General features: G+C 43.8%; 37 protein-coding genes, 1 other RNA gene and 1 pseudogene. 18 read left to right on the plus strand and 21 right to left on the minus strand.

What is annotated here, in order from left to right:
• Positions 1 to 20 precede the first annotated feature (20 nt).
• Positions 21 to 233 (minus strand): annotated as a pseudogene (locus RJ01_RS13510) (Arm DNA-binding domain-containing protein); the annotation flags it as partial.
• A gap of 182 nt (positions 234 to 415) precedes the next feature.
• Positions 416 to 775: a transfer-messenger RNA gene (gene ssrA / locus RJ01_RS15935) on the minus strand.
• Positions 776 to 905: 130 nt separating this feature from the next.
• On the opposite strand from ssrA, the gene glpK reads away from it, so the two are divergent.
• Positions 906 to 2,390 (plus strand): glycerol kinase GlpK, encoded by a 1,485-nt coding sequence (gene glpK / locus RJ01_RS13515; protein WP_034171473.1) that lies wholly within the window; start codon positions 906 to 908, stop codon positions 2,388 to 2,390.
• A gap of 50 nt (positions 2,391 to 2,440) precedes the next feature.
• Here glpK and RJ01_RS13520 read toward each other — a convergent pair whose 3' ends face one another.
• The 3 genes from RJ01_RS13520 to RJ01_RS13530 all read right to left on the minus strand — a co-directional run bounded on the left by RJ01_RS13520 (position 2,441) and on the right by RJ01_RS13530 (position 5,883).
• Positions 2,441 to 3,967 carry a DHA2 family efflux MFS transporter permease subunit gene (locus RJ01_RS13520; protein ID WP_034171474.1) on the minus strand — a complete coding sequence of 509 codons (1,527 nt, stop codon included), beginning with the start codon at positions 3,965 to 3,967 and terminating at the stop codon, positions 2,441 to 2,443.
• Between the two features lie 6 nt (positions 3,968 to 3,973).
• The gene (locus tag RJ01_RS13525) at positions 3,974 to 5,119 is read right to left on the minus strand and encodes an HlyD family efflux transporter periplasmic adaptor subunit (protein ID WP_034171475.1); all 1,146 of its coding nucleotides are present in this window, start codon (positions 5,117 to 5,119) and stop codon (positions 3,974 to 3,976) included.
• A gap of 266 nt (positions 5,120 to 5,385) precedes the next feature.
• Complete coding sequence (locus RJ01_RS13530) at positions 5,386 to 5,883, minus strand: thioesterase family protein (protein WP_034171476.1); 498 nt, start codon at positions 5,881 to 5,883, stop codon at positions 5,386 to 5,388.
• A gap of 105 nt (positions 5,884 to 5,988) precedes the next feature.
• On the opposite strand from RJ01_RS13530, the gene hemB reads away from it, so the two are divergent.
• Both hemB and thiO read left to right on the plus strand, forming a co-directional pair.
• Entirely contained in the window at positions 5,989 to 7,002 is a 1,014-nt protein-coding gene (hemB, locus tag RJ01_RS13535) for a porphobilinogen synthase (RefSeq protein ID WP_034171477.1), read from the plus strand.
• A gap of 20 nt (positions 7,003 to 7,022) precedes the next feature.
• Entirely contained in the window at positions 7,023 to 8,144 is a 1,122-nt protein-coding gene (gene thiO / locus RJ01_RS13540; RefSeq protein WP_034171478.1) for a glycine oxidase ThiO, read from the plus strand.
• Here thiO and RJ01_RS13545 read toward each other — a convergent pair.
• The gene (locus tag RJ01_RS13545; RefSeq protein ID WP_034171479.1) at positions 8,133 to 9,038 is read right to left on the minus strand and encodes a TIGR01777 family oxidoreductase; all 906 of its coding nucleotides are present in this window, start codon (positions 9,036 to 9,038) and stop codon (positions 8,133 to 8,135) included. The two genes, thiO and RJ01_RS13545, sit on opposite strands and share 12 nt — an antisense overlap.
• 120 nt (positions 9,039 to 9,158) lie before the next feature.
• Positions 9,159 to 9,605 (minus strand): ABZJ_00895 family protein, encoded by a 447-nt coding sequence (locus RJ01_RS13550; RefSeq protein WP_034171480.1) that lies wholly within the window; start codon positions 9,603 to 9,605, stop codon positions 9,159 to 9,161.
• 628 nt (positions 9,606 to 10,233) lie between these two features.
• On the opposite strand from RJ01_RS13550, the gene RJ01_RS13555 reads away from it, so the two are divergent.
• From RJ01_RS13555 to RJ01_RS13565, 3 genes are read left to right on the plus strand one after another with little or no spacing between them, the layout of a single operon-like run.
• Positions 10,234 to 11,487: an exonuclease SbcCD subunit D C-terminal domain-containing protein gene (locus tag RJ01_RS13555; protein ID WP_034171481.1), complete on the plus strand. Its 1,254-nt coding sequence runs from the start codon at positions 10,234 to 10,236 to the stop codon at positions 11,485 to 11,487.
• 8 nt (positions 11,488 to 11,495) lie between these two features.
• Positions 11,496 to 15,107, plus strand: a complete 3,612-nt coding sequence (locus tag RJ01_RS13560; protein ID WP_034171482.1) for an AAA family ATPase — start codon at positions 11,496 to 11,498, stop codon at positions 15,105 to 15,107.
• A gap of 3 nt (positions 15,108 to 15,110) precedes the next feature.
• Positions 15,111 to 16,217, plus strand: coding sequence for an acyltransferase (locus tag RJ01_RS13565; protein WP_034171483.1), 1,107 nt, complete (start codon positions 15,111 to 15,113; stop codon positions 16,215 to 16,217).
• Between the two features lie 31 nt (positions 16,218 to 16,248).
• Here the strand turns inward: RJ01_RS13565 and RJ01_RS13570 are convergent, their stop codons facing one another.
• Positions 16,249 to 16,938, minus strand: coding sequence for a YggS family pyridoxal phosphate-dependent enzyme (locus RJ01_RS13570; RefSeq protein WP_034171484.1), 690 nt, complete (start codon positions 16,936 to 16,938; stop codon positions 16,249 to 16,251).
• A gap of 122 nt (positions 16,939 to 17,060) precedes the next feature.
• On the opposite strand from RJ01_RS13570, the gene RJ01_RS13575 reads away from it, so the two are divergent.
• Together RJ01_RS13575 and RJ01_RS13580 are read left to right on the plus strand one after the other, a co-directional pair.
• Positions 17,061 to 18,098, plus strand: a complete 1,038-nt coding sequence (locus RJ01_RS13575) for a type IV pilus twitching motility protein PilT (protein WP_004783232.1) — start codon at positions 17,061 to 17,063, stop codon at positions 18,096 to 18,098.
• A 27-nt stretch (positions 18,099 to 18,125) separates the two neighbouring features.
• Complete coding sequence (locus RJ01_RS13580) at positions 18,126 to 19,247, plus strand: PilT/PilU family type 4a pilus ATPase (RefSeq protein ID WP_004783234.1); 1,122 nt, start codon at positions 18,126 to 18,128, stop codon at positions 19,245 to 19,247.
• Between the two features lie 65 nt (positions 19,248 to 19,312).
• Here the strand turns inward: RJ01_RS13580 and fur are convergent, their stop codons facing one another.
• Positions 19,313 to 19,750 carry a ferric iron uptake transcriptional regulator gene (gene fur / locus RJ01_RS13585; protein ID WP_005234317.1) on the minus strand — a complete coding sequence of 146 codons (438 nt, stop codon included), beginning with the start codon at positions 19,748 to 19,750 and terminating at the stop codon, positions 19,313 to 19,315.
• A 112-nt stretch (positions 19,751 to 19,862) separates the two neighbouring features.
• On the opposite strand from fur, the gene RJ01_RS13590 reads away from it, so the two are divergent.
• On the plus strand, positions 19,863 to 20,261 hold the full coding sequence (locus tag RJ01_RS13590) for an outer membrane protein assembly factor BamE (RefSeq protein ID WP_004783238.1): 399 nt from the start codon (positions 19,863 to 19,865) through the stop codon (positions 20,259 to 20,261).
• A 103-nt stretch (positions 20,262 to 20,364) separates the two neighbouring features.
• Here the strand turns inward: RJ01_RS13590 and RJ01_RS13595 are convergent, their stop codons facing one another.
• The 9 genes from RJ01_RS13595 to RJ01_RS13635 form a co-directional block, all read right to left on the minus strand.
• Positions 20,365 to 20,694 (minus strand): RnfH family protein, encoded by a 330-nt coding sequence (locus RJ01_RS13595; RefSeq protein WP_034171485.1) that lies wholly within the window; start codon positions 20,692 to 20,694, stop codon positions 20,365 to 20,367.
• The gene (locus RJ01_RS13600; protein ID WP_034171486.1) at positions 20,694 to 21,773 is read right to left on the minus strand and encodes a membrane protein; all 1,080 of its coding nucleotides are present in this window, start codon (positions 21,771 to 21,773) and stop codon (positions 20,694 to 20,696) included. The genes RJ01_RS13595 and RJ01_RS13600 overlap by 1 nt, the downstream gene beginning before the upstream one ends.
• A 178-nt stretch (positions 21,774 to 21,951) precedes the next feature.
• Entirely contained in the window at positions 21,952 to 22,407 is a 456-nt protein-coding gene (locus RJ01_RS13605) for a bacteriohemerythrin (RefSeq protein WP_034171487.1), read from the minus strand.
• Positions 22,408 to 22,700: 293 nt separating this feature from the next.
• On the minus strand, positions 22,701 to 23,549 hold the full coding sequence (locus tag RJ01_RS13610; RefSeq protein WP_034171488.1) for a class II glutamine amidotransferase: 849 nt from the start codon (positions 23,547 to 23,549) through the stop codon (positions 22,701 to 22,703).
• A 268-nt stretch (positions 23,550 to 23,817) separates the two neighbouring features.
• Positions 23,818 to 24,726 (minus strand): acetylglutamate kinase, encoded by a 909-nt coding sequence (gene argB / locus RJ01_RS13615; protein WP_004783250.1) that lies wholly within the window; start codon positions 24,724 to 24,726, stop codon positions 23,818 to 23,820.
• A gap of 10 nt (positions 24,727 to 24,736) precedes the next feature.
• Positions 24,737 to 26,155 carry a phosphomannomutase/phosphoglucomutase gene (locus RJ01_RS13620; protein ID WP_034171489.1) on the minus strand — a complete coding sequence of 473 codons (1,419 nt, stop codon included), beginning with the start codon at positions 26,153 to 26,155 and terminating at the stop codon, positions 24,737 to 24,739.
• Between the two features lie 419 nt (positions 26,156 to 26,574).
• Complete coding sequence (gene dut, locus RJ01_RS13625) at positions 26,575 to 27,027, minus strand: dUTP diphosphatase (protein ID WP_004783254.1); 453 nt, start codon at positions 27,025 to 27,027, stop codon at positions 26,575 to 26,577.
• A 65-nt stretch (positions 27,028 to 27,092) separates the two neighbouring features.
• On the minus strand, positions 27,093 to 29,132 hold the full coding sequence (rep, locus tag RJ01_RS13630; RefSeq protein WP_004783256.1) for a DNA helicase Rep: 2,040 nt from the start codon (positions 29,130 to 29,132) through the stop codon (positions 27,093 to 27,095).
• A 135-nt stretch (positions 29,133 to 29,267) separates the two neighbouring features.
• Positions 29,268 to 29,921, minus strand: a complete 654-nt coding sequence (locus tag RJ01_RS13635; RefSeq protein ID WP_034171490.1) for an OmpA family protein — start codon at positions 29,919 to 29,921, stop codon at positions 29,268 to 29,270.
• A gap of 253 nt (positions 29,922 to 30,174) precedes the next feature.
• Here RJ01_RS13635 and RJ01_RS13640 point away from each other — a divergent pair, with 253 nt between their 5' ends.
• The 6 genes from RJ01_RS13640 to RJ01_RS13665 all read left to right on the plus strand — a co-directional run bounded on the left by RJ01_RS13640 (position 30,175) and on the right by RJ01_RS13665 (position 34,743).
• Entirely contained in the window at positions 30,175 to 31,089 is a 915-nt protein-coding gene (locus RJ01_RS13640) for an acyltransferase (RefSeq protein ID WP_034171491.1), read from the plus strand.
• A 29-nt stretch (positions 31,090 to 31,118) separates the two neighbouring features.
• Complete coding sequence (locus tag RJ01_RS13645) at positions 31,119 to 32,183, plus strand: hypothetical protein (protein ID WP_034171492.1); 1,065 nt, start codon at positions 31,119 to 31,121, stop codon at positions 32,181 to 32,183.
• 159 nt (positions 32,184 to 32,342) lie between these two features.
• Positions 32,343 to 33,056 (plus strand): septum site-determining protein MinC, encoded by a 714-nt coding sequence (gene minC / locus RJ01_RS13650; RefSeq protein ID WP_034171493.1) that lies wholly within the window; start codon positions 32,343 to 32,345, stop codon positions 33,054 to 33,056.
• Between the two features lie 66 nt (positions 33,057 to 33,122).
• Entirely contained in the window at positions 33,123 to 33,935 is an 813-nt protein-coding gene (gene minD / locus RJ01_RS13655) for a septum site-determining protein MinD (protein ID WP_004646120.1), read from the plus strand.
• A gap of 2 nt (positions 33,936 to 33,937) precedes the next feature.
• Complete coding sequence (gene minE / locus RJ01_RS13660; protein ID WP_004783265.1) at positions 33,938 to 34,210, plus strand: cell division topological specificity factor MinE; 273 nt, start codon at positions 33,938 to 33,940, stop codon at positions 34,208 to 34,210.
• Positions 34,211 to 34,455: 245 nt separating this feature from the next.
• A complete protein-coding gene (locus RJ01_RS13665) occupies positions 34,456 to 34,743 on the plus strand; it encodes a PA4642 family protein (protein WP_004783267.1) in 288 nt (95 codons plus the stop codon).
• A gap of 61 nt (positions 34,744 to 34,804) precedes the next feature.
• On the opposite strand, the gene RJ01_RS13670 is transcribed toward RJ01_RS13665, so the two are convergent.
• Positions 34,805 to 37,849, minus strand: a complete 3,045-nt coding sequence (locus RJ01_RS13670) for a DNA translocase FtsK (protein WP_034171494.1) — start codon at positions 37,847 to 37,849, stop codon at positions 34,805 to 34,807.
• A gap of 237 nt (positions 37,850 to 38,086) precedes the next feature.
• On the opposite strand from RJ01_RS13670, the gene trxB reads away from it, so the two are divergent.
• The 3 genes from trxB (at position 38,087) to RJ01_RS13690 (ending at position 40,695) form a co-directional block, all read left to right on the plus strand.
• Positions 38,087 to 39,046: a thioredoxin-disulfide reductase gene (gene trxB, locus RJ01_RS13680; RefSeq protein ID WP_004783272.1), complete on the plus strand. Its 960-nt coding sequence runs from the start codon at positions 38,087 to 38,089 to the stop codon at positions 39,044 to 39,046.
• Between the two features lie 83 nt (positions 39,047 to 39,129).
• Complete coding sequence (gene aat / locus RJ01_RS13685; protein WP_034171496.1) at positions 39,130 to 39,861, plus strand: leucyl/phenylalanyl-tRNA--protein transferase; 732 nt, start codon at positions 39,130 to 39,132, stop codon at positions 39,859 to 39,861.
• An 18-nt stretch (positions 39,862 to 39,879) separates the two neighbouring features.
• On the plus strand, positions 39,880 to 40,695 hold the full coding sequence (locus RJ01_RS13690) for an arginyltransferase (RefSeq protein WP_034171497.1): 816 nt from the start codon (positions 39,880 to 39,882) through the stop codon (positions 40,693 to 40,695).
• 27 nt (positions 40,696 to 40,722) lie between these two features.
• Here the strand turns inward: RJ01_RS13690 and rimI are convergent, their stop codons facing one another.
• Both rimI and RJ01_RS13700 read right to left on the minus strand, forming a co-directional pair.
• The gene (gene rimI / locus RJ01_RS13695) at positions 40,723 to 41,181 is read right to left on the minus strand and encodes a ribosomal protein S18-alanine N-acetyltransferase (RefSeq protein WP_034171498.1); all 459 of its coding nucleotides are present in this window, start codon (positions 41,179 to 41,181) and stop codon (positions 40,723 to 40,725) included.
• Between the two features lie 113 nt (positions 41,182 to 41,294).
• A complete protein-coding gene (locus RJ01_RS13700) occupies positions 41,295 to 42,176 on the minus strand; it encodes a metal-dependent hydrolase (RefSeq protein ID WP_034171499.1) in 882 nt (293 codons plus the stop codon).
• Between the last annotated feature and the right edge of the window lie 263 nt (positions 42,177 to 42,439).

Raw genomic sequence — 42,439 nt, forward strand, 5'->3', positions numbered from 1 at the left:
TTGATCTGTCAGCATGGTACGAGGCATAGCGCTATCTCTCTTGCACGCTTTAAACTCAGCTCAGGATATAGACCTAATGCTTTGGACTTCCTTTGTCCATTTTCCGTATACCGGATAGACCAATATTTTTTCCCATTCGGATCTATTCGTAAAGACAGACCATTAATATCAGAAAGGCGGTACTGTTTTTCCTTCGGTAATGCTTTTTTACACAGCACATCAGTAAGCGACATATCTTTGTCCCACATAATTACACTTATTTAGTGGGTCAAATTGTCCCAATTTTGCCCCCTACAAAGCAAAAATTGGGTCAAACAGCTTAGGACAGGGTCGGACAAACAGGCATAAAAAAAGCCTTTAAACATTGAGTTTAAAGGCTTTTTTAGATTCCGATGGATTACTTCGGAAAGAATTTTGGTGGAGATGGCGGGAGTTGAACCCGCGTCCGCCAACACTACGCTCGAGAATACTACATGCTTAGATATCGTCTATTGTTTTAACACCAAGAGACCCGACGAACAGGGTTCAAGGTGCGATCCTCTAAATTTGGTATAAAGCCCCGAGGCTTGACTCTATACGGACTTGTGTGCGTTCGCTTCAGTCGGGATCTCTAACCACAAGTATTCAGAGATGCGGACAAGCAGCCCTTAGGCTGCTAGAGCGTAAGTTTCGTCGTTTGCGACTATTAAAATGCAAATTTGATTTACGAGAGAAAATGCGCTCTCGGCATGCATCTATGAGTTTCATCATCGGCGTCGAAGCCAAGAACATCCCCAAAGTACAAGCTCATCATAGCATAACTGGCAAAAAATACGATGCATTTTCTACACAAATACACTTTTGAATGCGCCTGATTACATAATTGCGCTAATATTTCATAATTCAAGTCAACATTTAAAAAAATTATGAGCTATTTATTGGCACTCGATCAGGGAACGACATCTAGCCGTGCAATCATCTTTAATGAACACGGACAGATTCAGGCAACAGCTCAACGCGAAACCCATATCCAAACCCCACACTCCGGTTGGGTCGAACAGGATGCACAGGAAATCTGGAGCTCGCAGATTGCAGTAGTTCAACAGGCATTAGCCACTGCCCGGATTCTGGCGAAAGACATTAAAGCGATTGGCCTGACCAACCAGCGTGAAACGACTGTGGTATGGGATCGTCATAATGGCAAACCTCTTGCGCCAGCGATTATCTGGCAGGATCGTCGTGCAACAGACTGGTGTAATTTGCTCATTCAGCAAGGCCAGATGGATCAAGTACAACGAAAAACCGGATTACGGATTGATCCCTATTTTAGTGCCGGGAAACTGGTCTGGTTATTAGAAAATATTGATGGCTTACGTACACTCGCAGAGCAAGGTCATGTGGCTTTTGGCACCATTGATAGCTGGCTGATCTGGAACTTGACTCAAGGTGCTGAGCATATTATTGAAGCCAGTAATGCTTCCCGCACCATGTTGATGAATCTGCAAACTCAACGCTGGGATGACGAACTACTCGACCTGTTTAATATCCCCGCTTCAGTTCTGCCACGAATCATCAGTTCTGATTGTCATATTGCAGATACGGCACCGGGTTTATTAGGGGCTACGATTCCCATTACCGGTATTTTGGGTGATCAGCAATCTGCCTTGTTTGGCCAGTCTTGCTTCGAACCCGGTATGGCAAAAAATACCTATGGCACCGGCTGTTTTATGCTGTTCAATACCGGTCATGATATTCAGCTCAGCCAGAACAAATTACTTTCTACCCTCGCCTGGCAGGCACAGGAACAGACCAGTTATGCCTTGGAAGGTAGCGTTTTTATGGCCGGTGCTGTGGTGCAATGGCTACGTGATGGGCTTGGTATCATTCAGAAGAGCAGTGATATAGAGAAGTTGGCCTGTAAAGTTAAAGATACCGACGGCGTGGTCTTAGTTCCTGCTTTTACCGGACTGGGTGCACCGCATTGGGATAGTGAAGCGCGTGCCCTGCTATGTGGCATGTCGCGTGGAACCAATAAAGCTCATATTGCCCGAGCTACACTGGAATCGATTGCCTTTCAGGTCTCTGATGTATTGACAGCCATGCAATCGGATATTGCCCATCCGTTAAAAGAACTACGTGTCGATGGCGGTGCCAGTTGTAATGATATGCTGATGCAGTTCCAGGCTGACCTGCTGAATGTGCCTGTCTTGCGTCCAAAAATGCTGGAATCCACCGCTTGGGGTGCAGCAGCGATGGCAGGTTTAAAGTCAGGGGTATTTTCTAATTTAAATGAAATTTCTCAATCCTGGCAGCTAGATCGCGCCTTTGAACCGAAAATGCAGTCCGATGAACGTGAAGCCCATTTGGCCAAATGGCAAAATGCCTTAAAACGGGCCAAATCAGATTTATAAGATCGAAAAAAACCGCTAAATAGTTAGCGGTTTTTTTATTTTGGAAAATATTAATGTGATGGCATTCCACCCACACCCGCTTTTGGTCGTGGTGCCAGCCAGACGATTAAGGAGGCAAAAACAAAGACCATCGCCAGTATTAAAAACAGGTGATTAGCTGACAGGGTCAATGCTTCTTTATCCACCAGACTTGAAATATAACCCAAGGCACTATCCGAACTCATGCCCTGAGCCATCAAGGTATTCTGGGTTTCCTCGACATTCAGCTTACCGACCAGCTCACTGCGTGCCACTTTACTATGATCATCCCAGATCGTGACTGCAATTGAAGCCCCGATCGCTCCAACCATAGTCCGCAAAAAGTTCATTAAGCCTGCTGCTGATGCCATTTCCTGAGGCTGTACTGAGGCCAACGCCATATTGGAGAGTGGAATGAAGAAGAATGGCACCGCAAAACCTTGCAGAATCTGTGGCCAGGCCAATGCCATAAAATCCGCATCCGTAGTCCAGAATGCCCGCATCAAAGTCACAACGGCAAGCAAGGTCAAACCGAAACTCGCCAGAATGCGCTGGTCATATTTGGTCGCCATCTTCGCCACAATCGGTGACATCAATAGGCTACCAAAACCCATAGTCGCGGTTAGATAACCTGCCCAGGTGGCCGTATAACCCAGATTAATCTGCACCCACTGTGGAATCAATACAATACTGGAAAAGAAGGCACCGAAGGCAAAGGCTAATGACAGCACAGCAAAGGTAAATCCGCGATATCGGAAGATCCTGATATCGACGATCGGATGCCGCTCGGTCAGTTCCCAAATGGTAAAGATGATTAAACCGACTATGGCAAGCACCGCCAAGGTTCCAATAAAGGAACTACTAAACCAGTCATGTTCATGACCCAAATCCAGCATCAATTGCAGCGCACCAATCCAAAGAATCAGTAAGAACAAACCACCTTTATCAATCTTCAAGGCATTGGTTTCAGTTTCTGCTGGTTTTAATAGCTTCAATGCAGCCAGACCGCAGAATAGACCTACCGGAATATTGATAAAGAAAATCCAGTGCCAGGACAGATTATCACTGATGGTACCACCGAGAATTGGACCAAGAATTGGACCGACAACGGTGGTCATCGCCCACATACCCATCGCCTGGGATTGTTTTTCAGGTGGGAAGATGCGTAGCAATAGAGTCTGACTCAGTGGCATAATCGGGCCACCAAACAGCCCCTGCCCGATCCGGCAAAATACCAGCATTTCCAGACTGGTAGAAATCCCGCACAGAATCGAAAAAATGGTAAAGCCGAGTAAACAGACACCGAACAGGCGTACGCTACCAAAGCGGCCAGCCAGCCAGCCTGTTAAAGGTACACAGATCGCTTCTGCAACTGCATAAGAAGTAATAACCCAGGTACCTTGAGAGCTGGAAACAGCCAGACTACCGGTAATATGCGGCACCGAGACGTTGGCAATGGTCATGTCCAACACAACCATGAAATTGGCCAATGCCAGCACAAAGGCCGCTAGCATCAGCTTGCCGCCGGTCAGATTCCCATATGGAACATATTTATTCATCGGGAATTACTTCTTAAAGTGGATTTCAGCTTCCATCGACAGACCCACACGTAGTGGATGCTCGGCCAGTTCTTTCGGATCCAGCTGAATACGGACTGGCAAACGCTGTACCACTTTGATCCAGTTACCCGTTGCGTTCTGAGCCGGAATCAGAGCAAAGGCTGAACCTGTACCGCCAGAGAAACCCACCACAGTGCCGTGATACTTCACCGATTTACCATACAGGTCAGAGGTCAGTTCAGCTTTCTGCCCCACGCGGACCTTCTCCAACTGGCTTTCCTTGAAGTTTGCATCAACATAGAGCTGATCTACTGGTACGACCATCATTAGCATTGTACCAGGCGCAACACGTTGACCCACCTGAATGGAACGGCGTGAAACCACTCCATCAAAAGGTGCTTTAATGACAGTACGTTCTAGATCCAGCTCGGCCTGTTTCAGTTTGGCTTCAGCGACTAATACATCAGGCGTTGAGTTTTCATTCGCACCTTGAATCAAGGCTTCATTCGCCGCTAAATTGCTTTGTGCGGCTTTCTGACTGGATCTTGCTTGTGCCAGACCCGCGTCAGCAGAAGCTACGCCTGCTTTGGCAGTATCCAATGCAGATTGTGCGGTACTGAGTTCTTCTTTAGACACTGCACCGCTCGCACTGAGTTTTTCACGACGCGTATATTCATCTTGTGCTTTATGCAAGGCTGCCTGAGCCTGAGCCAGCTGAGCTTCAGCACTGCGAATTGCATCATCACTGACCCCAATCTGTGAGCTTAAAGCCCCGCTATTGGCCGCAGTCTGTTTATACTGGCGCTTGGCTTTGGTTAGCTCTGCACGTGCCTGAGCCACTGCAATTTTGGCATCACGGTCATCAATTCTGGCCAGGATATCGCCCTGTTTGACCGCTTGGGTATCATGAACCAATACTTCAGCGACCTGACCACTCACCATAGATGTAATAGAAGCCGTTTCAGCACCCACATAGGCATTTTCAGTACTGACTGAATTGTTCAGAAAAAATTTCCAAACCAGAAACAGCACCAGTGCAATCACTATAAAGATAGCAACGATACTCAGGGCCTTTTTACGTTTATTTTTTAAAGCTTGATCTGAAGTTGCATCAGATGCGTTTTCTGGCAGGGTGTCTTGTACATCTGTCATTGATTTTTTCCTAAATCCAACAGACTTGGTCACGCAGCCACACTGACCAGCACTGACATGAATGTATAATAGATTCATATCCCGTTTATTGATCAATGGGTAAAATGAGAAAGCCGTATTAATTTAATTTTCATGCATTCTAATAATAAAAATTAGAAAATATGCAAAAAAATATTACTCCGAAGTTTAAAAAACTAAGCCCCTATTCCAGGAATAAGGGCTTAGTTCGGGCCCAGAGTGAGCTAGGATCGAGGAGATAAACTTAATTAATAGGCATATGATGCAATCGCTGTAGCAATCGGCTTGTCATCATCATTGACCATGGTCATGCGCATGGTGCAGCCCTTACGTCCCAAACGTAAGGTTTCTGCACGGGCAATAAAATATTTGCCACGACCGGGTGCCAGATAATCCACGCGCATATCTACCGTCGCCAGACGTGATACCTTTTTAATCGTATCGGCAATAGTTTCCGGTTCGGCTTTCTTATACAGCTCACCCATCGCCACAATTCCGCCAATACTGTCGAGTATGGTCGCTGCAAGACCGCCATGCAGAATCTGAAAAGCCACATTGCCAATCATGAAATCCTGCATTTCAACATATGCTTCGATCTGACCATCGACCACCCGCATGGTCATGCCATTATGCTTAAAAAAAGGAGAGGTATTAAAAGCGTGTACCAACTGGTTTAAGACCACTTCAATATCCACTTTTGTACCTAAATGTATATTACCTGTCCAATTTCTTTCTGTCTTAGTCATAAGTCTGCCCGAAGCTACAACAATAAAAAACCGCTAATTTATGCCCAAAAAATTCAGATAGGGTTACAATAGGGGCCTAGTTTAATACTGATTACTGAGATTTTTATGACCTATACGTTCAATCGTCCCGCGTTTCCTGCAACTCGCATGCGTCGTATTCGTAAAAATGAGCATTTACGTTCTATGGTACGTGAAACCCATCTCAGTGCTGATCACTTGATTTATCCAGTATTTGTGCTTCCGGGACAAAACCAGACCCAAGACATTCCAAGTATGCCAAATGTGCAGCGCCTGTCTGCTGACTTGTTGTTAAAAAAATCAGAACGTTTGCTCGAACTAGGTGTCAATAAGCTGGCGCTGTTCCCGGTTACACCCCAAGAAGATAAAAGCCTGACTGCAGAAGCCGCTTGGCATGAAGATGGTCTGGTACAGAAGACTGTTCGTCTGCTGAAAAAAGAATTACCGGAAATGGTACTGATTACCGACGGCGCGCTAGACCCTTATACCACGCATGGCCAGGACGGCATCATTGATGAAACCGGCTATGTCCTGAATGATGAAACGGTTGAAGCACTCATCAAGCAAACTTTAAGTCATGCCGAAGCCGGTGCTGATATTGTAGCGCCAAGTGACATGATGGATGGCCGCATCGGTGCAATTCGTCAGGCCTTTGAACAGAATGGCCATATCTATACCTCTATTATGGCTTATTCAGCCAAATATGCGTCTAGCTTCTACGGTCCATTCCGTGATGCTGTCGGTTCTGCCAGCAACCTAAAAGGCGGCAATAAATACAATTACCAAATGGATTTCGGTAACCGTGCCGAAGCATTGCATGAAATTGCACTGGATATCCAAGAAGGTGCAGATATGGTGATTGTTAAACCGGGAATGCCGTATCTGGATGTGGTTCGTGAAGTCAAAGATACCTTCGGTATACCCACCTTTATTTATCAGGTTAGTGGTGAATATGCCATGCTGGCTGCTGCAATTCAGAATGGCTGGTTATCTGATAGTGTAATTCTAGAGTCCCTGATGTGCTGCCGTCGTGCCGGCGCAGATGGTATCTGGACTTACTTCGCGGAAGAAGCGGCGCTCAAACTGAAAGACATGAAATAAAATAGAAGGACCTTGGCGCAATGCATATCGCCATTATCGGAGCAGGCATCACCGGCTTGATGTCAGCTCTGGAATTGCTTGAACAGGGATGTTCTATTACGATTTTTGATCAGCAAGCGGCTGGACAGGCAGCCTCTTGGGCCGGAGGCGGTATCCTCTCCCCAATGTATCCCTGGCGTTATCCCGATGCCGTTAATGCCCTCGCCCGCCATGCCAAACCCTTGTATCAAGCCTGGAACCAGAAACTGCAACCGATTACCGGGATTGATTTCCAGATCCATGAAACCGGTATGCTGATTTTTGATGAAACGGATTTTGAAATCGGACTGCGCTATGCCGAGCAATATCAGGATCCACAGCAACATGCCGAATATCTGAATCAGCCTCAAATCCAGCAAATCAATTCCAAAGTAGATCTGAAATTTAAACAGGCGATCTATTTTCCAGAACTTTCCAATATCCGCAATCCGCGACTGTTACAGTCCATTATTGCTTACCTTAAACAGCATCCGCGTGTCACTTGGCAAGAGCATTGCAATATTACTCAGCTAAATATCCAGCAAGATCATGTACACAGTGTTTCCACTAAAAATGGCCTGAGCTTTAAAGCAGATCAGTTCGTCATTGCCACCGGTGCATGGTCTGCACGCTGGTCTGAACAGCTCGGTCTGGACATTCCAGTTCATCCGGTTCAAGGCCAGATGTTGCTCTTTAAAACGCCAGAAAACTGGCTGCCAACCATGTGCATGAACAAGGTCATGTACCTGATTCCACGTCGTGATGGGCATGTGCTGTGTGGTTCCAGCATGCGTCAGGTCGGTTTTGATACCTCGTCTTCTGCTGAAATTCGTCAGGATATTTTAGCTGCTTGCTTGGAAATGGTGCCGGAACTGGCAGCTTTTCCGATTGTGAAACAGTGGGCGGGTCTACGACCAAGCTCGCCAGATGGCATTCCCTATATTGGCAAGATTCCGCACCTAGACAATCTCTGGACCAATTTTGGCCAGTTCCGTAATGGCTTATGTATGGGTGCTGCTTCTGGAAAACTGCTGTCTCAGTTAATCCTGGAGCAACCGACCATTGTAGATCCACAGCCTTATAGTCCAGTACAGCGCTTACAGCCGCACTCTTTAACGGTTTAAAATTTCAATCAAGGCTTCTTTCAGTGTCGGATAGCTAAATTCAAATCCAGCTTCCTGCAAAGCTTTGGACTGAACATATTGACCATTCAGAATCAGTTGTGACTGTTCACCCAGCATCATTTTCATACTACATGCTGGTAACGGTAATAAAGGTTTTCGTTTCAGCACCTGTGCTGCGATCCGGGCAAACTGCGCCTGACTGACTTTTTCAGGTGCCACCACATTAAATACCTGTTGCTGGGTCGACTGCTGTATCAGGAATTCGATCGCCCGCATGACATCCTGTATATGTACCCAGGTCACCGGCTGACGCCCGTGGCCAATCCGGCCAAACATATTCAGCTTAATTGGCAATAACATCTGCGGAAGAATCCCGCCACCTTGGCCAAACACTACAGCAAAGCGAACAATTTTGGTGTCCTGCCCCGTATAAGACAAGGCCAGTTTTTCCCATTTCTCACACAGTTCTGACATAAAAATGGATTGTGGCGGACTTTGTTCAGTACACACCGTATCCCAGCGTTCTTGCGGATCGATTCCGTAGTAGCCGATCGCTGAAGTCGAAATAATACGTTTGGGTTTGATCTGATTTTTTTCTAGATAGTCATATAACTGCTTGGTGGTATTTAACCGACTGTCCAGCAATTTCTTTTTGCGTGCGGCTGTCCAGCGACCCTGCCCGATACTTTCACCAGCCAGATTAATCACATAGTCAATCTGATGATTTTTCAATTCTTCCAGATCATTAATCCAGTGAAAATCAGGATGCTCTTCTCGCAATTTTTTCTGCCGGGTCAGGCCGATTACCGCATAATCACGAGCCAGTAAAAATTTCACCAGATGGCTGCCAATAAAACCGCTGGCGCCTGTCATGAGGACTACAGGTTTATACATGGGTATTCTGAGCCATTATTATTGTATTGCTCAAATTATACGTCACTTCTGATTTTCTATCAGCCTGATTTAGCATTTTGAATTTAATCTCAACAATTTTGATATGAAGAGCAGGAAATCCTAGCCAAACATTTTTGCTGCCATACGCTGTGCCTGTTTGCCATAAAACCAGTAGGTCAGCAGATAAAGCGGAACCGCGATGAGCAGGAACATGATCACGACAATACTCATAAATTGGGGCTGTTGCAGATATAGTAAAAAGTCCTGCCAGGCATTCGGATTGGAACGCGTCGCAATAGCAATCCCTAGAATTAAAAATACCAGATTATAGCCCCAGTAAATCAGACTGAATCCTAAGGTGAATTTTTTACGTTCTGCTTGGGTTGGCGCCCGTTGTTCCTTTTTTAAAAAATTAAATAGTACCCAGATCATCGCCACCAGATAAGGCACAATGGTTAATACTGCGCCCATGCCAGTCGGCATTAACGCCGCCACAACCCCGCAAATGCAGGTAAAAATAAAGCATAGGAAGAAAAACCAGAGAAAATAGCGAGTTAGAGACACCATTAGCAGGACTCAAGGACGATTAATCAACTAGTATAAAAAAAATTAAATTTTTTTTCATTTTATTGTCAACCTAAAGCGAGATGCCGACGTTATATAGGGTACAAGGTTCGGAAATTTGGACTGGCATCCACAAATTTTCGTTCTCTTTGCTAAAGCAATAAGTCCAGTGTTTTAGAAAATTTTGAATAGCAGCCAAAATTTTCACTATACACAAATCTTTGACCGACGATTTCATCATCACTCGAATCGTCGGTTTTTATTTTTTGGACGAACCATTTTTAACAATTCGCCTGCCAATCTTTATTAGCTTCTTATGCAGCATAAAATAATGATTGCCTGTAGTTTTTCAAGTCTGTTTTTAGCAATTTTTATAAAAAATATTGGTTCTGCTATTCAGATGTTATGAAATTGCCTGAAGTAAGATTTAAAATAAAAACGCTGTATTCAATACTTTATATATGAGCATCACATTTTATTGATTTCACAAGTATTATTCTTATATTCAAAACTACGCTGAAAATAGTTTTAATGACGGGCAGCAATGAAATAGATCAAAATATTTTTTTCAAGTAGATTTTTAGCTGGGCTTTTTTCTATAGTAGGAAGGCAAAAATAAAGGTGGGTATACATGGCAGTTCATTTTCTACATACTTCTGATTGGCATTTGGGACAGTTTTTCCATAACCATGACCGTGAATTTGAACATGCACAATTCCTGAATTGGCTCCTTGAACAAATCAAGGAAAAACAGCCACATGCTTTACTGATTGCCGGTGATATTTTTGATGTCATCAATCCCGCTTCCAGTGCCCAAAGACAGCTTTATCAATTCCTTGCCGATGCCCATGAACTGGCACCGCATATGCAAACCCTGATGATTGCCGGCAACCATGATTCAGGTTACCGGATTGAGCAGGTTCAGCCTTTATTGACTAAATTCAATGCCAAAGCGGTGGGTATTGTCGGCCGGACTGCGGACAATACTCTTGATCTGGATCGTTTGCTGGTTCCGATTTATGACCAGCAGCAAGAGATTATTGCCTGGTGCCTAACCCTGCCTTATTTACGTAGCGCCGAAATTACCGGTATTAATGAACATACCCATAATAGCCAGAATGCCATCAGCTATCTGCACCAACAGTTGATTGCCGAAGCCAAAGCACGTAAGCAGCCACATCAGGCACTGATTCTTATGTCACATGCACATATGCAAGGCGGTGAAACTTCCGATTCCGAACGTCCAATTATCGTCGGCAATGAAGAGGCTCTCTCAACGGCGCTATTTGATGAAGTCATTGACTATGTCGCTCTGGGACATCTGCATAAACCGCAGAAAGTCGGTCAGCCGCATATTCGCTATAGTGGCTCCCCGATTCCCTTATCCTTTAGTGAGATCAACTATTCGCATCAGGTCGTTGAAGTCAGAATCGATCCTGAACAAAATGCTGAACAGCGTTGTCAGTTTGAAGCACTAAAAGTTCCTCGTACTGTCGAGCTATTTAGAATTCGGGAAAATCTGGAAAATCTGCTCAGCAAAGTAAAAGCACTGCCGACTGGGGAAATTGAGCATCTGGCAGCACGACATTTTCTGGAAATTGAATACACTACTGATGCACCGCCACCGGTAGATTTACGTCAGCAGATTGAACAGGCACTGCCGCCAAATCGTTATCGTCTGTTACGCATCAGCCGGATTTATCAACGTCAGGCAGAAGATCAGGCTGATAGCTCTAAAATTGACTTGGCACCTCCAACCCCTGAATCACTGTTTTTCAATATCTGGGAAAAAATGGGCTATAGCCAGGATCATTCAGTGCAGCAAGATTTTCAGCAGTTACTGGTCGAAGCCCAACATGAACTTGCACAAAAACAACAAGCTTAGGATCAGCCATGAAAATTATCCGTCTGAGCCTAAATAACCTCGCCTCTCTCGCTGGTACGCATCATATTGATTTTGAATCGAATCCACTGGCGCATGCCGGACTGATTGCGATTACCGGAAAAACCGGTGCTGGTAAATCTACCCTGCTCGATGCCATGTGTCTGGCGCTGTATAACGAAATTCCACGTTTAAAAGGCGCCACAGGTAGCCTGAAAGATGCAGGTGGTCAGGATGTCTCAATCAAGGACTCCAAAAATATTCTGCGCCGTGGCTGCGTACAGGGTTTTGCCGAGCTTGAATTTATTGCCCTAGACCAGAAACGCTATACGGCACGCTGGGAAATTCGTCGTGCCCGGCAGAAAGTGGATGGTAATTTAAAGGTCGATCGTGCCATTACCTGTCTGGATGATCAACGGGTTCTAAACCAGAAGATTTCTGAATGCACGCCGCTGATTGAAAAACTGGTTGGCTTGAGTTTTGAGCAATTTACTCGTGCAGTTTTATTGGCACAGTCCGAAGTTGGCGCTTTTCTGAAAGCCAAAGATAATGAACGTGCCGATCTGTTGGAGTATCTGACCAATTCTCAGATTTTCAGTCTGGTCAGCCAGAAAGCATTTGAAAAACACAGTGAAGTGAAGCAGAAACGTGCTGACCTGGAAAAATTAATCGGTCATCTGGAACTATTATCTGAAGAAGATATTGCTGCCCTACAGCAGCAACACACGACTTTAAAACAGGTGGTTGAGCATCTAAATCAGAGTGAAAAGATACTGGAAAATGACCTGAAATGGCATCGCCAGCAGCATTATCTCTATACTGAAATTCAGGCCAAAAAAGAAATCTATACGGTTCAGCTGGATGCTGAACAGAAAATGACAGCGCAAAAACAGTTATTAGATCAACTGGACCAGTTTCAGCAGATTCGGGAACAGTTTGTCCAGCAACAGCAGTTTCAGAAACAGCGTAGCCATTTACTGACTGAGCAGCAAAACTTTGTTGCCGAATTCACGTCCGTTCAGCAGCAGCGTGATAGTGAGCAGCGCAAGTTGCAGGATATTCAGCAACAGCAACAACAGCAGCAACAAGAGTTCCAGAAGATCAAACCTTATCTGGATCAGGGACTCAAGCTGGATCATGAAATGCTGTCGATTGGCGAGCAGTATAAGCAGCTTTTAGCCGAACAGCAGACCTATAGAACCCAGCAGATTCAGCCTGTTCAGAATCAGCTGGTGCAGACTGAGCAACGTTTACAACAGGTTCAGACTCAGTACCATCAGATTCAAAAGCAACTGGAACAACAGAGCTTCTTAGCGGTTTTTGATGACGAGCCACAAGCAACCTTACAACGCTTGCAGGATTATCAGGAACTGCATCAGAAATTCATGCGGCAGCACTCAGCACTTTTCCAATCCAGCCGCACTGAACTGGAACAGCAGCAACAGGCTTTATCTGCCAGCTTGCAGGAATTCACTCAGCGCTATACTCATCTGGACCAGCTTGAACAGCAAGTCCAACAGTTCCAGATCCAACAACAGCAACTCAGTACCCAGCATTCGAAGCTTGAAGCTTTAATGCGAACCGTACAGCAAATGGCTCTCTTAGAAACTGAAAGCCTGCAATTGAATCGCGAGTTAGAAAGCTATCATGATCGTTTAAAACAACTAGAAACTAAGCTGGTTCAATTACAGCAACAACGTCAGGAAGCAGAACAGGCCTTTGAACAATTGCAACAAGTACTGGCTCAGCAACGTTTATTTCAGGCACAAAGTGTTCAGGAATTACGTGCACAGCTGAAACCAAATGAGCCTTGTATGGTCTGTGGCAGTCATGAGCATCCTTTTGTACAGCATCAGAAACTGCTAGAAAATGCTTTGCAACAACTACATGATCAGCAGCTTCAGGAAGCTCAGAAAAAACTACAGCAACTGACTCAGGCATATCAGCAAGTACAAATCCAGCAATCTCAACTGCAAACCTTAATTGAGCAACATCAGCAACGCAGCAGTCAGCTTAGTACGACACTACAACAGCAGAAGGTTCAGTTGAATCAGGATCTTCAGCAATTTGATTTGCTGTTGGATTTAAGCCAGAGTACAGATCATTTGCAGCAACAGCTTGGCCAGCATGTGCTTCAACTTCAACAAGAGCAACAGCAGCTAGCACAGACCCTTCAAAATCAGCAAAGTGACTGGAAAAAATGGCGTCAGCAACAGCAACAGTTAGATCAGCTACGTTTTAGCATGCAGCAGCATTTACAGCTAGAACAAATGATTCAGCCAGTTCTTCATCTACTGCCTGAGTCCTTGCAGAAATCCTGGATTACTGATGCCTCATCAAGCTGTCAGCAGTTATCTCAACAACTGCAACAACGTCAGAAACAGTCTCAGGAATTCAAAACCCTAGAGACTCACATGCAAAGCTTAAATCAGCAGATTGAAAAGGCACGTGATCTGCTCAGCCTGCATCAACAATATGATGCTCAGTTACAGCAAAAGATGAATACGGCGCTGAATATGGGCAAAGCACTACGTGAACAGCTCAACCATCTGACCCTCACCCATGCCGGACAGATTTATCCTAAAGCACAGGAATGGCGTGACCATCTGGAGCAACAACAACAGGCGTTGGATGAACAGCTACGGGCACAGAGTCTGATGACCCAGCAGCATGATCAGCATTTGCAACAAGCTGAACTGAAAAAACAGAGTTTCATCACCCAGATTCAGCAACTAGAACAGCAGATTAGGCAATGCCAGCAATCTATTCAAGACTGGCAAAATACACATCCTGAATTTGATGCCGAGCATATCCAGCATTGCCTGGATATTGACTTGCAACAGCATCAGCAAATTCGCCAGCAATTACAGGCACAACATCAGGCGGTTGAAAATGCCAAAACGGCTTGGGACATTCTGGAAGAACAATATCAGCATCATTTTAAGTCCAAGCCTGAACTTAGCTTTGAAGAAGTTGAACTGCGCTTAAGTAGTCTGGCACAGGAAAAAGCTGAACAGGAAAATGCCTGTAATGAGGTGGCCACCAAATTAAGAATTCATGCCAATAATCAGTCGACCTTACAACGCTACCAGCATCAGATTGAACAGGTCAAAGCTGAAGAATATCGTTGGGGCCGGATCTATGACCTGATTGGCCATAAGGAAGGCACCAAATTCCAGAAAATCGCGCAGGAACATCATCTGGATATTCTGGTCGAATATGCCAATCAGCAATTACAGCCCCTGGCTCCGCGTTATCAGCTGTACCGGATTCCAAACAGTTTGAGTCTGGCGATTATCGATCTGGATATGAACAGTGAAGTACGTCCTGTCCTGTCACTCTCTGGCGGTGAAACTTTCCTGGTCTCTCTGGCTCTGGCCTTAGCGATTGCCAATATGGCTTCCGGCTCTATGAAGCTGGAATCGCTATTTATTGATGAAGGTTTTGGTACTTTAGACCCGGCTTCCTTACATATGGTCATGAATGCTTTAGATCATTTACAAAGTCAGGGGCGTAAAGTGGTGCTGATTTCACATGTACAGGAGATGCATGAACGGATTCCGGTTCAGATTCAGGTTAAACCGGTCGGTGCCGGTGCCAGTACTATTCAGATTATAGGTTAAAGCATGAACTCCACCCCGAACAAGCTCTCGCCCTATTTCAGCTTACAGCTTGAGAGCTTGCGGGGTATCAGTGCCATTGTGGTGCTATTCAGTCATAGTTTTCAGGCTTTTATCGCACCTTTTGATCTGAGCCTATATTCGTGGGTACGTCTATTAGGCCAGGCTGCTGTGATGATCTTTTTTGTGCTCAGTGGCTTTTTAATCGGAACTTCGATTCAGAACAACATCCAAAAACATGAAAATTTTAATCTGCGGCAGTATATACGGCAGCGTTATCGCCGCATTTTACCGCCCTTTCTGTTTGCATCCGCTTTCAGTCTAATTCTATATGCACTAGCACCTACATTTTTTGCTTCACATAGCCATGAGTTCCAGAACAGTTTTGGCATGATGATCCGGACTGCCTATAACATTGATACTCGGGATTTTCTGGGTTCTTTATTCTTTCTCAATGGCTTTATTACACCGACGGTATCTGCCAATGCACCGCTCTGGAGCCTGAGCTTTGAAGTCTGGTTTTATATGCTGGCCGGATTTCTGCCTTTTTTAAAAGATTCTGCAATTGCTAAAATCGGCTTTTTTATCTTGCTTCTAGGGCTTTCCATACTGAACTTTCAGTTTCTGTTTTATTTTCTGCTCTGGCTAGTTGCCTTTGCCAGTTCATTCCGGCAGATCCAGCTGCGTTTTTTGAGTCGACTACAACTCGTTAAATTAGTACTCTTTGGCTTGGCGTTTATAATTGCCTGTGCGGATGCTTACCAGTTTCATGTCATTGAACAGGCTGACTTATATCGTGTAAATTATTTTGTGCCGTTTAACCTGTGTATGGGGCTCGCCTTTGTCTGCTGGATTGTGCAGCTGCAACATCAACAAAGTCAATATCAACCAGTTTGGCCTCAGTCTGCAAATTTCTCCTATACACTTTATGTCACTCATTTCCCTTTACTGCTTTTTATTCTAGGCTGCTTTCCTGCAACGCTTGATCATGGTCTTGAGGGTGCCGTTTTATCCTTATTTATAAGCATGTGCAGCTTAATTTTCTTTGCCTGGGTTATGGCCCAATGGCTGGAACCCCAAAGAAAAAAAGCGTTATCAACTACTCTGCAATAACGCTTTCCCAAAACTCAATTGTTAGTACACATCAGTCCGCTTTTTTAGGACGTGCGCCAAACAAGGCAGTTCCCACACGTACCATGGTAGAACCTGCTGCAATCGCCTCAGTCATGTCGGCAGACATTCCCATACTTAAAGTATTCCAGTCTTCAGGTTTTGCATGTTGGCTTTTGACCTCTTCAAACAAGGCTTTGGCATCCGCAAAGGCTTGGGTATTATCTGGCGCAGGAATCACCATCAAACCACGTAAGCGCAAATTCGGTAATTGACTGACCTGTGTCACCAGTTTTGCTACTTCCTCAGGCTGACAACCGTCCTTAGTATCCTGCCCATCAATATTGACTTGCAGGCAGATATTAAGCGCAGCTTGAGAATCACTACGCTGATTAGATAAACGTTCAGCAATAATCAGGCGATCTACCCCATGCACCCAGGCAAAATTTTCTGCCAGATGTTTGGTTTTGTTGCGCTGCACATGACCGATAAAATGCCACTCAATATCCAGGTCTTTGAGTGCCGTGATTTTTTCTAGGGCTTCCTGTAAATAGTTTTCACCAAAGGCACGCTGACCAGCCTGATACATTTCTGCCAGCACAGGACTAGGCTGGGTTTTGGAGACGGCCAGAAGTCGCACCGAATCCGGCTCACGCCCGGCCAGAGCGCAGGCGGACTGGATCTGAGCTAAAACCTGATTTCGTGACTGTTGCAGCATATTCATTGATGGGGTTCTCATTTCGTGCGGATTTTTTCCCTTGCTCATCAACTAAGTGTTGGTTAAGCTGTGGGAAAGCCTTATTATTCTAGCAAAATAAATAACATTTTAATGAACTCGGGGACCTTATGGATATTACAGAACTGTTAGCCTTTTCTGCTAAAAATGGTGCGTCGGATTTACACTTATCAGCAGGCTTGCCACCTATGATTCGTGTGGACGGGGAAGTACGCCGCATCAACCTGCCTGCACTGGAACATAAAGAAGTACACAAACTGGTGTACGACATCATGAACGACAAGCAACGCCGTGATTATGAAGAAAATCTGGAAACTGACTTCTCATTTGAAGTTCCAGGCGTGGCCCGTTTCCGTGTGAACGCATTTAACCAGAACCGCGGTGCAGGCGCAGTATTCCGTACTATTCCATCTAAAGTACTGACCATTGAAGATCTAGGTATGGGCCAGATCTTTAAAGATATCTGTGAATATCCACGTGGTATTGTACTGGTGACAGGACCAACCGGTTCGGGTAAATCAACGACGCTTGCAGCGATGCTGGACTATATCAATGACAACCGCTATGACCATATCCTGACCGTCGAAGATCCAATCGAATTTGTACACCAATCGAAAAAATGTCTGATCAACCAGCGTGAAGTGCATCGTGACACGCATGGATTTAATGAAGCATTACGTTCTGCATTACGTGAAGACCCGGATATTATTCTGGTCGGTGAGATGCGTGACCTTGAAACCATCCGTCTGGCATTAACTGCTGCAGAAACCGGTCACTTGGTCTTCGGTACCCTGCATACCACCTCAGCGGCAAAAACCATTGACCGTGTGATTGACGTGTTCCCTGCTGAAGAAAAAGACATGGTCCGTGCCATGTTGTCTGAATCGCTGCAAGCCGTTATTTCACAAACCCTGTTGAAGAAAAATGGGGGTGGTCGTGTGGCTGCACACGAAATCATGATCGGTATTCCGGCGATCCGTAACCTGATCCGTGAAAACAAAGTGGCACAGATGTACTCTGCGATTCAAACCGGTGCCAATTATGGTATGACCACGCTGGATCAAAGCCTGAAAACGCTGGTATCGAAAGGCATTATCAGTCCGCAAGTCGCCCGTACTGCAGCAAAACAGCCTGAATCATTCTTATAAAAATAATTAATTTTTTGGGGTTTTATCATGGACTTTAACGGCTTACTCAACTATATGGTAGAGAAAAAGGCCTCGGATCTGTTCATTACAGCCGATGTTGAACCCTCTATCAAGATTAACGGTCAGATTGTACCGATTGGCTCGGTGAAATTGCCGGGCGCGGCTGTGGGGCAGCTACTTAACTCAATCATGACCGAGAAGCAGCGCAAGGAATTTGCTGACACACGTGAGTGTAACTTCGCCATCAGCAACCCCGACAAATCGGCACGTTTCCGTGTTAGTGCTTTTCAGCAACGTGATCAGCCAGGCATGGTGCTGCGCCGTATTGAAACCGTCATTCCGACTATGGATGAGCTAAAGTTACCGCCTATTCTAAAAGAACTGGCGATGACCAAACGCGGAATCATTATTTTTGTAGGTGCAACCGGTACGGGTAAATCGACTTCCCTCGCCTCTTTGATTGGCTACCGTAATGAAAATTCCAAAGGTCATATCATTACCATTGAAGACCCGATCGAATTTGTGCACCAGCATAAGGGCTGTATTATCACCCAGCGCGAAGTCGGCATTGATACTGACTCCTTTGAAGTGGCATTGAAAAATACCTTACGTCAGGCGCCAGATGTGATTCTGATTGGTGAGATTCGTTCTCGCGAAACCATGGACTATGCGATTGCCTTTGCGGAAACCGGTCACCTGGTTTTTGCGACCCTGCACGCCAACAACGCCAACCAGGCCATCGACCGTATCATTCACTTCTTCGAAGCCGACCGTCACAGCCAGCTGTTTATGGATCTGTCCCTCAACATGAAAGCCATTGTGGCACAGCAACTGATTCCTACCATTGATGGTAATGGCCGCCGTGCAGCGATTGAAATCCTGATCAATTCGCCATTGATTGCGGATCTGATCCGTAAAGGTGATGTGCATGAGATCAAGGATCTGATGAAACGTTCACGTGAACTGGGCATGCAAACCTTCGACCAGGCATTATATGACCTGTATAAGGCCAAGCAGATTAGCTATAAAGATGCACTAAAACATGCTGACTCACCAAACGACCTGCGTCTGCAAATCAAACTGTCAGAAGAAGGTGGAGAGCATTTATTACGTGCGCATTCCAATATTACTTTTGATGGTCAAACCTGATCATTTTCCAAGCATAAAAAAAACAGGCTTTATAAAGCCTGTTTTTATTTCAGCCGAAAACTGAATTATTTCTTACGGTAAGCTTCCTGACATTCAGGCGCGTCACAATAACCGTAAAGATTAAGTGAATGACCAGTCAATGCAAAACCAAATTTCTTCGCAACTTCGTGCTGTTCATGTTCAATAACATCATTTGTAAATTCAACGACTTTGTTGCAATTTTGACAAACCAAGTGATCGTGATGATCTTCTTGCATAATTTCAAAAACTGAGTGATTATTTTCAAAATTATGACGCTCGATAATCCCTGCTGCCTCAAATTGTGTTAACACACGATACACAGTTGCAAGACCCACATCTTCCCCTTGTTCGAGTAAAGTCTTATAAATGTCTTCAGCGCTAAGGTGATGCTGTCTAGAGTTTTCTAATAGTTCTAATATTTTAATTCGTGGAAGGGTAACTTTCAGTCCAGCTTTTCGTAAATCTTGGTTTGAAATAGGCATGTAAAAAGGTCTCTCAACAAAATCAAAGTTGGAATAGGCAACAAAGTTTAGATGCAGTATGATCTATCCTTGGATCAAATGCATCATAATTAATTTGGGATAGTGTAGCAAAATGCAAAAAATCATGCTGACGTTATTCGTCACTTCATTGCTTGTCGGCTGTTCGACATTAGGTGTGTACAAAGTTGATATTCCTCAAGGAACACCTTTAACTCAAGCACAAGCCTCTAAAATTCAGGTAGGAATGAGCCACCAACAGGTGCGTTTCCTGCTCGGTAGTCCAACAGTATCTGATCCGCTCAATCCGCTACGCTGGGACTACATCTACAACTATACCCCAGGAACCTATGCTAAAAAAGCCAAGATCCCAGCAGCCCAAGGCCAGCATCTAAAAATTTACTTTAATCAGTCTGGTATCGTAGAACGTATTGAAGGTCTGGAAACCATTCCAGAATCTCAGCCAGGTCTACCAGGTTCCAAAGAAGCGATCTTAAATGCTCCACCACTATAATCGGTTTTGCATAAAAAAACCCCTGTATGATCAGGGGTTTTTTTAATTAAATAGATTGATTTATCAAATAATCAGACCATCTGTTCAATAAAGCCACATTCCACTAATCGGAACGTTTATTTTGCTTGAAACGGTTACCTTTGGCATAACGGCCCGCCGGATTCTTTTCAGCGCGTTTACGGCGAATATCCTTGGGATTAATGGTTAAAGCACGATAAATCTCTACCCGATCCCCTGCTGCCAATGGCTGGGTGTGATCCTGTAGCTTAACGCCAAAAATACCCAGACTCAGAGGTTCAGGCAATTCCACCTGTGCACGGATTCCGCTTTGCTCAATTGCATCCAATGCGGTCATGTCGGGCTGGAAAGGTACGGCAATATGAAACTGTTGTTCCAAGGTAGCATAGGCCACCCAGATCATTGCCTCAGTCATCAGAAAAATTGTCCTAGTACAGCAATAATGGCCAAAATAATTGAAACTGGCAAGACGATACGTACTGCGATACGCCAGATGTTATACACCGCTTCTGAACTGAAGTTCATCGATTTACGCAAATGACTGATTTTCATGATCCAGCCAGCAAACAAGGCATAAATCAGACTGATCACCAGTCCCCAAAGAATCAGCAGATTATTGAAAACAGGAGCAACATTTGGAATTAACCAGACCAAGGTAGCAGCGATCACAATCGCCCACTGAATAATGATATTCATTTGACGTTGCTGTAACTGCTCACGTGCCATTTGCGTAAGCAAAGCAGCGGCCGCGACAATGGCTGCGATTAAAGCAAATGCAGGGATTTCAGCTTTCACTGCAAAGAAACCAAAGGCGATGATAGCTAATAGCTGCGCCACCCAAATCGGTACGGCTGTTTTAGTCGCAACATCCTGCTGTTTTACGACAGCCAAGCTTGATTGCCAATACAGCCCCATACCCAGCCCACTTGCTACCAAAGCCAATACAGTGGCATTGCCCCACTCTACGAATTGGATGGGTGTTACCTGCCAAGCCGGTAATTCAGTTCCCACTACATTCGCCATAATCAAAGATGCAAGTACGCCGATCGCAGTGATCCCAACCAGAATTAAACGTGGTATCAGCGACAATACAAATGCAGCAATTGCCAGCACCGCAAAAATCTCTGGCTGCTGAACATCGAGCTTGGCAACTGCAATCACATTAGAAGCATAATTGAGCATTGCACCCGCAAGGAATGGAATAAATACAACTGCCAACCAGCCGACGATCCGCCAGCGCTGAGAACTATCAGCTTCACGAGTAAGGCTCGACAATGCCTGTAGTGCAGTGGTTTTTGAGCGTTTCGCCAGAGCAATTTCCAGATAACAGACTGGAAGAGCCAGTATTAGCATGGTCGCTAACCACAACATCCAGAAATCAAGCTGACGGTCAATCTGAATACCTGTTATCGGTGCGAGTGTCGCAATGATAAGGAAGGATAAACAGAAAGCCATCAGAGGCGATAACCATTTTGACATAGCATTGTCCTGCATGATGTATTCCTATAAAAATCTAGCGCTATTTTGCCTTGTGAGGCGATGAAAATCAAAAACAAAAAAGCAAATCACCATGCCCGTGATTTGCTGCGCAAATTTATTATTAAGCTTTATTTTTGTTATTAAGCTTTATTTTTTATTTCCCCGATTTGTCTTTATTTTAAGAAGAATCGAGTTATGAGAAGAAACGGGCAAACCAGTTTTTACCCTTTTTCTTTTCCTTATCTTTAATAATTCCCATCATATTTTCTTTTACTGCACCGACATAATCCGCATCATCGTGCTGAATATGATTGATCAGCCATTTAGATAATACTTCATGTAATTCCGCTTCAATAGATTGGCCTAATTCAAAACGGTCACGATAAGATTCAATCTTTTTAATAAATAGGTCATGCACACGTTTATGTGGCACACGATATTTATAACCCGCTTCTTCCTGAAGTGATTCTTCAAAGGTAAAATGCGACTGGGTATAATCAATAATATTTTCTAGAATCTGTTTAATACGAGCACGATCGGTATTGGCATCAACTCCATCAATCTCATTGATATAATCGAGAATTCGTCTGTGCTGATCGTCAATCACATCGATACCAGTATTATAATCTGGAACCCATTTCATTTTCATTACGACCACCTATTGATATTAATGATTTATCGCTTGAAAAAGATCATATATCTAATTGATTTAAATAAAAATGAAGTAAATCGGTTGGTTTTCAGCTTATTTTCTATTTAATTAATGTAAATCCTTGTTTATCCAATAAATTATATTTTAAACCCGACCACAAGAATAAAGTATTTTTTGATCGATTTTATATTTCATGGTTTATTTATTTTAATGATTTCACTATAAAATAAATATCAAATTCAAAAAACAGGAGCGATGGCCTGTTTTTTAATATCGGATTTCAACCAGATTTAATATAAATCTGCTTTAGTCACTCGTTTTAGCGAAGGATCCAGATGCTCTCTTTCCAGACGGGCGACATGTGTCAATTGAGAACGATATTTGGCCCCATCTCTGAACAAAATCATTTCACCTTCTTGAAATGCTGTCCATTCTTCATTCTGCGTTAGCGGTTCCGTAGTAATCACAGCGACCCGATCTTCAGGCGTGGTGACCTGACTAAAATCCACTTCAACTTCGATATCAATCAGTTGGGCTGGCTTAAATGGATATTCACGAACCAGCCAATGCAGTTTAGTCGTTGCATAGGTAAATAATGCCTGACCATTGGACAGACAGAAATTAAAAGTGCCATGCTCTGCAATGGATGGAGAAATATCAGTCAGCAAATCAAAGACCTGATCCAGCTTCGGTTCATCATAACCAAACTGTTTCACCAGTTGATCCAGCAAATAACAGAAAGCGCGCTCACTGTCAGTATTCCCAACTGGCGTAAAACGGCCCGAAGGCTCAGGCAAAAAATCTTTTAAATCACCATTATGGGCAAAGATCCATTGTCGTCCCCATAATTCACGGCTAAACGGATGCGAATTTTCCAGATTAATTTTGCCCTGTGTCGCCTTACGGATATGCGCAATCACATTACGGGATTTGATCGGATAATTGCGCACCAGTTCTGCAATCGGTGATTCAACAGCTGACTGATTATCAACAAATAATCGGCAAGCCTTATCTTCAAAGAAAGCAATTCCAAAACCATCAGAATGATCTGAGGTAATCCCCGCCCGCTGAGAAAAACCTCGAAATGAAAAGGTAATATCTGTTGGTGTCGCACAATTCATTCCCAGTAGCTGGCACATAATCTTCATTCAGGTCACAGAGTATTCTTAAGGTTATTGTGCATCACAGGCTGAGCCTTTTCAAATCTCGATCATTGCAATGCTATGCGCTAAAAATGCTAATAAACTATTTTTTTATATTTAATTTAGCAAAAGAAGTTTAAGCTTCAAAGCTCAAGTTAAAAATGAATACCTTAAATTTAACTTTAATATTTCTAGTGATCACAATCATAAAATAAAAGAAATAAAAAAGAGCCTCAAGCGAGACTCTTTGATATTCAATTTATCTTTATGGACGATGTGGATTGGAACGATTGGTAATTAAAGTTCCCACACCATGATCAGTAAAGATTTCTAACAGGCTGGCATGCGGTACGCGACCATCCACGATATGCGCACTGATCACGCCGCCTTTTACTGCATCAAGCGCACAGCCGACTTTAGGAATCATACCACCATAGATCACACCTGTTTCGATCAGACGATCAACTTCTTGGGTCGTTAAACCGGTCAACAGATTTTTATTTTCGTCCAGCACACCGGTAATATTCGTCAGAAGAATCAGTTTTTCTGCCCCTAATGCTTCTGCCACTTTACCCGCGACCAGATCGGCATTGATGTTATAAGTATTGCCTTCTTCATCGACACCGAGTGGTGCAATCACTGGAATGAAATCACTGTTGGTAAACATTTCCAGTACGTCAGTTTTTACACCCATCACTTCACCGACCATACCCAGGTCTACTTTCTGGATTGAACCGTCTTCAGCCGTCTTTTCCATTAATAGCTTTTTGGCACGCAGCAAGTTGCCATCTTTACCGGTTAGACCAATTGCACGACCACCATGTTTGTTGATTAGGTTCACGATTGATTTGTTTACGCTGCCGCCTAGAACCATCTCAACCACTTCCATGGTTGCCGGATCTGTCACACGCATACCGTCAATGCGGTCAGATTCACGGCCTAGCTGTTTCAGCATAGAATCTACTTGTGGGCCACCGCCGTGTACCACAATCGGGTTTAAACCCACTGTTTTTAATAAAACGATATCACGTGCAAAAGAGCTTTCCAGCTCAGGATCCGTCATCGCGTTGCCACCGTATTTTACCACTAGGGTTTTACCCGCAAAGCGTTGGATATACGGCAAAGCTTCAGTCAAAATTTGTGCTTTGTCGATGCCTGTATGCTGATTTGGCATTCGCCTCTCCTTATTGAGCATCTAAAATGTCTTGAGCGATCTGTGGATAACGGTCACGCAACATGGATACAAACAGATGTCGAATTTCATTCAGGCCTTGTGCATCATTGGCATCAAAGCGCACCGTGAAATATTCACCCGTATTGGATGCTCGAATGATGCCAAAACCATCATCAAAATCAAGACGTATCCCGTCAATTTTACTGATTCGTGCATTTAATTGCGTAGATTGCTGCTCAACAAAGTTTAAAAGCTCAACAGGCTGCACCTGATGAGTAGAAATATATAAGTCTTCAGTTCCATGACGTTTTGGATAAGCACGTAAGGCTTCACTTAAGGTCATACCTTTCTGATCCAGATATTCCATGACCCGAAGCGCCGCATAGAGGCCATCATCATAGCCCCAGCCACGTCCGTCATTAAAAACATAATGCCCCGCATATTCACCACCAAAAATGGCCTGATGCTGGGACTGCGCCAGATATTTACGCAGGAATGAGCTACCAGTACGAATCATCACCGGTTTTCCGCCCAGGCGTTGAACTGTATCGCGAATCAGGGTTGAACATTTAACATCATAAACAAACTGACATGCTTCTGTGCCAGTCATACAAATTTCTGCGAATAAACAGAGAAGCTGATCAGCACTAATAATAACCCCCTGCTCATCCACCAGTACCAACCGGTCCCCATCACCATCTAGGGCAATACCCAAATCAGCCTGCTGTTGCAGGACGACCTGACGTAAGGTTTGCAAATGTGCTTCCTGAGAGGGATCAGGCGCATGATCAGGAAAATGCCCATTGGCTTCACAACGTAAGGCGGTAACTTCACAACCTAGTTTTTGGAGTACCAAATTGGCACAGCGTCCTGCTGAACCGTTCAGGCCATCCAACACCACTTTAAATGGGTGCTTCAGCTGAATATCTTCAAGCATTTCCTGCTGATATTGCAGACAAAATTCGGGAATAATTTGGTGAGGCAAATCATTCAAACACGATAAAGAACTATTTACATGAAGTTTTGCTTTTTGTGCGACCTGCTGAATCATCTCGGGACAAGGCGGCTCCCCTGCAATAATCCATTTAATTCCATTATCTTCTTTAGGATTATGGCTAGCCGTTACCATCACACCATTGCCATCAAAGTGACGCGCTGTGTAGTACAGCATCGGACTGGAACAACAGCCGATAATAGCGGCTTCAATAGCATAGTCCTGAAAAATACGGCGAATGGTTTCAGCAAAAGCCGGACTGCTGATGCGGGCATCATAGCCAATCGCAACCCGAGTCTGCTCCGCAGCTTGATATTGCTGAGCCAGACCATGCGCAATAGCATCAATCACACCTGTATTGAGTAAACTGACTTTACCTCGGATATCGTAGGCACGAAAAATGTGAGCCGGAAAGGGTTGATTCATGGATCCCATAAACTGTTCTTTTCACTATTGAATATAAGGGGATAAAATAATGATTAAGGAATCATCATGACTTTAAACATTTGTTTTTGTTTTAAGACTCTGTATTTTTATATGAATTGAATGTGACAATCAATTATAAAAGTATAATTATTAATCTTTTATGTATTTAATTTGTATAACTAGTAAAATAAATAAACCTGACTAAAAATGACTTCTTGCATTATTTATCATCTATTTTCTTAAATTCTGAATAATTTTATTTTTCTATTTAAATGATACTAAAAATTTATTTAAATATTTTTCATTAAAATAAAATTCAAGAATAAAGTTTATTAAATAGCTCTGTCATTTTTTTATTATTTTTATGATTAAAACTCTAAAAAAAGATGACTTAACCCAGAACATCCAAGTTAAGTCATCCTTTAATTTTAGTTTTTACCAGTATGACCGAAACCACCTGCGCCACGCTCGGTTGCTTCAAATTCATTCACCAGATCAAACTCAGCCTGTACCACAGGGACTAATACATATTGGGCTAAACGCTCACCAGGCTCCAGGCTAAATGCAGTTTGACTACGGTTCCATACAGAGACCATCAGCTCGCCTTGGTAATCCGAATCGATCAGGCCAACCAGGTTGCCTAAAACGATCCCATGTTTATGACCTAAACCAGAACGTGGCAAGATCAAGCCAGCAAATGCTGGATCTTCAATATAAATTGCCAAACCAGTTTTTACTAAAACTGTTTGACCTGGTTCAATTACAGTCGTTTCGTTGACACATGCACGAAGATCGAGTCCTGCTGAGCCAGTCGTTGCATAAGTCGGCAATGGCCATTCCTGACCCAGACGTGAATCAAGGACTTTCACCTGAACTTTCATGTATTTATTCCTGTTGTTTAATATCAAAAAATTTAAAGAATCAAAATCGTAGTGTTCTGTTACTTTTAGCGTTTAATCAAGGCACGTAAATTATCCAGATAATGCTGAGCCTGCTGTTTTGGATCAATATTACCAGCCAGTTTTTTCTTACGGCCCAACCATTCCAGCTCATCTTCTGGAAGCTCATCCAGGAAGCGGCTTGGGGTCATCTGTTTCATCTGCCCACCCGCCTTACGTTGCTCAGCCAAGGTAATAGTCAAGCCCTGACGCGCACGGGTAATCCCCACATACATTAAACGCCGTTCTTCTTCGACTGTTTCCGCAGCAATCGAGTTTTTATGCGGCAGAATTTCTTCTTCCAGGCCGATCAGATAGACATACGGGAATTCCAGTCCTTTAGATGCATGTAAGGTCAGAAGGTTGACCTTATCGGTATCTTCTTCTTCCTGCTGCTGTTCCAGCATATCGAGGAGCACCATTTTACGGATGACACTTTCGATATTCTTTTCATCGACATCTTCTGCACGATTGATCAGACTCTGAATACTGCTATACAGCACTTCAATATTATCGAGTTTGGTTTTTTCCTGTGCTGGCGTCGCTGCGGATTCCTTGATATAGTCGATATAGCCTGCTTCCACCATCATCTGACGGATGATCGGTACCGGCTCATCATCTTCCAGCAAGTTACGGGTAAAGTTATTAATAAAATCTGAAAATTCTGCCAGTTGTGTCGTTGCTTTCTTTGGAATGACCATGGTTAGACGTTGATCGCCTGCTGCTGACAGTAGAGACAGATTATTTTCCTGGGCAAACAGACCGAGTTTTTCCAGTGTTACCGGGCCAATGGCACGTTTCGGCGTGTTAATAATTCGCAGGAAAGCGCTGTCATCTTCCGGGTTAATGATCAAGCGCAAGTAACTCATGATGTCCTTGATCTCTGCACGCGCAAAGAAGGACTGACCACCAGAAAGCTTGTAAGGAATCTGCATCTGGCGCAGCTGGGTTTCCAGAATACGTGCCTGGAAATTACCACGATACAGAATCGCGTAATCTTTCCAATTTTTACCATTCATCAGCTTATGCGTGATCAGGTCTTTGACTACGCGTTCTGCTTCATCGTCATCATTACGACAAGTGATGACCCGAATCACTTCACCATGGCCTTTATCTGACCAGAGCTTTTTATCAAAGATATGTGGATTGTTGCCAATCACGGTATTGGCAGCTTTCAGAATACGACTGGTAGAACGATAGTTCTGTTCCAACTTGATCACTTTCAGATTCGGGAAATCCTGTTGTAACAGCGCCATATTTTCTGGCTTAGCGCCGCGCCAGGCGTAAATCGACTGATCATCATCGCCTACCGCGGTGAACTGGCCCATGACCCCGACCAATAATTTTACCAGAATATACTGTGCCGTATTGGTATCCTGATATTCGTCAACCAGCAAATAACGTACACGGTTCTGCCATTTGTCCCGGACTTCAGCATTTTCCTGTAGCAGACGCGTTGGCATCACAATCAGGTCATCAAAATCAACGGCGTTATAGGCACGCAGATTACGCTCATAAAGTTGGTATAAATGCGCAAACTGAATATCTTCTGGAGTTTCACAAGTCGTGTGAGCCTGTTCTGGCGGAATCAGATCGTTTTTCCAGTCGGAAATCATCTTCATCGCTTTGGCAATCAGTTCTTTGCTTTCAGCACCAGATAAGTTATCGCGATGCATCAGATCCATCAGAATCCGCTTACAATCATCTGCATCCAGAATCGAGAAATTATTTTTTAGCGGTGTGTGTTTGAGCTCTAAACGTAATAAATTTAAACCAAAAGTATGGAAGGTCGAAACTGAAAGGCCTTTGGCTTCTTCTCGGGTCAGCAATTTGGTGACACGCTCTTTCATTTCACGTGCCGCCTTGTTGGTAAAGGTCATTGCCGTGATCCGGTGGGCCGGAATACCACAATGCTTGACCAAGTACGCGATTTTTCTTGTAATTACCGAGGTCTTGCCTGAACCCGCTCCGGCAAGTACTAACAAGGGTCCTTGAGTATATTTCATGGCTTCAAGTTGCTTGTCATTTAACTGACTGGCGAGTGACATATGGCTTCCTCTTCTAGATTCGGCTCCGATTATAGTCATCTCATGCCCAGATGCCTAATTGAAAATTCATTTTCCTGCGTCATCTTTCAGACATAAAAAAACCACCCGAAGGTGGTTTTTCTGCAAAATCAGTGATTACTGAACGGCATATACTGCAATTTCTACACGACGGTTTTGTTCTTTACCAGCCGCAGTTGAGTTGTCTGCGATCGGGTTCGCTGAACCAAGACCTTGTGCATTAATACGAGTACGTGCTACGCCTTGACCAGCAAGGTAGTTCGCAACAGATTGTGCACGTGCTTGAGACAATGGAATGTTGATTGAGTCATTACCAGTGCTGTCTGTATAACCAGTTACCAAAATACCACTTTGGCTGTCTTCAGTTAGAACTTGAGCAACTTTATTCAATGTTGCATAGAAGTTTGGTTTGATATTTGACTTGTTAGTGTCAAATGTAATCGCGCCAGGCATTACAAGGTTAATCGAACCATCTGCATTACGGTTAACGTCTACGCCAGTACCCGCTGTTGCTTGACGTAATTTTTTCTCTTTGTTATCCAGATAGACACCCGCTGCACCACCTACCACAGCACCAATTGCTGCTGCACGGTTGTTTTGACGGCTAGTATTGGCATTACTTTTAGAAACGCCGTAGCCAGCTGCAGCACCAATTAAAGTACCTAGAGCCGCTTTATCATATTCCACACCACCGATGTTACTGCCAGTTGATTGACAACCTGTAAGTGCTACGGCCCCTGCTACAGCTGCTGAAATGACTAGTGCACGCATCGCATGTCTCCTTGTTGTATGCTTTGTTGTATAAGCGAGATAATGATTTAAATTGAATGGTGTAACCATTGAATTTTTGTTAATAATAAATCGTTTAGTAATATTTTGTAATGTTTATATGTAACTAAATCAAAGTAGTTCGTCACAATATCTTCATAGTTTCCTGTTCAGGCTTTTTTATTTGCCTAACTGTCTCTATATTACTCAAAATATGAAAAAATTTAAGCGATTAATCTGTGGGGACTGTTTGGATATGTCATCGAATAGCAACAAGCAACCGACTTTAAAAAAACTGGCACGTGGCCTGAAGGTCACTTCAGTCATGACTGGTAGTACTTTTTTTCATGGCCCCCCGGTGCTGGCCTTGGGTTTAACCAAAATTTTTAAAAAATCCGCAAAAGTGGATGAAACCAATATCAAGATTACCAACAGCTGGTTATGGGTCAACAACTGGCTGATTGAGCATGTGCTGAAAAACACGCAATGGCAAATCAGTGTAGATGAATCACTGGATTTGAATATGCAGGGCCGTTATTTGATGACCTGTAATCATCAGAGCTGGGTCGATACTACTGTCAATCAATACTTCGGTCTGACCCGTATGCCCCTGACGCGCTTCTTTACCAAATGGGAACTTATTTTTATTCCTTTTGTTGGTCAGGCCTTTAAAATTTTGGGTTTCCCAATGATGAAACGGCATAGCAAGGAACAGATTGCTAAAAATCCTGCGCTGAAATATCGGGATATGGAAGAGGCACGTAAATCCTGTGAACAGCTGATCAGTCAGCCTTTTACCCTGTTAAATTATCTGGAAGGCACCCGCTTTACCCAAGAAAAGCATGATCAGCAGCAGTCTCCCTATACACATTTACTGAAACCTAAAGCCGGTGGTCTGGCATTGGCGCTCAGTATTCTCGGCGATAAAATTGATGCGCTGGTCGACATGACCATTGTTTATCCTGATGGTATTCCGAGCTATGGTGAATTTTGGTTAGGTGAAGTGCCACGTATTGCGGTAAATTTAAGAAAAATTGATATTCCTGACTGGGTACTGGGCGGCAATTATGAAGATGATGCTGAATATCGTGCACGTTTTCAAAAATGGATTGATCAAATCTGGACTGAAAAAGATCAGCTCATCGCACAAATGCAGCAGAACTTTGCCTGAGCCCCAGTCGGATCTGTAACCGAGTAATTATGAAGAACGACAACCCGGACATTACGTCCAGCTCATTTAAATTTGTTCGTAAAGGAACATGGGGCTGGAAAATTGCACTGATTTACGACATTTTCATGATGGTTTTAATCATCATCAATCTGTTCTGTCTCAGTGCCAACGCCATTTTAATGAGCGATTTTGGGCAGTGGTTGTTTGACTTCATTCGTTTACCGGACATCTTGCAGTTTTATAAAAGTGATTTACGCCCTTGGGTCATCATTACAGAGGGTTGGTTTACCACTTTCTTGGTCTGTGAATTACTGGCACGCTGGGTCATCGCAATTATCCTGCGTCATCATCGACGCTGGTGGTTCTTCCCTTTTGTACACTGGTATGAAATTTTATCCATTATCCCTCAGCTACGTTTTCTGCGCCTGCTACGTGCGGTTGCTATTGGCTACAACCTGCATAGTCATGGTTATAAAGTAATTCCCAACCGCTGGTATCGCCAAGGTAACTTTTATTACAACATGCTGATGGAAGAGCTTTCCAGCCGGGTGGTACTTACCGTACTGGATGGTATCAAGCGTGAACTGACCACGAGCACATCACATAAACAGTTAATTGATGATTTGGTGGAACATCACCGTAAATTACTGGCCATTGCTTTGGCAGATATCTTGCAAGAATCTTTGGGCAAGGAATTACAATCACAACGTTCCATGATCGCTAAAAATGTAGGGCAAGTAGTCAATCAGGCGATTGAAGATACTCCAGAACTAACCCAATTATTACGTTTGATTCCAATTGTGGGCAGCCGGATTGAACAGCAAATTCAAAGTATTGGTCAACGCCTGGGAGAAAATATTACGCAAGGACTGATTGAACCATTTACCCACACAGGTCAAAAAGAAAATCCGACTTTTACCCTAATTTCAGATAAAATCAGCCAGATTCAGATTGAACATAACCCGCATATTGATAAATTGGTCGAATCGGCTGTTTTTGAAACACTTGAAGCAATCCGAAAACAGGTGAAAGTCAAACAGTGGCAACAGATTTTAGAAGAACATGAGCAAAATCAGGGCTCAATAGATAGATGAGTTTTCATTTGTGGAATCGGCTAAGATAAGCCGATTCTATTCGTATAAAAAAATAACTTGGATCGCTAGAGAATTAACGAAATTTGTTCTAGGATTTGCACTATTTACAACATTGCTTCGACACAAAACCAGCACGTCAGAAGTATTTAAGGAAGAGTTATGGCTGACATACGGATAAAAGGCAGAATGGTCAATGCGATACGCATTAGCCTAGATACCAATGATCATGATGCAATCCGCCAGCAACTTAGCCCAAAATTACAAGCAGCATTTCCGCCAGGCACATTGGCGGTGATTGAAAGTTCAGTTGAACAGGAACTCATTGCGCTGATTCAACTGTTAATCAGTCTGGATGTACAGCCTATGGCTGTTACTGAAGGCTTACTTGGAGATCAGGCGCGCGCCATTCAGTTCCCGGTACTGCCACCTGATCGCCAGTTAGAGGAAATTAAAGCCACCAAAGAACAGGTCGTGGAAGTTAAACCAGAACCTACAGCGGTGAATGATGATCAAGCGCCTTCTGCCCCGATCGTTGCGCATATCACTTCATATCATGATGAAATTCTGCGTACTGGCCAATGTATCGTGCAGTATAATGGCGACATTATTATCAATGCCGGTATCAACAGTGGGTCAGAAGTGATTGCTTCAGGCAATATCCATGTCTATGGCAGCGTGCGTGGTCGTGTCATTGCAGGTGTCGGTGGCAATACGGCGGCACGTATTTTCTGTCATAGCCTCGAAGCAGAACTGGTTTCGATCGCAGGCACCTATTGCGTAGCGGATGACATTCCTCCGCATGTGGTCAAAAAATCAGTGCATATTTACTTGAATGATCAACATGAGCTTGTATTTGAAGCTCTACAATTTTAATGTATAAATAAACACCAAAAACCCCATTTTAAACAGGGGATTTGAACCATAACAGGAGTGGATTCGGTGGCGAAAATTGTTGTCGTAACATCAGGCAAAGGTGGTGTAGGTAAAACTACAACAAGTGCATCTTTTGCAACAGGTTTAGCCCTACGTGGTCACAAAACTGTTGTTATTGATTTTGATGTAGGTTTACGTAACCTTGATTTGATTATGGGCTGTGAACGCCGTGTAGTTTATGATTTTGTGAATGTTTTAAATAACGAAGCACGATTACAACAAGCACTGATTCGCGATAAAGATATTGAGAATTTATATATTTTACCTGCTTCCCAAACACGTGATAAAGATGCCTTAACCGATGAGGGTGTAGCACGTGTAATGGATGAGCTTTCGCAGGAATTTGACTATATTATTTGTGATTCACCTGCCGGTATCGAGCGTGGTGCCATTCTGGCCATGTACCATGCGGATGAAGCGATCATTGTGACCAACCCTGAAATTTCTTCAGTCCGTGACTCTGACCGTATCATTGGTATGCTCGATAGCAAAACAAAAAAAGTAGAACAAAACGAAGGTCGCATCCGTAAGCATCTGTGTATTACCCGTTTCAATCCGGAACGTGCCGATAAACAGGAAATGCTGACGATTGACGATATTTCTAAGGATATTTTACGTGTACCGACCCTAGGTGTTATTCCTGAGTGTCCAAGCGTTTTACAAGCATCAAACGAAGGTAAGCCAGTGATTCTTTTCACTGAGGCTTCAGCGGGTCAGGCTTATGATGACCTGGTGGCACGTTTCCTTGGTGAAGAGCGTCCTTACCGTCATATTGAGGTAAAACCTAAGGGCTGGTTAGCACGATTATTTGGAGCGTAAACATGGCTGGATTCTGGAGTAAACTTTTTAGTAGCGAGGATAAACCATCAAGCGCACAAACCGCAAAAGACCGTTTGAAAGTCATTGTTGCTTCTGAACAGGGTTTGGGGCGCCGTTTGAGTCAGGATAAAATTGACCAGATGAAGACAGAAATCATGCAAGTGGTCAATCGCTACGTCCGCGGAGTTGATGAACAGCACATTCAGATGCAGGTACGTTCTGAAGCAAATATTGAAATGCTTGAAATGAATATCAATTTACCTGAAGAGCGATAATCTGAATTTTGATTAGTCAAGTAAATTGATTCAAGGCAAAATATGAGCCTCAACAAAGCGTTGCTTTGTTGAGGCGCAAGACAAGAAGCTTGGCTTCGCGTAGATTTGATAGTAATTATTATTTTATCTAGTCTCAAAACGTGAAGTGATACTTCGAATGGACAAAGTGCATGATAAGACTTTGCCTCTTGCGAACTCATATTTTGCCTTTTTTCATGCCGAAGAATTACATCAAGGAGATTGCGATGGCATTATCTCAACCAGCGACCTTTAACGAAGAATGGTCAGATGAGCGTGTATATGCCTACCTGAATCAGCTTCCTCCTGCAGGCGTCAATGCAGATTTTCATGTGCTTTATCATGCATTCAAGCATATGCGTCCTTTTGACTATGAGCGCCTGTTAACCAAATTTGTTGCAGACGGTCGCGATCTTAACGCCACCAATCCAGAAGGACAGCGCATTCATGACGTGATTGCCACTTATCCACGTCAAAGTGCCGAGTTCCTGGCAGTATTAGAAAAATTTGCATAAATTGAAATGCATAAAAAAGCCTGCTTTAAGCAGGCTTTTTTTATCACTCGAGATTCTGGATTTAAACCAGAATCTCACGCTTACCATTGGCACCCATTGAGCTGACAATGCCATTTTCTTCCATCTGGTCAATGATCCGTGCAGCACGGTTATAACCTAGACTGAACTTACGCTGCAAAGATGAAGTTGATGCTTTACGGGTTTCCAAAACAAAAGCCACACACTGATCATACAGCGCATCTCGATCTGATCCACCATCTCCACCATCTTCAAAGCCGCGACTAGACGGTTCTTCATCAAATGGAGTCAGGATCTCATCCACATAGTTTGGTGCACCACGTTCACGCCATGCATCGCAGATCCGGTTCACCTCATCATCGGCAATAAAGGCACCGTGTACGCGCTCAGGCTCAATTTTACCCGGGCCAAGGAACAGCATATCACCATGACCTAGCAGGTCTTCTGCACCACCTGCATCTAGAATGGTACGTGAGTCAATTTTCGAGTTCACACGAAGTGCGACACGTGTTGGAATATTCGCCTTAATCAGACCGGTGATGACATCTACCGATGGACGCTGAGTGGCCAATAACAGGTGAATACCAGCAGCACGGGATTTCTGTGCCAGACGGGTAATCATTTCTTCAGCTTTCTTACCGACCTGCATGATCATATCTGCGAACTCGTCCGCTACGATCACAATTGAAGGTAGTGGTGTCAGACGTGGCGCACGCTCCCCTGCCACAGACTCACTGGCTTTCCAGGTTGGATCAAATAGCTCCTCACCATTGGCAAGCGCCTCTTCCACCTTACGGTTATAATCACTGAGCTTACGAATTTTCAGGAAGGACATCAGCTTATAACGGCGTTCCATTTCATTCACACACCAGTTCAAGGCACTGACCGCATCTTTCATATCAGTCACGACTGGCGTTAATAGATGTGGAATATCGTTATAGTTGGCCAATTCAAGCTGTTTTGGATCGATCAGAATTAAGCGTAACTGATCAGGTGTGTATTTTAATAGCATCGATAGAATCATCGAGTTAACCGCCACCGATTTACCAGAACCTGTAGTCCCTGCTACCAGCATATGCGGTGCTTTACCCAGTTCAGTAATTACCGGATTGCCTGAAATATCCTTACCCATGGCCATCGACAAAATGCCATCAGGATCATTGAATTTTGGAATCTGTACCAGTTCAATCAAACGCACCATTTCACGGCTGCTGTTCGGAACTTCAATACCGATATAAGGCTTACCTGGAATAACTTCGACTACACGTACTGAAGCCATTGACATCGAACGGGCCAAGTCACGTGAAATATTAGTGACTTTGGAAGCTTTCACACCAGGTGCAAGGTCCAGTTCAAAACGTGTCACGACTGGACCTGGTTGAGCTTCGACTACTTTGGCTTTAACGTTAAATTCCTGAAGTTTGATTTCCAGAAGTTCTGATAAACGGGATAATTGCTCTTCAGTGAAATTCACTTTTTTGTTCGGATCAACTTTATCCAGCAATTCCAGACCCGGCAATGGTGACAGGTCTTTACGGCGCTCAGCGACCTGCATAGCACGTGACATTGGACGACCAGCGGCATCCGTCAGTGGCGCATCGAAGTCAAACTCGTCTTCATCCTGAGGCTTACCGGCAGTTTCATGCCAAGCTTCAATAAATTCTTCTTTGGACAATGCTTCCCGAACTGCTGCATTAGTCGCTGCGGTTTGAGCTATTGTCTCTACACGCTGAATCGGTGCCTGAACAAAAGCAGAAGACTGGGCATAGCTTGATGCACGTACAGGTGCGGGTTTTGGCACATCAGCTTCAACCAGCAAGTCATCCAGATCATCAAAGTCCGCTTCCAGGCTGGTATTTTTAATCGCATGTGCAGCCATGAGCGGAGCAGCAGTGGAACTGACCGTTCCAGCATCTTCTACAATTCTGAGGGATTTTTCAGCTGCTGCTGAATTGAACGGGCTATGCACATCCGTTGCGGTTTTACCTTGCGGAACTGCTGCCAATAACTCATCAAAAATTTCATCATCATCCCAGTCCAGATTATTCTTAGCTGTAGCGGATGATGTCACTTCATGAGCACTGTGATTTGTTGGTGTAGCTGCAAATGCGTCAGGAGAAAATTCGGCCTGCTCTTCTTCTGCAGCTTTAAGTAAAGCATCGATATCCTGCTTGTGACGCTGGTCTTCATTGGAATGTAACGCACGCCACACCTCTCCTGTTGCCACCACACGATCCGGCTCTGCTGTTCGCGGTGCTTCCTGAACAGGTTCTGTAACTGATGCCTGTACAGGTTCAGAGATATCTTCTTCATAGTGGTGAGGCTGGTGCGATTCTTTATCTGCAAAATCCTCAAACAGGCGCTCAGCGACATGATCGCGAACTACAGGATCGACTTCTACCAGATTATGTTCAGGTGCGGCAGTGACTGGTACTGCCACTTTTTTGGCAGCTGTTTTTACTGCTTCTTTTTTAATAACAGGTGCAGTACGGTCAAAATCCGACATACCTTCTGGCACATTACGGTAGAACAGGTCTTGCAGATAAGCAGGCGTTGCCTTGAGACTGCTCCAGGTCTTGTTCCATTTCACACCAAATGCCAAGGTAAACAGAACCACCCAAAGCACAAGCAAGAAAAAAGCTGCGCCATAGACAGTTAGTAATTGTTCAAGACTTTGGCCCAGCTCATAGCCAATAATGCCGCCTGAAGAATTGTCCAGCGTATCAGCTGGAACTTGCCAGAATAGAAATAGCAATGCTGATGTGGTCAATAACAGGAAGAATTGGGCAGCATAACGGAATGGACGGTTCAGGAAGCTGCGCGGCCACCAGACCTGGATTGCTTCCATAAACAGATAAACAGGGATCAGCAGGCTTGCCCAGCCGAGAAAGCCAAATAACAGGTCTGAAATCCAGGCCCCCGCAACCCCACTCGCATTTGAAACTGTCTGCGTATCACTAGAGATATGCATCCACCCCGGATCAAATGGTGTATAGGTCACTGTTGCAAGAAACAGATAAATCCCAAATGAGACTAAAAATAATGTCATTACTAAGCGCTGTGCATAGGCACTCGACACCGCTGTCATATACTGTCCTGTAACCAATTCTTCATGAATATTCTTTTGCTGGTATGCTTCAAAAAAAGCGTCGCAATAAAATGCATATTATGCACCTGTTGCATCAAAAAAGATGCATTATTGTGTACTTCTTCTATATAGCCTAAATCGATTTCGATGATCAATAATATCGACTTTAATCTCACACCACTGTTATACAGTTTCACGTATAATTCAATAAATTTCTAAATAAAAAGGATACAGCGAATGAGCGCACGTCACTCACGACTGATTATTTTAGGTTCTGGCCCTGCTGGCTATAGCGCAGCAGTCTATGCAGCGCGTGCAAACTTAAAACCTACCCTGATTGCAGGTCTGCAACTGGGTGGTCAATTAACAACAACGACTGAAGTAGATAACTGGCCTGGCGATCCTGAAGGTCTGACTGGTCCAGCTTTAATGGAACGTATGCAGGCTCATGCAGAACGTTTTGGTACTGAAATTGTCTATGATCATATCAATGAAGTTGACCTTAACGTTCGTCCATTCGTTCTCAAAGGCGATATGGAAGAGTTTACTTGTGATGCCCTGATCATTTGTACTGGCGCAACTGCGCAATACCTGGGTCTGGAATCAGAAGCTGCATTTATGGGTCAAGGCGTGAGCGCGTGTGCAACCTGTGACGGTTTCTTCTATAAAGAACAAAAAGTGATGGTTGTAGGCGGTGGTAATACCGCTGTTGAAGAAGCGTTATATCTCTCTAACATCGCTTCTCATGTGACTCTGGTCCATCGTCGTGACACGCTACGTTCTGAAAAAATCCTGCAAGACCATCTTTTTGAAAAAGAAAAAGAAGGCAAAATCAGTATTATCTGGAATCATCAGGTAGAAGAAGTGTTGGGTGATACCACTGGCGTCACTGCGGTGCGTTTAAAATCTACTCAAGATGATTCAACTCAGGATGTTGAAGTTTCGGGTCTATTTGTTGCTATTGGTCATAAACCTAATAGCACCATGTTCGAAGGCCAGCTAGAACTGCGTGATGGCTATATTCAGGTGCAAAGCGGTACCGCAGGGAATGCCACTCAAACCTCTATCCCGGGTGTATTTGCTGCAGGCGATATTGCAGACAGTATCTATCGTCAGGCGATTACTTCTGCAGGTTCAGGCTGTATGGCGGCACTGGATGCAGAAAAATATCTTGATGCCATGGGCAAATTAGACTAAGCAGCGAAAATAAAAAGACCGTCCATCATGGGCGGTTTTTTTATGTATGATAAAAACAGTCTATTACAAGATCAGGATTCTGCATGCATCTTCTTCCTCCTTCACAGTACATTTTCCCCAATCCTGAAGAAGCGGATCTTGAAGGCGAAGGTCTGATTTGTATCGGTGCAGACCTCTCCCCTTCTACTTTGTATGAGGCCTATACCCATGGTCTGTTTCCCTGGTTTTCTGAAGGTGATCCGATCTGTTGGTGGAGTCCGGAACCACGCTGCATTATCCGGCCAGAGGATTATCATCCAAGCAAATCGCTACATCGAAGTATGAAAAAGCAGGATTATAAAATTACGGTGAATCATGCTTTTGAAAGAGTGATCCGTTCCTGCTCATTGCCTCGCGCTTATGCAGATGAAACCTGGATTAGTAAAGAGATCATTCAAGGTTATTGCGATCTGTTCGATGCGGGTTATGGTTATAGTATTGAGGTTTGGGATGAAGATCGCGTAGTAGGTGGACTTTATGGGGTTACCATTGGCAAAGGCTGTTTCGGTGAATCCATGTTCAGTACCCAGACCGATGTTTCTAAAATGGCTTTCTATACATTAATGCTGATTGGCAGAGAAAATCAGTTGCCCTGGATTGACTGTCAATTGGTGAATGATCACTTGATGAGTCTAGGTGCCTGTACAATTTCTCGCCATACATATCTTAAATCGTTACAAGATGTGATAAAACAGCCTGCGATCAATTGGAAAAAGTATCAAGACGGTGTATTTTCAAGTAAAACAATAGCGCAGTCTGCGCGATTAAGTGAATGAAAATAGAGGGCACTTGTTATGAACTCTTATCAACCACAGTCCCTACTGAACGATTTACAGTATTATATTACACCACCGCATGACTGTAGCTATCTGCCAAATAAGTCCGCGCGCATGGTTTTTCTTGATCCAGCGCATCGTATTGATGTAGTGACACTGTCCGAGCTTTCTCGTACCGGCTTCCGTCGTAGTGGTGATTTTGTCTATCGGCCTGAATGCCACCTGTGCCGTCAATGTTTATCTTCACGTATTCCTGTTCATGGATTCCAAATGAACAGCTCGCAAAAAAAAGCCTGGAAACGTAATCAGGATTTGACGGTTAAAATTACCCATCCTGAACAGGCCACAGATATACATTACGCACTTTATGAGCGTTATATTAATGAACGCCATGCAGATGGTGATATGTATCCACCTAGCCGTGACCAGTTCGAAAAGTTTTTACTGCAAAGCTGTACCGACAGTTTCTTTCTGGAATTATGGAAAGATGACCGTCTGATCAGTGTATCGACTTGTGACCTGCTCGATGATGGCGTTTCAGCGGTGTATACTTTCTTTGACCCTGATGAGAACCGCCGTTCCCTTGGTGCCTTTGCAATTCTGAAACAGATTGAACACACTCAAAAACTTGGTTTGCAGTTTGTCTATCTAGGCTACTGGGTTCCACATTCAGCCAAAATGAACTACAAGTCTCAATACCTGCCACTTGAATTATTGATCGACGGGCAATGGCGCCGATTAAACCGCACCCTTACCCCGGTGGAGATTGAACATCTGGGAAACTCCTTGATGACGACTTTGCCTAGCGGATGGAATAATCCCATCATCAAGTAAGTTAGTCGTCAAATAAGAGCCGGAATATTATTTAAACAGGCTGGCAAAATCGTCAGTACAGGACTTCACCATGATAATGGCATGTTCCCGAGTGCCATTCGTATTCGGATAATAGTTCTTGCGCAGGTCAATCTGATGAAAACCGGTTTTTTCATACAATTTAATCGCAGCAGTATTGCTTTCACGTACTTCCAGAAAGATCTGTACCGGATTATTTTTCAGCAACTGGATGGATTCATCTAATAGCTGATAACCCAATCCCTTACCCTGTTGCGCAGGATCAATCGCCATCAGTAATAAATTGGCTTCATCCAATACTGGCTGTAAAATGCAGAACCCTACGACCTGCCCTGCCTGCTCAATCACAGTGCTTTGATAGGCAGTAACAGCATCTTCAAATTGTTTAAAGGTCCAGGGATGGGATTGTACTTTGGTTTCAATCTTGGCAACGGCTGGTACATCCGCAGCTTGCATCAAACGAATCATCTTCGTTCATCTTATCTAGAATTAACCTCCGCATTATAAAAACTTTATTTAAAAAATCGAGCAAAAAAAAGAGCAACTTAGGTTGCTCTTCAGCCTTTTAATCTAGTTTCAAATTAAAGGCCCAGTTTTTGTTTCCAGCTTTGCAATAAGCTATGGGTATCATGATCATTTGGATGAAAACCAGGTTTAAAGTACATCAACATTTCTTTGCCCATACCGGTAATAATTCCTTTAGATGGACTATAACTATAAGTATAAATTTCTTTTAAAGATTGAAGGCTTAACTGACGGTCTTCTTTCAATAAACGCAATACGAAGTAGCTTTGTACAAAGAACAATGTGACCATTGCAGCGACTAGGGAAGTGGTACGCAGCAGATAAGATTTTAAACCTTTACCGAAAACACCTTCGAATACATCATAGGCCACGGCCTTATGTTCATTCTCTTCAATTGCATGCCAGAGCCACATAGTTTTCATGGTGTCATCTTTCATCAGTTCCTGAATATGATGATTGGTTAGTAACTGAGATGCAATGGTCGCAGTAAAATGTTCTAGTGCAGTCGTCGCAGTGAGGTCGACCATTTCCTGGGTAATACCAACTGGCTTACCGACTGCCGCAAAGATTTTGCGTGCAGTTTGAATGACTCGGTCAGTATAATGATCTAGCGTATCGACGTCATGGCCATGGCGTTGCGCTGAGGCATTAAAGCCAACATGTTCCTGGGTATGCATGGCTTCCTGACCAATAAAGGCAGAAATTTCTTTTTGCAATGCTTCATTGTCTTTAATTGCTGGATGCTGACGTACAGCGCGAACAGAATCAATAAAGAATTTTTCGCCTGCCGGGAATAATGCAGAGAGTGCAGTCATAAAGTGAGTCAGTCCTGCTGAACCATTCATCCAGTACTCTGGCACTTGAGCAAAATCAAAACTCATACGACGTACCGGAAAACTTGCGCCTGCACGGTTGGTAATTTTCACTTGAGCATTCATACACTTACTCCCATCAGTTCTATATAGAGCTGAAATCTAATTATTAAAATTCTTATAGTTATATTACTGCGTTGAATTTTTCACATAAGGGCAGATAAGGTCAGTGAAATATCACTTAAGGACAGCTTGTAAATATATTGTTAGACAATTTAAATATGCTTGAAAATAAGTAAGTTAAATTTACAGATATAAAAAAAGCGTCCCAAAGGGACGCTTTTTTTACACAATCAGCGATTATGCAGTTACTTTAGCAACTACACCAG

The sequence above is a fragment of the Acinetobacter sp. YZS-X1-1 genome (assembly GCF_000804305.1).
Classification (GTDB): domain Bacteria; phylum Pseudomonadota; class Gammaproteobacteria; order Pseudomonadales; family Moraxellaceae; genus Acinetobacter; species Acinetobacter variabilis.

What these genes read in the sequence shown, in the direction of transcription:
- RJ01_RS13565 (WP_034171483.1), top strand. Translation starts at nt 15,111, where the DNA reads ATGAACTCCACCCCGAACAAGCTCTCGCCCTATTTCAGCTTACAGCTT.
- RJ01_RS13645 (WP_034171492.1), top strand. Translation starts at nt 31,119, where the DNA reads ATGAAGAACGACAACCCGGACATTACGTCCAGCTCATTTAAATTTGTT.
- glpK (WP_034171473.1), top strand. Translation starts at nt 906, where the DNA reads ATGAGCTATTTATTGGCACTCGATCAGGGAACGACATCTAGCCGTGCA.
- RJ01_RS13600 (WP_034171486.1), bottom strand. Translation starts at nt 21,773, where the DNA reads ATGCAGGACAATGCTATGTCAAAATGGTTATCGCCTCTGATGGCTTTC.
- RJ01_RS13690 (WP_034171497.1), top strand. Translation starts at nt 39,880, where the DNA reads ATGAACTCTTATCAACCACAGTCCCTACTGAACGATTTACAGTATTAT.
- RJ01_RS13610 (WP_034171488.1), bottom strand. Translation starts at nt 23,549, where the DNA reads ATGTGCCAGCTACTGGGAATGAATTGTGCGACACCAACAGATATTACC.
- argB (WP_004783250.1), bottom strand. Translation starts at nt 24,726, where the DNA reads ATGCCAAATCAGCATACAGGCATCGACAAAGCACAAATTTTGACTGAA.
- rep (WP_004783256.1), bottom strand. Translation starts at nt 29,132, where the DNA reads ATGTCACTCGCCAGTCAGTTAAATGACAAGCAACTTGAAGCCATGAAA.
- RJ01_RS13590 (WP_004783238.1), top strand. Translation starts at nt 19,863, where the DNA reads ATGCAAAAAATCATGCTGACGTTATTCGTCACTTCATTGCTTGTCGGC.
- RJ01_RS13595 (WP_034171485.1), bottom strand. Translation starts at nt 20,694, where the DNA reads ATGACTGAGGCAATGATCTGGGTGGCCTATGCTACCTTGGAACAACAG.
- fur (WP_005234317.1), bottom strand. Translation starts at nt 19,750, where the DNA reads ATGCCTATTTCAAACCAAGATTTACGAAAAGCTGGACTGAAAGTTACC.
- RJ01_RS13525 (WP_034171475.1), bottom strand. Translation starts at nt 5,119, where the DNA reads ATGACAGATGTACAAGACACCCTGCCAGAAAACGCATCTGATGCAACT.
- RJ01_RS13550 (WP_034171480.1), bottom strand. Translation starts at nt 9,605, where the DNA reads ATGGTGTCTCTAACTCGCTATTTTCTCTGGTTTTTCTTCCTATGCTTT.
- RJ01_RS13605 (WP_034171487.1), bottom strand. Translation starts at nt 22,407, where the DNA reads ATGAAAATGAAATGGGTTCCAGATTATAATACTGGTATCGATGTGATT.
- RJ01_RS13555 (WP_034171481.1), top strand. Translation starts at nt 10,234, where the DNA reads ATGGCAGTTCATTTTCTACATACTTCTGATTGGCATTTGGGACAGTTT.
- RJ01_RS13635 (WP_034171490.1), bottom strand. Translation starts at nt 29,921, where the DNA reads ATGCGTGCACTAGTCATTTCAGCAGCTGTAGCAGGGGCCGTAGCACTT.
- RJ01_RS13665 (WP_004783267.1), top strand. Translation starts at nt 34,456, where the DNA reads ATGGCATTATCTCAACCAGCGACCTTTAACGAAGAATGGTCAGATGAG.
- thiO (WP_034171478.1), top strand. Translation starts at nt 7,023, where the DNA reads ATGCATATCGCCATTATCGGAGCAGGCATCACCGGCTTGATGTCAGCT.
- RJ01_RS13520 (WP_034171474.1), bottom strand. Translation starts at nt 3,967, where the DNA reads ATGAATAAATATGTTCCATATGGGAATCTGACCGGCGGCAAGCTGATG.
- RJ01_RS13530 (WP_034171476.1), bottom strand. Translation starts at nt 5,883, where the DNA reads ATGACTAAGACAGAAAGAAATTGGACAGGTAATATACATTTAGGTACA.
- trxB (WP_004783272.1), top strand. Translation starts at nt 38,087, where the DNA reads ATGAGCGCACGTCACTCACGACTGATTATTTTAGGTTCTGGCCCTGCT.
- RJ01_RS13670 (WP_034171494.1), bottom strand. Translation starts at nt 37,849, where the DNA reads ATGACAGCGGTGTCGAGTGCCTATGCACAGCGCTTAGTAATGACATTA.
- RJ01_RS13545 (WP_034171479.1), bottom strand. Translation starts at nt 9,038, where the DNA reads ATGTATAAACCTGTAGTCCTCATGACAGGCGCCAGCGGTTTTATTGGC.
- aat (WP_034171496.1), top strand. Translation starts at nt 39,130, where the DNA reads ATGCATCTTCTTCCTCCTTCACAGTACATTTTCCCCAATCCTGAAGAA.
- hemB (WP_034171477.1), top strand. Translation starts at nt 5,989, where the DNA reads ATGACCTATACGTTCAATCGTCCCGCGTTTCCTGCAACTCGCATGCGT.
- RJ01_RS13700 (WP_034171499.1), bottom strand. Translation starts at nt 42,176, where the DNA reads ATGAATGCTCAAGTGAAAATTACCAACCGTGCAGGCGCAAGTTTTCCG.
- minE (WP_004783265.1), top strand. Translation starts at nt 33,938, where the DNA reads ATGGCTGGATTCTGGAGTAAACTTTTTAGTAGCGAGGATAAACCATCA.
- RJ01_RS13575 (WP_004783232.1), top strand. Translation starts at nt 17,061, where the DNA reads ATGGATATTACAGAACTGTTAGCCTTTTCTGCTAAAAATGGTGCGTCG.
- RJ01_RS13570 (WP_034171484.1), bottom strand. Translation starts at nt 16,938, where the DNA reads ATGAATATGCTGCAACAGTCACGAAATCAGGTTTTAGCTCAGATCCAG.
- rimI (WP_034171498.1), bottom strand. Translation starts at nt 41,181, where the DNA reads ATGATTCGTTTGATGCAAGCTGCGGATGTACCAGCCGTTGCCAAGATT.
- RJ01_RS13620 (WP_034171489.1), bottom strand. Translation starts at nt 26,155, where the DNA reads ATGGGATCCATGAATCAACCCTTTCCGGCTCACATTTTTCGTGCCTAC.
- RJ01_RS13580 (WP_004783234.1), top strand. Translation starts at nt 18,126, where the DNA reads ATGGACTTTAACGGCTTACTCAACTATATGGTAGAGAAAAAGGCCTCG.
- minC (WP_034171493.1), top strand. Translation starts at nt 32,343, where the DNA reads ATGGCTGACATACGGATAAAAGGCAGAATGGTCAATGCGATACGCATT.
- RJ01_RS13640 (WP_034171491.1), top strand. Translation starts at nt 30,175, where the DNA reads ATGTCATCGAATAGCAACAAGCAACCGACTTTAAAAAAACTGGCACGT.
- RJ01_RS13560 (WP_034171482.1), top strand. Translation starts at nt 11,496, where the DNA reads ATGAAAATTATCCGTCTGAGCCTAAATAACCTCGCCTCTCTCGCTGGT.
- dut (WP_004783254.1), bottom strand. Translation starts at nt 27,027, where the DNA reads ATGAAAGTTCAGGTGAAAGTCCTTGATTCACGTCTGGGTCAGGAATGG.